At 34.0% G+C, this 57,671-nt stretch carries 51 protein-coding genes, 1 pseudogene, 1 riboswitch and 2 other annotated features (1 of these 55 running past the window's edge); of the genes and pseudogenes, 11 read left to right on the top strand and 41 right to left on the bottom strand.

Annotated features, from left to right (window positions below; genetic code table 11):
• Positions 1–1,123: the 5' portion of a substrate-binding domain-containing protein gene (locus ACQKM9_RS12580; protein ID WP_427734685.1), read on the bottom strand. The gene continues 98 nt to the left of window position 1, outside the view; only the first 1,123 of its 1,221 coding nucleotides appear in the window; it begins with the start codon at positions 1,121–1,123; its stop codon lies off the left edge, out of view.
• Between the two features lie 325 nt (positions 1,124–1,448).
• Between ACQKM9_RS12580 and ACQKM9_RS12575 the strand changes: the two are divergent.
• Positions 1,449–1,824 (top strand): annotated as a pseudogene (locus tag ACQKM9_RS12575) (transposase); the annotation flags it as partial.
• A 123-nt stretch (positions 1,825–1,947) separates the two neighbouring features.
• Here the strand turns inward: ACQKM9_RS12575 and ACQKM9_RS12570 are convergent.
• The 3 genes from ACQKM9_RS12570 to ACQKM9_RS12560 form a co-directional block, all read right to left on the bottom strand.
• The gene (locus ACQKM9_RS12570) at positions 1,948–5,142 is read right to left on the bottom strand and encodes a BTAD domain-containing putative transcriptional regulator (protein ID WP_427734684.1); all 3,195 of its coding nucleotides are present in this window, start codon (positions 5,140–5,142) and stop codon (positions 1,948–1,950) included.
• Between the two features lie 36 nt (positions 5,143–5,178).
• Positions 5,179–6,045, bottom strand: coding sequence for a serine/threonine protein kinase (locus ACQKM9_RS12565; RefSeq protein ID WP_427734683.1), 867 nt, complete (start codon positions 6,043–6,045; stop codon positions 5,179–5,181).
• Positions 6,046–6,925: 880 nt separating this feature from the next.
• Entirely contained in the window at positions 6,926–8,155 is a 1,230-nt protein-coding gene (locus ACQKM9_RS12560; protein WP_427734682.1) for a right-handed parallel beta-helix repeat-containing protein, read from the bottom strand.
• 539 nt (positions 8,156–8,694) lie between these two features.
• Between ACQKM9_RS12560 and ACQKM9_RS12555 the strand changes: the two genes are divergently transcribed.
• Positions 8,695–11,478 carry a GTP-binding protein gene (locus ACQKM9_RS12555; protein ID WP_427734681.1) on the top strand — a complete coding sequence of 928 codons (2,784 nt, stop codon included), beginning with the start codon at positions 8,695–8,697 and terminating at the stop codon, positions 11,476–11,478.
• A 128-nt stretch (positions 11,479–11,606) separates the two neighbouring features.
• Here ACQKM9_RS12555 and ACQKM9_RS12550 read toward each other — a convergent pair whose 3' ends face one another.
• The 4 genes from ACQKM9_RS12550 to ACQKM9_RS12535 form a co-directional block, all read right to left on the bottom strand.
• Positions 11,607–12,068 (bottom strand): NUDIX hydrolase, encoded by a 462-nt coding sequence (locus ACQKM9_RS12550; protein WP_427734680.1) that lies wholly within the window; start codon positions 12,066–12,068, stop codon positions 11,607–11,609.
• 33 nt (positions 12,069–12,101) lie between these two features.
• Positions 12,102–12,722: a DUF2812 domain-containing protein gene (locus tag ACQKM9_RS12545; protein ID WP_427734679.1), complete on the bottom strand. Its 621-nt coding sequence runs from the start codon at positions 12,720–12,722 to the stop codon at positions 12,102–12,104.
• A 127-nt stretch (positions 12,723–12,849) separates the two neighbouring features.
• Positions 12,850–13,224, bottom strand: a complete 375-nt coding sequence (locus tag ACQKM9_RS12540) for a hypothetical protein (protein WP_427734678.1) — start codon at positions 13,222–13,224, stop codon at positions 12,850–12,852.
• A gap of 27 nt (positions 13,225–13,251) precedes the next feature.
• Positions 13,252–13,446, bottom strand: coding sequence for a hypothetical protein (locus tag ACQKM9_RS12535; RefSeq protein WP_427734676.1), 195 nt, complete (start codon positions 13,444–13,446; stop codon positions 13,252–13,254).
• A gap of 448 nt (positions 13,447–13,894) precedes the next feature.
• Between ACQKM9_RS12535 and ACQKM9_RS12530 the strand changes: the two genes are divergently transcribed.
• A complete protein-coding gene (locus ACQKM9_RS12530) occupies positions 13,895–14,152 on the top strand; it encodes a hypothetical protein (protein WP_427734675.1) in 258 nt (85 codons plus the stop codon).
• Positions 14,153–14,278: 126 nt separating this feature from the next.
• On the opposite strand, the gene ACQKM9_RS12525 is transcribed toward ACQKM9_RS12530, so the two are convergent.
• From ACQKM9_RS12525 to ACQKM9_RS12505, 5 genes are all read right to left on the bottom strand, one after another.
• Entirely contained in the window at positions 14,279–15,031 is a 753-nt protein-coding gene (locus tag ACQKM9_RS12525; protein ID WP_427734674.1) for an amidohydrolase family protein, read from the bottom strand.
• A 111-nt stretch (positions 15,032–15,142) separates the two neighbouring features.
• Entirely contained in the window at positions 15,143–17,083 is a 1,941-nt protein-coding gene (thrS, locus tag ACQKM9_RS12520) for a threonine--tRNA ligase (RefSeq protein ID WP_427734673.1), read from the bottom strand.
• A 52-nt stretch (positions 17,084–17,135) separates the two neighbouring features.
• Positions 17,136–17,378 (bottom strand) — a binding site (T-box leader).
• A 38-nt stretch (positions 17,379–17,416) separates the two neighbouring features.
• Positions 17,417–17,657 (bottom strand) — a binding site (T-box leader).
• 89 nt (positions 17,658–17,746) lie between these two features.
• A complete protein-coding gene (locus tag ACQKM9_RS12515; RefSeq protein ID WP_427734672.1) occupies positions 17,747–18,286 on the bottom strand; it encodes a phosphoribosyltransferase family protein in 540 nt (179 codons plus the stop codon).
• A gap of 17 nt (positions 18,287–18,303) precedes the next feature.
• Entirely contained in the window at positions 18,304–19,359 is a 1,056-nt protein-coding gene (locus ACQKM9_RS12510) for an NCS2 family permease (protein ID WP_427734671.1), read from the bottom strand.
• 65 nt (positions 19,360–19,424) lie between these two features.
• Positions 19,425–19,502, bottom strand: a riboswitch (ZMP/ZTP riboswitch).
• A gap of 178 nt (positions 19,503–19,680) precedes the next feature.
• The gene (locus tag ACQKM9_RS12505; RefSeq protein ID WP_038191115.1) at positions 19,681–20,046 is read right to left on the bottom strand and encodes a winged helix-turn-helix transcriptional regulator; all 366 of its coding nucleotides are present in this window, start codon (positions 20,044–20,046) and stop codon (positions 19,681–19,683) included.
• A gap of 167 nt (positions 20,047–20,213) precedes the next feature.
• Between ACQKM9_RS12505 and ACQKM9_RS12500 the strand changes: the two genes are divergently transcribed.
• Positions 20,214–21,431: an MFS transporter gene (locus tag ACQKM9_RS12500; protein WP_427734670.1), complete on the top strand. Its 1,218-nt coding sequence runs from the start codon at positions 20,214–20,216 to the stop codon at positions 21,429–21,431.
• Positions 21,403–22,245, top strand: coding sequence for an aldo/keto reductase (locus tag ACQKM9_RS12495; RefSeq protein ID WP_427734668.1), 843 nt, complete (start codon positions 21,403–21,405; stop codon positions 22,243–22,245). The genes ACQKM9_RS12500 and ACQKM9_RS12495 overlap by 29 nt, the downstream gene beginning before the upstream one ends.
• Before the next feature lie 154 nt (positions 22,246–22,399).
• Here ACQKM9_RS12495 and ACQKM9_RS12490 read toward each other — a convergent pair whose 3' ends face one another.
• Together ACQKM9_RS12490 and ACQKM9_RS12485 are read right to left on the bottom strand one after the other, a co-directional pair.
• The gene (locus ACQKM9_RS12490; RefSeq protein WP_427734667.1) at positions 22,400–23,050 is read right to left on the bottom strand and encodes an SIMPL domain-containing protein; all 651 of its coding nucleotides are present in this window, start codon (positions 23,048–23,050) and stop codon (positions 22,400–22,402) included.
• A 257-nt stretch (positions 23,051–23,307) separates the two neighbouring features.
• Positions 23,308–23,916, bottom strand: coding sequence for a histidine phosphatase family protein (locus ACQKM9_RS12485; RefSeq protein ID WP_427734666.1), 609 nt, complete (start codon positions 23,914–23,916; stop codon positions 23,308–23,310).
• Between the two features lie 330 nt (positions 23,917–24,246).
• On the opposite strand from ACQKM9_RS12485, the gene ACQKM9_RS12480 reads away from it, so the two are divergent.
• The gene (locus ACQKM9_RS12480) at positions 24,247–25,506 is read left to right on the top strand and encodes an MFS transporter (protein WP_427734665.1); all 1,260 of its coding nucleotides are present in this window, start codon (positions 24,247–24,249) and stop codon (positions 25,504–25,506) included.
• A 377-nt stretch (positions 25,507–25,883) separates the two neighbouring features.
• Here the strand turns inward: ACQKM9_RS12480 and ACQKM9_RS12475 are convergent, their stop codons facing one another.
• From ACQKM9_RS12475 to ACQKM9_RS12465, 3 genes are all read right to left on the bottom strand, one after another.
• The gene (locus ACQKM9_RS12475) at positions 25,884–28,175 is read right to left on the bottom strand and encodes a bifunctional metallophosphatase/5'-nucleotidase (RefSeq protein ID WP_427734664.1); all 2,292 of its coding nucleotides are present in this window, start codon (positions 28,173–28,175) and stop codon (positions 25,884–25,886) included.
• Positions 28,176–28,974: 799 nt separating this feature from the next.
• The gene (locus ACQKM9_RS12470) at positions 28,975–29,784 is read right to left on the bottom strand and encodes a YitT family protein (protein ID WP_427734801.1); all 810 of its coding nucleotides are present in this window, start codon (positions 29,782–29,784) and stop codon (positions 28,975–28,977) included.
• Between the two features lie 260 nt (positions 29,785–30,044).
• Positions 30,045–31,310 carry a M48 family metallopeptidase gene (locus ACQKM9_RS12465; protein WP_427734800.1) on the bottom strand — a complete coding sequence of 422 codons (1,266 nt, stop codon included), beginning with the start codon at positions 31,308–31,310 and terminating at the stop codon, positions 30,045–30,047.
• A 449-nt stretch (positions 31,311–31,759) separates the two neighbouring features.
• Between ACQKM9_RS12465 and ACQKM9_RS12460 the strand changes: the two genes are divergently transcribed.
• On the top strand, positions 31,760–32,584 hold the full coding sequence (locus ACQKM9_RS12460) for an EcsC family protein (protein ID WP_427734663.1): 825 nt from the start codon (positions 31,760–31,762) through the stop codon (positions 32,582–32,584).
• A gap of 89 nt (positions 32,585–32,673) precedes the next feature.
• On the opposite strand, the gene ACQKM9_RS12455 is transcribed toward ACQKM9_RS12460, so the two are convergent.
• The 11 genes from ACQKM9_RS12455 to ACQKM9_RS12405 form a co-directional block, all read right to left on the bottom strand.
• The gene (locus ACQKM9_RS12455; RefSeq protein WP_427734799.1) at positions 32,674–32,805 is read right to left on the bottom strand and encodes a hypothetical protein; all 132 of its coding nucleotides are present in this window, start codon (positions 32,803–32,805) and stop codon (positions 32,674–32,676) included.
• A gap of 18 nt (positions 32,806–32,823) precedes the next feature.
• Entirely contained in the window at positions 32,824–34,128 is a 1,305-nt protein-coding gene (locus ACQKM9_RS12450) for an amidohydrolase (RefSeq protein WP_427734662.1), read from the bottom strand.
• A 112-nt stretch (positions 34,129–34,240) separates the two neighbouring features.
• The gene (locus tag ACQKM9_RS12445; RefSeq protein ID WP_427734661.1) at positions 34,241–36,058 is read right to left on the bottom strand and encodes a S9 family peptidase; all 1,818 of its coding nucleotides are present in this window, start codon (positions 36,056–36,058) and stop codon (positions 34,241–34,243) included.
• 49 nt (positions 36,059–36,107) lie between these two features.
• Positions 36,108–36,431, bottom strand: a complete 324-nt coding sequence (locus tag ACQKM9_RS12440; RefSeq protein ID WP_427734660.1) for a DUF3899 domain-containing protein — start codon at positions 36,429–36,431, stop codon at positions 36,108–36,110.
• Positions 36,432–36,644: 213 nt separating this feature from the next.
• A complete protein-coding gene (locus tag ACQKM9_RS12435) occupies positions 36,645–38,273 on the bottom strand; it encodes a peptide ABC transporter substrate-binding protein (protein ID WP_427734659.1) in 1,629 nt (542 codons plus the stop codon).
• A 26-nt stretch (positions 38,274–38,299) separates the two neighbouring features.
• Positions 38,300–39,250 carry an ABC transporter ATP-binding protein gene (locus tag ACQKM9_RS12430; protein ID WP_427734658.1) on the bottom strand — a complete coding sequence of 317 codons (951 nt, stop codon included), beginning with the start codon at positions 39,248–39,250 and terminating at the stop codon, positions 38,300–38,302.
• A complete protein-coding gene (locus tag ACQKM9_RS12425; protein WP_427734657.1) occupies positions 39,243–40,289 on the bottom strand; it encodes an ABC transporter ATP-binding protein in 1,047 nt (348 codons plus the stop codon). Before ACQKM9_RS12425 ends, ACQKM9_RS12430 begins: the two co-directional genes overlap by 8 nt.
• A gap of 13 nt (positions 40,290–40,302) precedes the next feature.
• Positions 40,303–41,244: an ABC transporter permease gene (locus ACQKM9_RS12420; protein WP_427734656.1), complete on the bottom strand. Its 942-nt coding sequence runs from the start codon at positions 41,242–41,244 to the stop codon at positions 40,303–40,305.
• A gap of 3 nt (positions 41,245–41,247) precedes the next feature.
• Entirely contained in the window at positions 41,248–42,174 is a 927-nt protein-coding gene (locus ACQKM9_RS12415; RefSeq protein ID WP_427734655.1) for an ABC transporter permease, read from the bottom strand.
• A 36-nt stretch (positions 42,175–42,210) separates the two neighbouring features.
• Positions 42,211–43,059 (bottom strand): M55 family metallopeptidase, encoded by an 849-nt coding sequence (locus tag ACQKM9_RS12410; RefSeq protein ID WP_427734654.1) that lies wholly within the window; start codon positions 43,057–43,059, stop codon positions 42,211–42,213.
• A gap of 97 nt (positions 43,060–43,156) precedes the next feature.
• Entirely contained in the window at positions 43,157–43,606 is a 450-nt protein-coding gene (locus ACQKM9_RS12405) for an Lrp/AsnC family transcriptional regulator (protein WP_427734653.1), read from the bottom strand.
• Positions 43,607–43,787: 181 nt separating this feature from the next.
• On the opposite strand from ACQKM9_RS12405, the gene ACQKM9_RS12400 reads away from it, so the two are divergent.
• Positions 43,788–44,912, top strand: a complete 1,125-nt coding sequence (locus ACQKM9_RS12400) for an amidohydrolase (RefSeq protein ID WP_427734652.1) — start codon at positions 43,788–43,790, stop codon at positions 44,910–44,912.
• A gap of 319 nt (positions 44,913–45,231) precedes the next feature.
• On the opposite strand, the gene ACQKM9_RS12395 is transcribed toward ACQKM9_RS12400, so the two are convergent.
• Together ACQKM9_RS12395 and ACQKM9_RS12390 are read right to left on the bottom strand one after the other, a co-directional pair.
• Positions 45,232–46,002: a sporulation protein gene (locus ACQKM9_RS12395; protein ID WP_427734651.1), complete on the bottom strand. Its 771-nt coding sequence runs from the start codon at positions 46,000–46,002 to the stop codon at positions 45,232–45,234.
• A gap of 369 nt (positions 46,003–46,371) precedes the next feature.
• Positions 46,372–46,677: an NIPSNAP family protein gene (locus ACQKM9_RS12390; RefSeq protein WP_038184571.1), complete on the bottom strand. Its 306-nt coding sequence runs from the start codon at positions 46,675–46,677 to the stop codon at positions 46,372–46,374.
• Positions 46,678–47,064: 387 nt separating this feature from the next.
• Between ACQKM9_RS12390 and ACQKM9_RS12385 the strand changes: the two genes are divergently transcribed.
• A complete protein-coding gene (locus ACQKM9_RS12385; RefSeq protein ID WP_427734650.1) occupies positions 47,065–47,493 on the top strand; it encodes a hypothetical protein in 429 nt (142 codons plus the stop codon).
• Positions 47,494–47,617: 124 nt separating this feature from the next.
• Here ACQKM9_RS12385 and ACQKM9_RS12380 read toward each other — a convergent pair whose 3' ends face one another.
• Together ACQKM9_RS12380 and merR are read right to left on the bottom strand one after the other, a co-directional pair.
• A complete protein-coding gene (locus tag ACQKM9_RS12380) occupies positions 47,618–48,076 on the bottom strand; it encodes a putative iron-sulfur cluster-binding metallochaperone (RefSeq protein WP_427734649.1) in 459 nt (152 codons plus the stop codon).
• Positions 48,077–48,089: 13 nt separating this feature from the next.
• On the bottom strand, positions 48,090–48,491 hold the full coding sequence (merR, locus tag ACQKM9_RS12375; protein WP_427734648.1) for an Hg(II)-responsive transcriptional regulator: 402 nt from the start codon (positions 48,489–48,491) through the stop codon (positions 48,090–48,092).
• 621 nt (positions 48,492–49,112) lie between these two features.
• Here merR and ACQKM9_RS12370 point away from each other — a divergent pair.
• Positions 49,113–49,292: a small acid-soluble spore protein H gene (locus ACQKM9_RS12370; protein ID WP_427734647.1), complete on the top strand. Its 180-nt coding sequence runs from the start codon at positions 49,113–49,115 to the stop codon at positions 49,290–49,292.
• Between the two features lie 198 nt (positions 49,293–49,490).
• Here ACQKM9_RS12370 and ACQKM9_RS12365 read toward each other — a convergent pair whose 3' ends face one another.
• The 5 genes from ACQKM9_RS12365 to ACQKM9_RS12345 all read right to left on the bottom strand — a co-directional run bounded on the left by ACQKM9_RS12365 (position 49,491) and on the right by ACQKM9_RS12345 (position 55,064).
• Positions 49,491–50,918 carry a WD40/YVTN/BNR-like repeat-containing protein gene (locus ACQKM9_RS12365; protein ID WP_427734646.1) on the bottom strand — a complete coding sequence of 476 codons (1,428 nt, stop codon included), beginning with the start codon at positions 50,916–50,918 and terminating at the stop codon, positions 49,491–49,493.
• A gap of 856 nt (positions 50,919–51,774) precedes the next feature.
• Positions 51,775–52,794 (bottom strand): hypothetical protein, encoded by a 1,020-nt coding sequence (locus ACQKM9_RS12360; RefSeq protein WP_427734645.1) that lies wholly within the window; start codon positions 52,792–52,794, stop codon positions 51,775–51,777.
• A complete protein-coding gene (locus tag ACQKM9_RS12355; RefSeq protein WP_427734644.1) occupies positions 52,781–53,128 on the bottom strand; it encodes a PadR family transcriptional regulator in 348 nt (115 codons plus the stop codon). The genes ACQKM9_RS12360 and ACQKM9_RS12355 overlap by 14 nt, the downstream gene beginning before the upstream one ends.
• A gap of 422 nt (positions 53,129–53,550) precedes the next feature.
• Positions 53,551–53,928 (bottom strand): hypothetical protein, encoded by a 378-nt coding sequence (locus ACQKM9_RS12350; RefSeq protein WP_427734643.1) that lies wholly within the window; start codon positions 53,926–53,928, stop codon positions 53,551–53,553.
• A gap of 254 nt (positions 53,929–54,182) precedes the next feature.
• The gene (locus tag ACQKM9_RS12345; RefSeq protein WP_427734642.1) at positions 54,183–55,064 is read right to left on the bottom strand and encodes a LysR family transcriptional regulator; all 882 of its coding nucleotides are present in this window, start codon (positions 55,062–55,064) and stop codon (positions 54,183–54,185) included.
• 112 nt (positions 55,065–55,176) lie between these two features.
• Between ACQKM9_RS12345 and ACQKM9_RS12340 the strand changes: the two genes are divergently transcribed.
• Positions 55,177–56,193, top strand: a complete 1,017-nt coding sequence (locus tag ACQKM9_RS12340; protein WP_427734641.1) for a DUF2332 domain-containing protein — start codon at positions 55,177–55,179, stop codon at positions 56,191–56,193.
• 354 nt (positions 56,194–56,547) lie between these two features.
• Here ACQKM9_RS12340 and ACQKM9_RS12335 read toward each other — a convergent pair whose 3' ends face one another.
• From ACQKM9_RS12335 to ACQKM9_RS12325, 3 genes are all read right to left on the bottom strand, one after another.
• Positions 56,548–56,778, bottom strand: a complete 231-nt coding sequence (locus ACQKM9_RS12335) for a hypothetical protein (RefSeq protein WP_038191278.1) — start codon at positions 56,776–56,778, stop codon at positions 56,548–56,550.
• Positions 56,779–56,927: 149 nt separating this feature from the next.
• On the bottom strand, positions 56,928–57,386 hold the full coding sequence (locus ACQKM9_RS12330) for a hypothetical protein (RefSeq protein WP_427734640.1): 459 nt from the start codon (positions 57,384–57,386) through the stop codon (positions 56,928–56,930).
• A gap of 143 nt (positions 57,387–57,529) precedes the next feature.
• Positions 57,530–57,671 (bottom strand): integrase core domain-containing protein (locus tag ACQKM9_RS12325; protein WP_427734798.1); only part of this gene is annotated, 142 nt, incomplete at its 5' end.

The raw sequence follows: 57,671 nt of genomic DNA, 5'->3' as shown, positions 1-57,671 counted from the left end.
TAATAGAATACATAGGTTGTAATGCTTGGTGATCCTCTTTACGGAACGTCATTTTCCCTTTCGGTGTCTCAAAAGACATACTTTCCATTAATGGAATAAGCGTATTACCATCTGCATTACCATCTGATTTTTTTAACGCCTCAACAATAGCAACAGCAGATGAAAATCCACCTGGTGTAAATAAGTCTGGCACTTCATTGTTAAAACGTTTTTTATGCTCTTCTACTAACCAATCATTCACTTTGTTTTTTGGTAATGTATGATAATATACTGAGAATCCTTCCATGCCTACAAGGGGCTTCATCAATTGAAGAGCGGCAATATCAGGTGCACCTGTCGAAATTTTTATACCTTTTTCTGTTAACTTAAGATCTGCAATTTGATTCCAAGGTGAATTCGTACCAGCCCATACAACAAATAGATATTCAGGTTTTGCCTTCACAACTTTCTGTAAGTTAGATGTGAAATCTGTTGCAGCTGGATCAGCATATTCTTCTAAAACAACTTCTGCTCCTAACTTTTCTGCAGCTGCTTTAAAAGCCTTAACTCCATCCCAACCGAAAGAATAATCCGGTGCAAATGTTGCAATTTTTGTTCCTTTTTTAGCAATCGCCGCTGCTGCTGCATAAGCGTCTTGAGAAGAATTTCTTGCTGTACGGAAGATAAATGGGTTGAACTCAGCGCCAGTAATACTATCTGCAACAGCTGGTTCTACAATCATAATTTTCTCGTATTCTTCAGCTAGTGGTAAGACAGCTAATGTATCTCCAGAACTAGATGAACCTACTAAGAAATCTACCCCATCATCTTCTAATAACTTTGTTGCTTTTTGCACTGCTACTTCTGGTTTAGTTTCAGTATCCTCCCAAACAACTTCAATTTTCTTACCTGCAACCTCCATCTTGCCATTTGTTGCATAATCTAACCCTAGTTCAAAGCCTTGTTTTGTTTGTTTTCCATAAGACTCTAATGCTCCAGATAAAGAGGCCAATACACCAACCTTAATTGTCCCTCCTTCTTTTTCATCCTGTTCCGAAGAGGATCCACTTGTTTTCTTGTCACTTCCACATGCAGCGAGTAAAAGCGTTACTGCTACTAATAGCATCGCCAACCATTTTTTCATTTAAATACCTCCCTCTTATTTTTAAAGCGCTTTCATCTTGCTGTAGAAGTATCATATCTAATCCTAGTTACAAATTAGTTACAAAGAAAAAGGACCCTACGTGTTCACAGAGGGCACTGAAAAGTCCCAAAATGAATTTAAGCCATGGCGGAATCGATTAATCGTTTCTCCCATGGCTTTTTCTTGGATGCCGTTAATTTCCGTTCGGGCGGACGCTTTCCTCGGGACGAACCTTGAGCCCCTTCGTCACTAACGCTCCTGTGGGGTCTCAAGATGTTCGCTAGTTCCCCAAGGAATTGCCGCCTGCACTCCAATCAACTAGCTTATGGCGCTTCGAAAAGCGAGAACGAATAAAAAAGACGTAGGTAAAAATCAAACACAAACGTATTACTTTGACATAGAAAAATGTTAGGTTTGTCCATTACAAGATGGCTGTTATAAAGACGGTGCCAAAAGCAATCGTATTCAGTTTCCATAAAATCAACCGAACATGAAGAACAAGCAGCTTTTCAAGAAATGGAAAGATTCAAAGACTTAGCGAAAAAGCGCTATAAAATTGAAGCGAAGAATAAAGAGTTAAAAAATCCGCATGTCTACAATACGGAAAATCGGCAGGTTTATTTGGCCTGGAAGTCCAAGGAGCTACAACAATATTTGCGGTGAATCTGAAACGTATCTGGAAGCTATTAAATGAAGAATAAGGAAATACCAAAAAAACACCGGCTTTCTGTTCAAAATCGAACAAAAAGTACCGGTGTTTACTATTGAAGAACATTACATTTTAAAAACGCAAGTTTTTCAGTGCCCTCCATTTTCACATAAGGTTATTTTAAAATCATCTCATACATTTGTATGGTTGTTTCCATTGGTTCAATATTCAATTCGTCTTTTAATACTTGTTCACATTTTTCAAACCATCTGACAGCCTGAGTACGATTTTGAAGTTGGAAGTATCCATACATGATTAGGCGATATCCTTCTTCCCATGTATTATCTTGCTTCAACAAGTGGTCTGCCCAATACACGGTTTTGCTAAATTCTTTTAATCGGACATAATTCTGTGCTAAACGTTCAATTCCTTCCATATAAATATATTTCAATTCTTCTCGTGTATCTTGAAGCCATTCTGAATGTTTCTTATCCGCGATAAAATCACCTGTGTATATTCGGATTCCTCTTAAAAGCCATTCATTCGAAAGATTAGGATTTTTCTGTTGCATGCCTAGAGACATAAATTGTCTAAAAAAATCTAAATCACTTTTCATACAATGCTGTGTAATGAGCTTGTACATTGATTGCTTTCGAACAACGTATGCACTTTCTATTCTAGGAAGACGGTTTGGTTCTAGCACTTTTAATAAAGCATTATAAGCAACTTTGAAATCTCTTGCCATCGTTTCCTCAGTAGCTTTTGGCCATAATACATTAATTATTTCTTCTTTGGAAACAAATCTCGTACGATTGAGATATAGGTAAATGAATAATTCCTTTGCCTTTTCTCGTTGCCACTCTTTTTCAACTATTACTTCACCATCGCGATAAAGAGTAATAGTTCCAAATAGCTGAATAGTATACATATGCGCTGGCACAGGTATATCAGCATCTATTTCTATCAATTTATAAAAGTGTTTGGTTTTAACAGCTGATTTTTTTAATGTATTCCAATGATCCAACAGTTGCCACCATACTAAATTGTACTGAGGACCAAAGATATGTTGGTCTTTTACAAAGAAATCATATTTTTTCTCTACAATAGTTGCCATACATAATTCAAAATTTGAAGCAAATTCAACTTCATCATTTTGCATATAAGCGATATAAGCACGCCAAAAGCTAACAATTGTCAGTCCAAAATAATCTTTTGAGTTTTTAAACTTACTTTCTGCGCTCTTAATAGCTTCTTTTGCCTCTAAGTAATGAGCATGTTCCACATAAACTATTGATAAGGCTACATAAAGTAAAGCCGAAACCCAATGATCATGCACTTTCTCCGTTTCTTTTAACCCTAATTTTATATTGAAAAGTGCTTGCTCAAGTTGTTGCTGTCTACTTTTTACAATTGCTAGTCCCATATAAGACTCGGCTTTTGCACGTTTCACATCCATACTATCCATTATTTCGATGGTCTTTTCATAATATTGTTCCGCTTCAGCAATATCTGCTGGATTCAAAACCAATAATGTATGTCCTTTACGAAGATAGGCTACTGCTAGAATGTACTGTGCATGTTCATTTTCCTTTTTCAAGATGCTTTTATTTGCTGATTCTAGTGCTGTTACATAATCACCTAATAAGATTAAAATAAATGAATATAAAACATCGGTCTCACGATAAGTATCTGAAATAAGGCTATATGAATCTAAACGATTTTCTAATAAGCTTCTTGCTTCCTGAAGTTTGCCTTGTCTTAATAATATTCTTGCATCCAAATTTCCTTGCCTAACTACACGAGAAGAAAGACCCACATCTGAAACCCACTTTTCTGCTTCATACGGTTTGCCTAAGTTCACTAGATTTTCTGCATATTGTTTTTGTATAAATTGCAGATAATCTTCTTCTAACTTCGCTTGTTCCACCAATTCAAGTGCTTCTTGTAAATAATTTCCAGCAAGTGACGGTTGAATAGTATCCAAATAGATATGTGCAATCCCAGCCTTGGCTCTTAATAAATAATCATAAGACAAGCACTCTTTTGCGCATATAATACATTTTTCATACGCTTTTTTTGCTTTTTCATACTGTGCACGATATCTCTGACTTTCACCTTCATAATAGTAAAGTTGAAAATGCTTTGCCATTGTACTAGCTGATAGTTCACGAATACGTTCGATAAACCAATCGAATTTTCCTTCTTCTATAAACTGATTTGCAAAATAGGCTAAAGTAGATGCAATCAAATCTTCATTTTTTGTTTTCATCGCATGATGAACGGCTTTTACAGGGTTTCTTTGCTGAGTAAAATATTTTGTAGCCTTTAAATGCAACGAGTGATAAGTATCTAAATCCTGTTCCATTAGTTTCAATTCTAAAAATTGCTGAAATAACACATGATATCGAAACTCTGTGTATCCACTTAATGGCTGGATAAAAACATGTTTATTGACTAGAATTTTAAGCTGCTCTTCAAAAACCTCCCCGTAGAATACTTCTATTAATTCATACGAAAATGTTTCAAAAATGCTGAATTTCATAATTGCATCCTGTTCGAAATCATTCAGTCCCTCAAATACTTCATACGATAAATAAGTAAAAAAGTCATTTGACGAAAGATTCTGTAATTTATCTATGGATTTCTCTAAATCAATAGATTGAGTGGCGAGAAATAAAATAGCAATAGCCCAACCTTCTGTTGTCCGGAGGATTTTGACCACTTGTTCCTTTGTTATATAATGTTGAAAGTAATCTTCAAAGAACACCTGGATTTCTTCTGCAGAAAAGACAAAATCTTCTTCTATACATTCAACTAATTGATGATTTAACCTTAAATTCCGTATACACCCCCAAGAAGGATATGTTCTTGATGAAATAATTAGATGAACATTTGGTGGTAAATGTAATATCAGTTTCTCCATGATGTAATGAATATGAAAAATATGATCCACTAAATTGTAATCATCTAGTATTACAAAAAATGGTTCTCTCATCTTGCAAAACTCATTTACAAACATAGTAAAAAGCTTATTTAACTCTTCAACTTTAGGAAACATTGAAAGCTGATCCCAACCAATCATTGTTTCTCCAAAAGAAGGATATACATTCCGCACACTATAAAACAAGTGACGTAAAAATGGCAAAACATCGTCATCATCTTCTGTCACTTGATACCAAGAGAAAGCATTGGATTGATCTGCTAAAAATTGTGCCAATGCGGAACTTTTACCAAAACCCGCTCCACCATGTAAAATAGTAAGCTTTGTATGATGACTTCGTGCTAACTTTTTCATGACCTTTGCTCGTCTCATATAATGTATAGCAGGTTCTGGTGGAATAAGCTTAGATATCAATATGTTGTCTTCCATATTGTACCCCTTTCTCATTCTCATTGATTTACATTTCTATATTAAAAGTGCTTTACTCCATTGATGATAAAACATACTAATCGTTTCAAAACGATCTGAGGGATTATTTTTCAATGCTTTTGAGCAAATATTATATAAATCTATTGAAGCCTCCCACATTTCGAAACTTTTATCACTTCGTCCTCCAATAAACGCATATGCTAAACCTGCTAATGTATATACATTTGTAGCACTTGTAATTTCAGCATTTAATCGATACTCTTCAGGTGCTTTATACCGACTAGAACCCCAGTAATCCTCACCCATATCATTAAAGACAGGTGCTTTTTTAAAAAAATCAATGTCGCAAATATGCAATTTATTATTTTTGAAATTATATAGTATGCTACCATCATAGAAATCAACCATCACATATCCTTTATCTTCTACAAAAACCGCAAATTCATATATTTGGTTCAATATCGAAATACGTTCTTTTAAAGATAAACTTCTTAATTTCACAAAAGGAGAATCAAGAGAATTGTACTTTTCAAAAGGCGTAAAACCCCAATGATTATGCATACATTCTCCTTCTACCCATTTAAATTTTAACCCGTAACCTTGTTCTGTCTGAAATGTCCCTATGCATTGAATTAATAAGGGGTGATCAATATGTTGATAAACTTTCTTTGCTTCTTTTAGGCGTTTAATCGCTGATGTTATATCTCCAGTATATTCTAAATTTCTTGCACCAGCATATTTAATGAAATAACGTTCGTCATTTTCTATAATTCCAAAACTAATGTTTCCTGAATCCTGATGATCAAAAATAGTAAATACTTCTACTGCTTTAAGCCAATTAAAATCATGATATTCTCTTAACTCTAATAATAATTTATTGCTTCCAATGAATACTTTAACCAAATTATGCTCCTTCATTGAGCTTACGTGGTTTATAGAGGGGTGATACGTTTACTCAAAATTGATAAACCTCTAAAATGTTTGGCGAATTTTTCATATAACATCACACCTTTCAATATACTTCCATTTAGTAAAGTATTCGAAATCCGAATATTCTTATATTAATTGTACAGTAATTACTAAAAGCCTACACTAATAAATTCTTTGCAAGAGTACGTAGTATTTATGTTTAGTTTTTTTGGGCATACTTACGGAGACGTGAGTATGATTGGTTATATGTTATTCAATAAACGGACAGTGAGATTTAAAGGGAGGGTTTAGGAATTTGCGAGAATACATAAAACAATAAATGAAAATGCTTTACTTGTTCCCGTAGATTCGTATGAGGTAAATGAGAAGAAGGCATAAGAACACTACTATGTTATTAATTAAGCTTTTTCTTAAATAGACATCCACCACCAACAGAGATTATATTTCCACAAATAAAAGCAGAGCAATCGAACATATCAATCTTCCCAATCGCAAACAACAGAATTGGACAAATCAACAAGAAAATCCTCCAACTAATAACAAGCTTTTTTTAATAATTTCCCCCTCACAATCTTAAATATATACGCTAGTAGTTTGTTAAATATCACTATAATAATAAATTATTTTCTTTTTATTGCCAATTAATAGAAGGTGGTAATTTTCGAATACGCCCATTTTATTAAGTTATAGAAAATCAACAGTAAAATAGCCAAAAATAAAAAAATGTATGCACCTGAAATTACTTAGTAATGTAATTCATTCATAATATGTGTAACATATTATGAATGAATTATCATGTACAATTACTTGTCTTTAGTGTTACAGAGTAGAAGGTCTCTTTTCCCCATGTAAATCACTTTGACGCAAGTTGAATTTTTTCAGTATTTTGTATGAACTCATTGTAGGTATTATTAATTCGAATAATCGTTTCAGAAGTATTAACTGCTTTGTTTGTTAGCAGTGCTTTTTTGTTAGCTTCACTTAGCTTATTGTACGTAATATCGTATTGTGAGCCTGGACCACTGTTCTTCCAAGCCATAAACTGAATCGTTCTTCCTACTGACTCAAAAGTATTGTTTTTAAATGTTGGGTTGATTGCGCCACTTGCTAAAATCCCACGGGTACTAGCATTTCCATTTGCTACATTCCGGATTAGGTTTTTTTCAATAACAGCATTCGTCCAATTCATGACACGAATAGCATCCATGCGTGTTTTATCAATTTGATTATTACGAATGATTACTTTATCATGATACATTTTACCTGAATATTTATGGGTACCAATAGCTCGATCAAGATTCTTAAATTGATTGTTTTCAATTGTTATATTTTGATTTGGTGTCTTATCATACTTGCTCCATTTTTGACTCCAACCTGCTGTCGTTTTATCCGGTGTATCAATATTAATGGCTTCTTTGTTCTTATTAGCTGATGCTTTGGAATTTGTAAACGTATTTTTTCGTATCAAAACATTCTTAGAAGCATCTAGTTCGATAAAATGTCCAGAATACATATTCTTAAATTGAATATTTTCCACTTTTACATTTTGGTTATGCCCCATTATCAAGGCAATGCTATCTTTCTCGTAATTCATATCAATTGTTACTTTACCTTCACCTATAAAGGAAATATTCTTTTCACCATTATATTTGCCATATACACCCGATTTATTGGCTTTTGATGGTTTGATTAATTGAAAAATTGATTTTGAAGCTTTAAATTTACTTGTACCGGTTTTCTGACCTTTGACAATATTTACACCATCATTCATTTTTATTGTTACATTCGATGGAACATATAGTGTATTACTAATTTTGTAAGTTCCTTTTTTTAATACGAGCGTTCCTCCACCTTTTTTCTCCAGTTTCTCTAAATAGGAACGTAGTACATAATAATGCTTAGTATTACTGTTATATGTAGTGTATTTCAACATCGTTTTATCCACCGGTACTGTATTTGGTGAAATTGTATAAACACTTTTTGCGGCAGCTTCTACAGAATTAGGTATACCCCCTACCCATACACTTAATATCAAAACAGTAGCAGCCAATAATGCGCCCATTCTCTTGAATTTCATAATCATGTTGTAAAATTCTCCTTCTCAAAAAACGATAATAATATTTTAGGATATGAATAATAGGATTTCAAATACTTATTAACGAAACCTTTTATCACAATACCCAATACGTAATTGCAAAAAGTACAAATATTATGATGGTCCATTTGTAGTTTTTTGTGTAACAATGTTGTATTTGGTTTATTCATGCAAAAATAGTAATTATCGTTATTCCATATTATTCCTTCTCTATCAATGAAGCAAACATCGAATACATGTTTACTATACATTGTTTTTTATATCGAACTCTACATGGAATGTTACAACTTAATGTAGAATATTATATTCGCATTAAGTTATTAGGAACATCTACTGTTTTTTCACCACTACAAAGAGAAAATGATAAAAAAATGAAACTTTTCTCATTAAATTTCAATCTTACTTGAAAAATGAAAGAAAAATGAAATTTTCCAAAAGAAATTCTTTGTTAAAATTAAAAGCATCAATACTAAAAAGTGTTGTCACATGGAGAAAAATGTATTCTTCAAGATATAGTGGAGGAAAAAATGAGATTAGAAAAACAATTAATCAAAAAGATATATTATGAAACATTCCTAATAGAGAATGAAACACATCCAGCTCTTCAAGTACTAGGAGAAACTTATTTAAACGAACAAAAAAATGAGATTTCCGATGGATCTTACATTCGTTTTGCACAAGGTGAATTTTATTATCACCACCAAGATTTTGAATCAGCTATTTTTAAATGGGAGAAAGTTAGTAATGAATTAGCACCATGGGCACAAAAAAATATTGCGGATGCTTACTTCGAACTTAACCAATTATCAGTTGCTGAAAATGTCTATACCTCCATTACTACTGATAACAAAATACTCATGACCGAAATTGTACTGCAATTATTGTCTCTTTACATCGAGCAAAATAATCTTGTTTCAGCTTTCGCTGCTATTAAAGAAGCGGTTTCTTTAAATCCCGATTATCCAAACGTTACAACCATTGCACGTTCCTTTTATGAAGAACAGCACGATTTTGACAGTGCAGTAGAGCTTGCTGTGAATGAGTTAATTCGAACAGAATCTTCTCCATGGTTTGAGGTTCTAAAGGAATATATCAATAAAGGATTTACTAAAAATATTTCACCAGACTATTTTTATAAAGTATTAGTTACATTAAATAATGTAGATCAAGTACAATTTACGCAAATTGTTTCATCACTTTGGCACAGCTATAAAAATGAACAAAATTACTTATTATGGCTTAAAACAATAAATGAATTTTTCTTACTAATAGAAATCCATTCTTCCGATATATGGGACAACATTTCTTCTCTTTACGAAGAAACATACTTTGAATTAATCCAAGGTCAATATATGCTAAGAGAATTACACGATATCATTCCTAATCTTTTAACAAATTGGTTAAAGGTAGCCAATCCGTCTCATTCTGTATTTCCTTCTGCTGCAGTATTGGCATGGGATGAGATTTTCCCTTCCGAAATAGATTCAGCAAATATAAAACATGCAGAAAACTTACTGTCATATTCTATTAATCACGTGAATGGCTTAGAGTATAGTTTACGTCTTTTTGAATCTATTACACAGTGGGCACAAAAGCATGATTTAGAAATAGGTCATCGATTTAGATGGTTAGTTAGCGAGCTTGCAGATTTAAGAACAAATCGCCTTTTAGTAACTGGAACTTCAGGAAACGGAAAAGCTTCATTTATTAACTCTATCCTAAATGAAAATATATTAGAAAACGCAATCTCTAATGTAGTTGTTTTTAATAATGAAGCTTATACAGAAATTAACGCAATAACAGATTCAGCAATTACAACAACTGAGAATTTCTCAGATTACCATAACATGATGTCTCTACACCCCCAATCAGATAGAGATAAAGCATATGTTGAATTTAAATTACCATGCAGATTTTTAAGTAAAAATAAACTTACTTTGGTTGTTACACCAAGCTTTAATAGGAACAACGACACTAGAGATGAGACATTTGAATATTTAAATTCTGTAGACGAATTATTGTTCGTATTGAATGCGGATTCACCTTTTACTGACAAAGAACGTGATATTCTATTAAGTATTCAAGAACATACACCAAATCTACAAATTCATTTCTTATTAAATAAAATCGATAATATATACAGTGAAGCAGAAGCAAAAAGAGTTATAGATGATACGCAAGTGAGAATAAACGCATATTTCCCGCATGCGAGAATTTTTCCTTACTCTTCGTTATATACAAATAGTCAACAACTAAACAGATTATCTGAGTTTATTCATTCTAACTTTAACCATAAAAATATCGATGTAGAACGTACTGAAAAGCTATTGTTTTTCATTCGAAAAACAATTTCATATCTTTTGGATAAGCGCATCGAGAAGGAAAATAACCTAGTGGATTCTATTAATTGGAATGAAGATATGTTAGTTAAACTAAATGGATTTATTAATAACCTTACTGCTTTTGAGAAGGAAAAAATTCATTTAATTACAGAATCCTATCGTACAATGAAATACGAAATTGCTAATGATCTTACAGAACATATTCCGAAACTATTACAGAGTTGTTCTGACTTAATTAGTGAAGAAAGCGATTTTGGGCACATTGATATTGAACTAAATACAGAGATGAACAAAAGAGTTCAAAAATATCTAGAACAAACTGTGTTACCTAATCTTGCTCGCTCAATGCAAAATTGGATTGCAACTTCTAATAATGAGTTCCTTCAAAGTCAATCGTACTTAGAAGAAATCAATGAAAAACTTAATTCTTTATATGGAGAAAATCGAATACAGCTTGAATGTGACTTTAAAGTGCTTGATGACTGGCGGAGAGATACCGATAGAATGACAACTAGAATACAAATGGAAGAAGTAAATATCTTGCGCAGATTTACACCAGCACAATTTTTACTGAAAAGTGCCGGTAAATTATTTGGAGTTCTTCCTAAAAATAAAGCTATGCTATATAACAAATACAAACAGTATTTAGAAAATGAAGATTATACTGATGTAACGGCTTCTATTATGAACAAATTTTTCTTGCAATTTGAGCTATTTGAAAACGCACAAGCGAGGGATATTAATATCTTCTTTAGAAGTCCATTTGGCGAATTGGAACAAGCTGTAGAAAACACTCATATAGAAATACAAGAAAAACAAGATACACTGCATAAAATGAAATCAAATCCTGAAGTTTATCATGATCCAATAACACTCTTTGAATTAAGATTACGTCAATGTGAAGTAATCTTAAATAAAGGTGAGGATTATTCCTATAGAGATTTAACTTTAGAAACAAACATAGAGTAAAAATAGTATAACTCCAAAATCAACAATAAAAGTTGATTTTGGAGTTATTATTTGTTATCTTCACTTTTTTTCGGTACTCTGCAACTAGATGGTAAATTCGTTGAATACGGTAAGCTTTTATCAATTCCCTATTTATTTATTGAAGTGCAAAGTTTAAAATCTGCAATAACTTGTTTATCTGGAGGACTAATCCTTGAAGGTAATGAATCCATTTTAAAGAATTTCAATTCCTGAACTTCCGATAGATCTGCTTTTAATTCACCACTATATTCATCACAAATATATGTACTAGTAACATTATAAACCTCGTCACCATGGGGATATTTATAGTAAAGATCTTCGCCAGAATAAACATTAAATAATTGCAGTTTTTTTGTAATTAGTCCCGTTTCTTCTGCTAATTCCCGTCTTGCTGCATCTTCTAATTTTTCTCCTAATTCTAATGACCCTCCAGGTAATCCCCAACAATGGTTATCTGTTCTTAGTTGAAGTAATAGTTGTTTATCTTTATTTACGACCAGTACACTGGCGCCTACCATTAATAGTGGCCTAGTGCCTACTATCTTTCTCAAATCCATAATATATCCCAAGTCTATCACTCCTATATTTCCATTGCCTTATCATTATTCTTTATCAAGAATCAATGCTTTATCGACTTTCTTATACTTCAAATATTGTTTTAACCACATAAAAGTTATGTATACGAGCAACCATAATGGTACGACGCGAAAAATCATTACACCTATCGACCAGGTTGAGAAAAATACAAGTTCAAATCCATTCATACTTAGCAAATTAGTAAAATTAATTGCTTTTAAAGGATTCAATATAAACGGAACAGGGTCAATTGTTTGGTTTGCAAACATAATAGGGATTAACAGCATTAACATTAAAGTAGCGTAGTAGCTTGATAACTTTGCATATACATTATTGAACGATTGCTTGTCTGATAGGATTTTATCATTCCCGTCTTTTTCCTTGATCCAATAATGAAACGAATTCCCTTTCTTACCATCAATATGCTTCCATCCAACCTCTTCAAAATGACTTTTATAGTTTTCAAGGTCATGCGTGGATTTTATTCTTTGGAAATCTAATCGAATGATTTTCATACTATTTTGCATCTCTACAAAATGGTAAATACCAAACATATTCTTTGCTATTAGTGTATATCCCTTTTGTAAATTGTCATTCAACCATTTTTCCTCTCTTTCAAAATCTATAAACCATCGATATTTTCTCACCATTTCACCTTTTCTGCTAAAATTAAGCTTATAACTGTTATTAATATTCTGATATTTAATCAAAAATCAAGATCACTAATAACAAGATCTCACAGTTGTCTTACTTTTTTCGTAATATCATCTAGCATTAATATTTCTTCGCATAATAAACCATTGTTAAAAATACCGATGATATATATACCGTCATCATGATGGAGAGTAGATTGTATGCTTCTATTTGTAAGTTACTAACTGGGTTAAAGACTATCATTAATATTACAACTACTGCTATAAGGATAAAATAATTCACATAGATAGATCGCTCTCTTATTTTTTGTGCTCGTTCATCTTTTGGTGTAAGGTGAGGCACTAAGAAGGATAAGCAGAAACACATAATACAAATAGCAATTAGTATTAACGAAGATGGAAATTTATTTACACTTATTGAAACCCCATTTATAAATATAGCTAGAATACCAAATATACAGCCCATAATGATATAGCCCATCTGTGTTTGTTTCATTCGTCTTCACTCCTTTCCAATTTGAGATCAAAGTCTATCAGGGTTCTCAATAGTCATTGAATATACATCGCCACATTTTGCACAACATGAGATGAACATCCCAGTACCTAAAGACATTAATTTACCTACTTTTTTCACTTTATCGTAACTACTATTTCCGATTTTCCCTGTCTTCGTTTCTGTATGACCACATTTCATACAAATAAAATTCTCATTCGACATAACAAATTCTCCTCTACATATATTAATCTTCTAGTTGCTTAGTTAGTAAATGTTCATCGGTATACTAGTTATTACTCAAACATTCTATATAACCAATTGAACATATTTTCCATAATATCCACAACCATCTTGTAAAGTAAGCTTTACATATAGTATATTTTACAATTTTTAGTTAGTCAAATACACTTCTATTGTGGAAATAATAAAGCTTTTATAATTAAAATTCATCTTATGAGAGCATGAGTATTAAGCCTACCTACACACTCTGTAACATTTATCGAAGATATTAAGTTGAACTCTCCCAACTGACTAAAGAGGATATTTATTATTTATATGGCGTATTTTATAAACATCACAGTCTGACACAGTAAAAACAGAACAAACTGCAACACATTAAAATATAGAAAAAAACCAGAGAAACAATTTCAAAAATAAGGGGGTATTTATATTGGTACCGATTATTTTAACCATCGTTCTGCTGATCACTCTTATCTTTTCAGTTTCTATTTTGATTCAAAAAAGAAAAAATGCAGGTATAACTGGGATCAAAAGTGCACTAACTCCAATTTTTCTTTATCTTATAGCGATTACTCACCTTTTGGCTTACTGGTTTGATATTATGGGGTTATTCAATTGGTCTATAACAATTGTTCTGTTGATTTTTGGTGCTTATTTCACAAAATTCGTGCCAATTTCTAAAATGTGAGTAGTAGAAAACAGAGAGTTAGTCGAAGAAGAAATGTAAAATAAACTTATTATGAACTACACTCCAACTGTTAGGTACTTCTTAACAATTGGGGTGTATTATTTTTATTATAAAATATCACCTTATTTAATCTTTTCTACGTGAATACCATTTAACCGCATTTTCATAAAGAATTCGATTAGCATTTTTTGTATCAAATTGATCAAGTATTACATGAATATCTTTTATATCAAATGGACGATTTGCACGTGTTGAAGGCAAATCAGTTCCAAACATTAACGCTTCATGATTTACTTCATGAATAGCTTTCATCGCTTTAACCACATCCAACTCAACTCTACCAAAACCAGTCGCCTTTACATGTACACCACTTTCTACAAGGTCTAGTAGATTCGGTAACCCTACCTCTGATAAGCCTAAATGATCTATTGAAATCGCCGGTAATTTACGAATAACTTCTTTAACCTCTATCAAATCTTTAGCATCAATATATATTTCACTATGCCAGCCAACTAAGTCATATACGCGTCTTGCAAAATAATCTAGCTGTGATAAGTCCTCAGAACCACCACGTTTGACATTGAATCGTAGAGCTCTAACACCAAGGTCATTTAATTGAAGAATATTTTGATCCGTTGTATTAAATGGCAACTGTGTTACGCCATAAAAAGAAGGGCCCATCTCCTTAAGAGCTTTGATTAAATAACCTTGATCATATCCTTGAAATGAACCTGAAACAATAGTGCCACCAATAATTTCGAATTCCTTTGTCGCATGTTGATAGTCCTCCACTAAGAATGATGGTGGTATATATCCTTGATTTTCTTGAATTGGAAAATCAAAATCAATAATGTGCAAATGTGCATCAAATATTTTCATTTCATCTCCTCCTTTAATCTAATTGTAAAGAAGAAGCAGTATAAATAAAATTATAAAAAACTAATGATACTCATCGATTTTTCTTATGACATTTGAATAAATTGTAATTAGTTACCCAAGGTCATTAACACTATTATTCAAAGATTTATTTTCAATGATATTCTTTATTTTACTAATAAAATCATCAAGCTGAATTTCCATTGAATTCTCCTGACCATATTGTCTTAAGTTAACAGATTGATTTTCCACCTCATTATCCCCGACAATAAGTATAAATGGAGTTTTCTTCATTTGAGCTTCACGTATTTTATACCCTAATTTCTCTTCACGTAAATCAAGTTCGACTCTGATTTCCTCTTGTTTTAAGCGCCTAGTAACTTCTTCAACATACTCTTTATGAATTGAGTTTGAAACAGGAATCACTTGAACTTGAATAGGTGATAGCCAAATAGGGAATGCACCACCAAAGTGTTCAATCAATATTCCAAGGAAACGATCAATTGATCCAAATACCGCACGGTGAATCACGACTGGCCTTACCTTCTGATTCTGTTCATTTATATACGCTAAGTCAAACTTCTCTGGTAGTTGAAAATCAAGTTGAACTGTTGCACATTGATGGCTACGTTTAATCGCATCTTTTATATGGATATCAATTTTTGGCCCATAAAATGCGCCATCTCCCTCATTTATTTTGTATGGATAACCCAGGTTTTTTAATACTCTTCCAAGAGATGCTTCTGCCTGATCCCATAATTGCACACTTCCCATAAAATCCTCTGGACGTGTTGATAATTCAATGTCATATTCAAAACCAAATGTTTTGTATACATGGTCAATTAATCGTAAGGCTAGTAAAATTTCATTTTCAATTTGATCCGGTCTGACAAAAATATGTGCATCATCTTGGCAGAATGTGCGAACACGTAATAAACCATTTAATGCTCCACTAAATTCATGTCGATGCACTTGACCAAATTCAGCCATGCGAATCGGAAGTTCACGATAAGACCGACGTTTATCTTTGAAAATCAGCATATGACCTGGACAATTCATTGGTTTCAATGCAAATTCTTGATCATCTACTTCTGTGAAATACATATTTTCTTTGTAATGATCCCAGTGTCCGGATTGCTCCCATAATCTTTTATTCATCATAAATGGCGTGCGTACTTCTTGATAATCATATTGATGCTGAAGCTTACGTAAAAACACTTCTAATTCATTTCGAATAATTTGCCCATTAGCAAGATAAAATGGCATACCTGGTGCTTCTTCTGAGAACATAAATAACTCTAATTCATTCCCTAGCTTACGATGATTTCGTTTCTGCGCTTCCTCTACAAAATGAAAATATTCTTCCATCTCTTCTTTTGTTGCAAAAGCGACACCATATATACGTTGTAGTACTTTATTGTTACTATCCCCTCGCCAATATGCCCCTGAAATATGTGTTAATTTAAATGCTTTTATAAATCGAGTTGCTGGTAAATGCGGACCTCGACACAAATCTACAAAATCTCCTTGGCGATATACTGTTACTATTTCATCTTGAGGAATGTCTTTTAGTAGCTCTAGCTTTAAAGGATCTTTTTGAAAAAGCTTTTTCGCTTCTTCACGTGACAATTCAACACGTGCAATCTCTATGTTTTCAGCGATTATTTTAGACATTTCTTTCTCTATTTTAGCTAAATCCTGGACAGTAATTGTACTTTCCATGTCAACATCATAATAAAAGCCATTATCTATCACCGGTCCTACTCCTAAGTTCACATCACCATATAATCGTCTAATTGCTTGAGCTAATACATGCGCTGAAGTATGCCTCATAATCTCTATACCAGCTGATGACGCTAAATCATATAACTCCACTTCTGCATCATGTGTAATATTACGATTCAAATCATATCGTATGCCATTGACTTCTCCCGCCACCGATTTCTTTTTTAGACTAGAACTAATAGAACTAGCAATTTCACCTAACGATACTCCCTGCATATACTGCTTTTGATGTCCATCTGGAAACTTAATCAAAACTTCCTTTTGACTCATAACACTTCACTCCTATTTTTTTATAAAATAAAAACACACACTCATCCCTGTATAAAGGGACGAGTGCGTGTCATATACCCGTGGTTCCACCCAAATTTCCATCTCATAACTCAATGAGTTACTTATTGATGGCTTTTTGTAAGCTTTATCGTTGCTTCTACGGTACTGATTACTCATATTTCACCAATACTGCTCCAAGGTGGTAAATAATTCAACCTCATTAGGAAGTTTTCAGCCTCGCCTTCCCTCTCTGTAAAGCGGTTAGAATTACTCATGTCCTTATCATTGCATTCTATATTTAATTTTAAAAACAAAAAACACACTCATCCCTCATGAAGGGACGAGTGTGTATAATACCCGTGGTTCCACCCAAATTTCCATCTCATAACTCAATAAGTTACCTTTTGATGGCTTTGTGTAAGCTTTATCGTTGCTTCTACGGTACTGATTACTCGTATTTCACCAATACTGCTCCAAGGTGGTAAATAATTCAGCCGTATTAGGAAGTTTCCAGCCTTGCCTTCCCTCTCTGTAAACCGTTATGAACTACTCTTATCCTTGTCATCGCATTCATTATTATGATTTTTACCACTATATAGGATTATTTTCCATTAGTCAATGAAAAGTTTTTTCACGACTTTAGCATAAAAATCAATTGGATACTCAATCAAATAGTGGTAGTTCTTCTAAGAAAATAATATCCTTGCGTTTAGCCGCATCGCCTTCAGCTAAGATGGCTGCTTTTGCTACCACATAACCTCCAGCTAATTCAACAAGTTCTTCTAATGCTCTTAAAGACTCCCCCGTACTAATAACATCATCAATAATCGCAACACGTTTTCCTTTAATAGCTTGAGCGTCTTTTTGATCAAAGCACAATGTTTGTTTTGCTTGTGTCGTAATCGAATGTACTTCATTTATCAATGGATTTTGCATATATGGTTTAACAGTTTTTCTTGCAACATAATATGCAGTTAACCCTAATTGGTTAGTAACTTCATAAGCTAGTGGAATACCTTTTGCTTCAGCTGTTACAATTACATCCACTTCAGGAAGCTTGTCCACTAATAATGGTGTAGCTTCTCTTAAAAGTTCTGCATCACCTAAAATAACAAAGCTAGCAATACTTAAATTTTCTGTTAATCGAATGATTGGTAAATCTCTTTCTAGACCTGCCACTTGTAGAGTGTATGTGTTCGTCATTTTAATAGCTCCTTATATTAAAAAATAGATAATAAAAATTCAATAATCAATCCTGAAAGCATACCTAAAAACGGATCAGAAATGGCTGTTACAACCATCGTCATACCACCTACAATAGCAGAATCACCACCACCAGCAAATGCAGCTGTCGCATTACCTGGTAATGTAACAATTGCACCGAGTACGAATAAAAAGCCAGCAATTGTTGAGCTCGGAATAAAGCGACCAATTTTCGGTAGTAGACCACTTAATAAAATGACACCCATCATAACCATCATCAATACACCTGCAAAAACTGCATGTGGCGCACTTGCTGTAGCAGAAATAACCACTTCAACCGGTGCCCCACCGAATAAGGAAGACACCATATCAGCAACACTACTAATAACCGTTAAATGATCGACATTAACCTCTTGATTTGCTAATGATCCGTTAATTTTACCAAAAGCTATATTGGCGCCAATATTTAACGTAACCATCGCAAGCGCCCCGCGAATGACTGACCCATTAAGCGTTAGCTTTTGTAGTACAAATTTTTCTTTCACTGGTTGTTTTGCTGTCTGCTCCTGTTGTGTGAAATGACCAACAACACTTGAAATAATAACGGAGAAAAGAATTGTATAAACTAGATCTTTTGTAACCATATATGTAATAATTGCAACGATAAATGAAGAGACCCCCACTGCTTTATGATTTTTTGTCATATCAAGGGATACTTTTACGAGCATGATGCCAACACCAGCCATCATACCATTTGTTATAACTGGTCCGATAAAATCAACAATCTTTTCTAGAAAACCAAATAATCCTATAAGAGTCATTAATGCTGCCCCGAAGAAAATCATCGATAAACGCTCGCGCATATTTTTCCCCATAGTCCCAGCGACAGTAATCGTTTCTGCCTGATAAGATATTACTGGAATCGAGCCTGTAGCTGAGTTACCAATTGCTCCAATAAAGAATGCCAAGGCAGTTGGTACAGATGCAAAACCAAATGATAATGCTAGTAATCCTTGCGGTAAGCCGTTTAGCAGCACACCTAATGCTGCTAGAATGTCTTTCAAAAAATCCACTTTTTTCACCTTTTCCGATAAAAATTTCCAACAAAAAAGGTATTCAGTAAGCATTCCGCTTACTAAATACCTGCCCAGACGTACGACGAATTTCTATATGCTCCCTCATGGTTATCCATGCTACGCCAGTTACATATAGTTTGGAATATACATTATCTTATCGCTAATACCCGAATAATACAACATGTTTTATTATGAAATAAATGTAATTAACATTAAATAACGAACTTTAATTGTGAAGAAACAAATTCATTTTATCAAAATACGAACATCACTTTCATTCATCCGTATTATGGATATTCGCCATATTTTTCATTATACCTAATCATTCAATCCATTATCCTCTAAGTAACCCTCTTTACTACCATACACTTTGACAATATGTTCCTCGCCCCAATTACAAAGTGAAGTCAGTATAGGTTCTAAACTCTTACCGTAATCGCTTAGCTCATATTCTACTTTTGGTGGTAGTTCATGATATAGAATACGGTTAATAACACCATCATTTTCTAATTCACGTAATTGTTGAGTTAACATTTTTTGCGAAATATTTGGCATCAGTCTTTTCAATTCACTTGTACGTTTTTTTCCATGAGTGAGGTGACATAAAATCACACATTTCCATTTTCCTCCGATAACTTCAAGTGTTGCTTCAACTGATATATTGTATTTTTTCTTCGTTTCCATCATTAATAACCTCTTTTCATTTAAGAGAACATTAGTTTGCAGGTACTAAAAGGTTCCTATATAACAAAAAAGTACGTACTTCCCTTTCTGTTTTACATGCTCCATAATAACATTTGTTCCGGAACATTTGGCAAGTAATTGCACACTGATAAAAAGAAGGAGATTCTATGAAACAACAGCAACAAAATAATACAAAGGCTCTGCTTGCACTGGCAGTGACTGCTTTTGCCATTGGGACAACTGAATTTATAAGCGTTGGTTTACTACCAATGATTGCGGCCGATTTACAAACTTCACTTCAAGTAACGGGTTTGACTGTGTCTATTTATGCGATTGGTGTAATGATCGGGGCGCCTGTACTGACATCTCTACTAGCCCATATTCCTCGAAAGAAACTATTACTGGGAATCATGCTGATTTTCATCATTGGCAATAGTATAGCCATGTTCTCTACAACTATCGGCATATTACTTGTAGCGAGACTAGTTTCTGCTTTAGCTCATGGTGTATTTATGTCAATTGGCTCTACAATTGCTGCTAGTCTTGTACCAGCAAATCGTCGAGCAAGTGCGATAGCGATTATGTTCACTGGATTAACTGTAGCTACAATAACAGGTGTTCCTTTCGGTACATTAATTGGGCAACAATTCGGATGGCGCATGGCATTTGCATTTATAGTCGTGATTGGCATTCTAGCTTTAATTGCCAATATGATTTTAGTACCTTCGTCTATCCAAAAAGGGACCAAAATCGGTTTTGGTGAACAACTTAAGCTAGTAAAAAACGGCCGATTATTGCTTGTGTTCATCATTACTACACTAGGTTATGGTGGTACATTTGTCGTCTTTACGTATCTATCACCTTTATTGCAAGAAGTGAGTGGTTTTTCGGCAAAAACCGTGACTCTAATTATATTATTCTATGGCGTTACAGTTGCCATTGGTAATACTATTGGTGGTAAACTAGCTAATAACAACCCAATTCGTGCATTATTTTATATGTTCGTGATTCAAGCGATTGTATTATTTGTTCTTTACTTCACCGTACCATATAAAGTAGCTGGTCTAATTACGATTTTATTTATGGGGCTCTTTGCATTTATGAATGTCCCAGGACTTCAAACTTATGTCGTGATATTGGCTGAGCGTTTTGTCCCTAGCGCTGTAGATGTCGCTTCTGCTATTAACATTGCTGCTTTCAATGCTGGAATTGCTATTGGGTCATATGTAGGAGGCGTTATCGCCAAGTCAATGGGATTAATCCATACAACGTGGATTGCAGGAATTATGGTTACAGGGGCTATCTTTTTAGCAGCAATCTGTGTCAAACTAGAAAAAACTGAGGAGAGTGTTCAAAATGAACTTACAAACAACAACATTAAATAATGGAATCAAAATGCCAGTATTAGGCTACGGTGTTTTTCGTGTAGAAAATGGTGCAGAACTTGCAAAAGCTGTTAAAACAGCAATAAAAAAAGGCTACCGTAGTATTGATACTGCACAAATTTATGGCAATGAAGAAATGGTAGGACAAGGTATTAAAGAAGCAATTGCTGAGGGTTTAGTTACTCGTGAGGAATTATTTATCACATCAAAAGTTTGGAATGCAGGCTTAAATTATGAAGCTGCACTTGCTGCATACGATGACAGTTTATCAAAAATGGGATTAGATTATTTAGACTTATACTTAATCCACTGGCCTGGTCACGATCAATATTTGGATGCATATAAAGCACTTGAAACGATCTATAAAGAGGGTCTAGTTCGTTCAATCGGCGTAAGTAACTTCCAAGTTCACCATTTAGAAAATTTACTTAAAGAAACAGAAATCAAACCAGTTATCAATCAAATTGAATTCCACCCACGCCTTACACAACAAGAGGTGCGAAATTATTGTGCGGAGCACGACATCCAAGTTGAAGCATGGTCTCCACTAATGAACGGAGAACTGTTAAAAGATGAAACTTTACAAAGTATTGCTGCTAAACATAGCAAAACTGCTGCTCAAATCGTCTTAAAATGGGATTTACAACATCAAGTTGTTACAATTCCAAAAACAATGACTGAGTTACGCATGGAAGAAAATATTAATGTCTTTGACTTTGAACTAACTACTGAAGAAATGACTCAAATTGATGCATTAAATGACAATTTCCGCTGTGGTCCAAACCCAGACGAGTTTAATTTTAATATAGGTTAATAAAACAACCCCAGAAGAGTATTTATACTCATCTGGGGTTGTTTTTTTATTAAGGCTGTTAGTTATCTACTTTTTTATTACCAATCAATTTATATTAAAAGATTATATTTTTGCATTATTCCCTATTCAATTTGCTAGATAATACACCTAAAAACTAATACTGAAATTTGACTCTTAATGACGCACTTATTGTAATTTGCCCTTGTTCGATTGGGGTGGAGATATTCTGCTCAGCCATGGCAACAGTTTTATATAATACAGGGCCCGCATTACTCTCTTCTACAATCTCTATCGGTTGTGGAAGCATTGGTAATCGCATGGTCTCGGCTATTGTTTTTGCTTTCATTTGGGCATCATGGAGAGCTATACTTAGCGCTTGTTGATAATAAAATTCTCCATTTTCAATTTTAAACTGAATTCCTGAAACGCGATTTGCACCATTTTTTACAGCTGTATCAATGACAGTGCCCACTTGACTTATATCTTTTACTTTAACATTAAGAGCATTAGTCACTTCATATCCTCTAAAAACCTGTTTTCCTTCGATGTAATCATAGTTTGGCACAATATTATAGGCAGCAGTTTGAATATTCTCCCTTGGAATGTTAAGTGACAAAATAGATTGTATTACGCGATTCATGATATTTGCATTTTCCTGTTGCGCTTTACTTACATCTTTTCCTTCTGTGATCACTTCTATTTGAAGTTCCACATAACTTGGTTGAACGGCAACTTTCCCGTTACCAGTGACTGTTATAACACGAAATGAGTTACATGATAGTTGATGAGCATTTGGATTAAACACTGAATTCCACCTTCCGTTTTGTTCATATTATTAATCCTATGCATTGTACATTGAAAACTTGTTAATCGATTTCAAATAGATAACTAGAATAAGTTCTATGATGATTTTTATTATGACAGTAAAAGGAAGACATAAATAACAGTTTCACTACACTCAAGAAATCTTATAATCTAAAAGATAATACTATTCACTTAAGAAGTAGAAAAAAGTCCCTTTGAATAGTCTCTATCAAATGGTCAATTAGAATCGATATACAGTTAAAATTCATCATATTCTATACTAAATCTCTCAACATTATGATTTACTAATTTAAAAAATGTATCTTGAGATACTTCTAATTTTAAAGCTTGATTTTTCTCTAAATTGTTGTATACTCCTCTTAATATTCTACCTGTTAACCCATGTGAGACAGCGATAATTTTCTCATGACCTTCTATGCTCTTTAGCCAATCTGTTACTCGTTCCTCAACACAAGCATAACTTTCTCCATTAGGTGAATTAAAATACCAATTGTAGTGATCCGTTTGCTTTAGAAGCTCTGGCCATTTTTCTTCAATTTCTTTTATTGTTAAACCAGCCCAAGAACCGACAGATACTTCACTTAAGCGATTATCCGTCTGTACTTTTGATACATCTAATCCTAATGTATTACAGATAATCTCAGTACTTTGCATAGCTCTTCCTAATGGGCTTGAAATAATTCCCCACTCTTTTGGGTCTTGAATATACATCTTTAACACTCTAGCAATACTTTTTACTTGTGCAATCCCATCATCTGTTAATGGTGAATCCAGTTCTCCTTGATACCTACCTTGCGAATTAAAAACAGTTTCTCCATGTCGAAGTAAATAAATAGTCTGATTCAATGTATAACCACCCCTTAGCTATAATAAATATCATTGTTAATTAATATACTACTAGATAGTTCTATTATTTGGAAAAACTCTTCTCTTTTCAGTATTCCAAAAACATAATTCTTAATAATTTTTGACTATTTTTAAATCAGTTTGCTAATGAATTTAACATCTTAAATTGCTATTAACTAAACAAATTGAGTCCAACCTATTGACATTATATCAGACAATTCTTATTATTTAGCATACTAATCTCATCACTGTTTTTACCTAGCATTTCATATTTTTTATATGAAACTGGTAATAGCATGGTTAATAACTAGAAACGAGTTGAAATGCTTAATGAAAAAGGTTCACTATAGCTGGATTATTCTAGCAGTCACATTCTTCTCTATTATTGTTGCAGGCATCATTAGGTCCTCATCAGGTGTTTTTATAGATCCTTTTGAGCTTGAGTTTGGCTGGAGTCGCCCTGCCATTTCCTTTGCCTTCGCAGTGAGCTTATTTTTATATGGCTTCTCGGGACCTTTTATGGCAGCGTTTGTAGAGGTTTTTGGTTTAAAACGAATGATGCTCTATTCAATGTTAACATTATCTACTGGTCTTGCATTGACTTTCGTTATGCAAACACAATGGCAATTAATACTGATTTGGGGTGTCATGATCGGTGTAGGTTCTGGATTGTTCTTAACCGTACTCAGTACACAAATTGCAAATCGCTGGTTTGTGAAACAACGTGGTCTCGCAGTTGGCATTTTAACGGCAAGTACAGCAACTGGACAATTAATATTGTTACCGGTATTAGCTACAATCATTGACCAATACTCTTGGCGTTACGCCACAGGACTTATCTTTATTCTTAGTCTATTAATCTTATTATTAATCCTTCTGTTTATGAAGGACTTCCCCCAAGACAAGGGACTTCTACCTTATGGGCAGGAGATTAATGTTCAATCTGCTGAACAACCAATTCTTCGGCAAAATCCATTTAAATTAGCACTAGGTACACTTTTGGAAGGCTTGAGACTAAAAGAATTTTGGCTACTTGCAGGAAGTTTCTTCATATGTGGTTTATCTACTAGCGGTTTAATTGGAACTCATTTCATCTCCTATTGCATAGGGTTTGGGATCCCTGTTGTAACAGCAGCGGCAATGCTCTCATTTATGGGGGTATTCGACTTAGTGGGAACAACATTATCTGGCTGGTTATCTGATCGAGTTGATAATCGTTGGCTGCTATTTTGGTATTACGCGCTTCGTGGAATATCCCTACTGTTTTTACCGTTTGCTTTAGCTCAAGGTTCTTACTTATGGCTAGTTATTTTTTCTATTTTCTATGGTTTAGATTGGATTGCCACTGTCCCACCTACTATTGGATTGGCAAGACGGGAATTTGGTCTTAAGAAAAGCACCTTAATGTATGGCTGGATCATGGCTGCTCATCAAGTTGGCGCAGGGGTTGCAGCATTTGGTGGTGGAGTTATCTTCAAAGTATTTGGTTCCTATCAATGGGCTTTTATTTTAGCCGGTAGTATGTGTGTGATAGCTAGTTTATTCGTCATCATGTTGAAAAAACATCAACCTAAATTAGAAGAGATATAACCCGTTATACAGCATATTTTTTCAAATTTCAATTAAAGTTCAATGCCACAAGAGTGTCTTAGACGGATAGAGACTGTCCCTAAGATATAGACAAATAAAAAAAGCATCTTCGATTGAATTCGGGTATAGATACCAAAATTCATTTCGGAGGTGCTTTTTCTATGATCATAAAAGTGAGTTATTCATACAAAGTGAAAATGTAAGCTATTGAGATTGTGCGCTAATAGGTATGATTTCTAAGCTAACTATATTGATTGTAATTTAATAAGATAGTTATAGCTTAAAAGTCCCCCCAATTTAAAGCTATCATGAGGATACATTATATTAATTGGTTAACCTAACATGAAATTCATATTTTTTTGCCGATTGGTATTAAATTACTTTGCAATATCTACAATTCGACCTTCTGTAGTTGGGTTAATTTCTTTTAGTGATGTTAACTGCTCTGCTAAGTTTTCCCAATCTGAAAGTCCTAGATCTGTTACTCGACCTTCTGCATATGCTTTGGCGAAAACGTCGTAGCCGTCTCCACCTTTGGCAGTAAAGGCATTAGTTGCTACAGTGTAGTTTTCACCGTCTTGAATTGCAATGTAATTGCCGCTTGCATCTTTGTATTTAATGGAAACTACACGTTGACCAACTGGCTTGCTTGAGTCAAATTCAACTTTAGCACCAGAAACATGAAGGAAGCCGCCGCTTTCTGCTGGATATTCTTTAAAACTCGTTTCGAATCCTAATTTTAAATCAGCACCTGTTAAAGTCATTGTTGCTAATGTATTACCAAATGGTAGTACTGTAATCACTTCACCGACAGTAATTTCACCTGCATTAATACCAGCTCGAATACCACCACCGTTTTGAAGCGCCATAATAACATCTTTGTTTTTAGTCTTAGCTTTACTTAGCATACCGTCAGTAATGATGTTACCAAGTGCAGTTTCATTGCTACGTACACTAATCTTGTCAGTTGCTGAATTATCTTTTCTTGGGTTTTCTAGTTCACTTTTTGCTACTGCTCCGATAACTTTACTGTTTACTTCTGCAATTTTATCAGAATATGGTTTTAATATGGCAACCGCTTCTGGATCATCTGTTAAAGTTTTTAATGCAATAAGCTCGCCATCAGATTTCACTACTGTACCTTTAGTATCAAACTCTACATCCAACGTACCTAAAAAGTCGCTAAATTGGTATGCTTGGACGATAACAGTTGGGTCTTTTTTCTGCTTGTTAATATCTTGGTCTACAATAACTGGTTTCTTTAATTCTGTATGGCTATGTCCGCCAACGATGACGTCAATGCCTTTTACAGTTGCAGCTAATGTTAAATCATTGTCTACCGCTGCATTATCATCATATCCAATATGTGAAAGCGCAATAATTTTATCCACGCCTTGACCTTCAAATGCTTTTACTGCTTTTTCAGCCTCTGTAATATAATTTTCAAACGCTATACTTCCTGGACTCGCAATATCTACTGTTTCTTCAGTTGTTAATCCGAAAATCCCAACTTTTTCACCATTTATTTCTTTAACAATTCCATTGTAAATCTTTCCTTTTTCAGGCTCACTTGAAATTAAATCTGTAAAGAGACCTGTAAAACGTGCATCTGCGGAGAAATTTACGTTAGCACTAATGAATGGGAAGTTTGCTCCTTTAATGAAGTCTGCTAATGCTTGATGCCCTTCTGGACTTGACCCTAAATCGAACTCGTGATTTCCAAAAGTCATAGCATCATAGCCCATTAAATTCATCAGTTTTAAGTCTGCTTGTCCTCTGAATTCATTGAAATATAGTGTTCCACTAAATACATCACCTGCGTCTAGTAATAATGCATCTGGATTTTTAGCTCTAATATTTTTGATGGCAGTTGTTCTTTTTGCTGCATTGTCTAAATGAGCATGCGTATCATTCGTGTGCATGATTGATAATGCAAAGTTCTTCTCTATGCCATCAACTACATTAATTTCTTTGCCATCCGGAGTTGTGATTTTACCGTTCGCAATTGTAGAATCTTTGTACCAAACGTTCTTATATTGAATGACTCCTGTATTTAACTTTTCACCATTAAATAATTTTCCGTTATAAATTGCTAAACCTACATTTAACTTACCTTTTACAAAGTAACGACCTGTTTTTTCTGCAATACCTGTAAATGGTTTTCCTTGGACATAATAAGTACGTTTTGCTCCATCGCCATACCATCCTGTGCTGAGTTTACCTTTTTTAAAGTATCGACCTGAATTAGCACCGATTCCTGTTAATGGTTTTCCCTTCACATAATAGATTTGAGCACTATCTTTTCCATACCATCCTGTTGCTACCTTACCATTTTTATAATAGGTATTGCTTTTTACCCCTGTAAAAGCCTTGCCCTTTGAATAATAGACACCTTTGTATTTAGCAGTGCCCTTCTTACCGTTTTTATAATAAATACCGCCTTTTAATCCTGTATAAAGTTTGCCATCTTTATAAAGTTTACTATTAAATTGCTTATATCCTTTTACAGTTTTACCTGTTTCTTTAACTACTAATTTACTATTAAAAACTTGATATTTTGAAGACGCAGCATCTACTGATTCCGACGTAGCAAGAGATCCTATTAAAACTGTTGCTCCTAATATTAATGATGCAGCTGGTTTTACAAATTTATAATTATGTTTCGCCATTTAAACATCTCCTTAAATTATCCTTATATTGGTTTTGTACAATCCAAAATAGATGACTCTACCTTCTATCATTATATATAAATTCATATAATTCTGTTACCTAAAATACATAATATTCTTAAATTATTATCAAATTTACATTTTTCTATAAAATATGACTTTTAATATGACAGCTTTGTTCATATAAGCTCAAACATAAGATACCAAATTGCAGCTCTTTTTTTAAATTAGTAGTTTATTATTTTAGTAATTCGCTAGGCAGTATTTTTTCTTAATAGATTGCTTAACTGTAGATATAGCTACTACAAATGTCTTATCACCATCATATGCTAAATGAAAAATTGTCCTATCTCCCCAATTATTACTACTGCTTGATTTTGGAATGAGCCCATTAAAAACTTTATCATTTCATTTCGACCTTCTTGATTCCCAAGAGCTTAGACATACTGGCGTTTTTCGACCATTTAGGGCGAAATAGAGAGTTTAGATTTATTCGAAGATTCACCTGAAATAGAGATTTATATCAAAATAAAGTAAACAGACCTGTTAACTAGAAAAACTATTGAACGTCTACAAAAAAAAGTGTCTATTGAAGGAATGACATTCCTTCTATAGACACTTTAATTTATCATGTTCAGTAACATATCGAGGTTGCCTAAAAAATACAGCTGTCTAATAATATAGCTGGTATTAAAATCTAACACGTCTGTATTTTTTCCTCTATCCAAAAATTAAAAGCAATTACCTCATATCATATTAAATGATTTACTGAGATAACTGCTTCTATATTTACTAACTCTTATCCACGATGGAACATCCCTATAACTTCTTTTGTCTCTGTAATGTTCACAAACGCATTTGGATCAACTTCAGTAATCATTTCTTTAACTTCTGATAATTGATAACGAGTGATAACAGTAATAAGGACTTTTCTACCCTCACCAGTATAAGCTCCCTCACCATCCATAATTGTAACTCCGCGATATAGATCCGCAAGTAATTTCTCTTTCACTTCGTCACCTTTACCCGTAATAATCATCAGAGTTAGTTTAATGTGATTTGTATGAATCGTATCAATTACTTTACCCGTCGCATAAATCGCTACAAGTGTATATAAAGCTGCATCCCAGCTAAATACAAAGCCAGAAATAATTACTACGATCGCGTTCATCGCAGAAATCATCGCTCCAAGAGGAAAATCTCTTTTCTTATTTAGAAGCATTGCAATAATATCGAAGCCACCTGATGATCCTGAAGCTTTAAAAATTACCCCAATACCAATTCCTGTAATAACCCCACCAAAAAGTGCGGCAAGAAGTGGCTCATGTGTTACTTGATAAACAGGAATTACGTATAAACTAACTGAAAGTACTAGTACTGAAAGAATCGTATATCCAATAAACCGTTTACCTAATTTCATTACACCTATAATAAGTAAAGGAAGATTTAATAAAAAGTTTAAAATACCTGTATTGAAAGGCGTTATCAGACCAAGCATGATAGCAATTCCACTTAATCCACTGCTAAGAATTTCATGAGGAATCAACAAAAAGTTATAAGCAAATCCCACTAAAATAGAACCCATTGTAATTATAAAAATATTGCGCATAGTTACTCTCCCTACCAAATAATCCTGTGCTACCATTTCTTTATTCATTTTAAAAAATTCACACAACATTTCATATTAACGCTTCCGAATCTAAACTCGGTGACCATGTCAAAAGCGCAATAGAATTATATTATAGTTGAGTTTTAACGAATAAAAAATTAAATAGTTTTTTCTGAAAAATAGGAATAACTACAACCCAGCAGTAACAACATGAATTGTTCACAAGTATAGATATATGAACAATTCATAAACAGCCTTCATTACTCTTCAACATTAGTTTGAGCGGCAACTTTATAAATTCTTTCTAACATTGGAGGATGTGTATATCTGAACCATTTCACAAGCAAAGGCGGATTTACTTCACTTAATCCAGATTTCGTGAGTTCTTGAAACGCCGTCACCGCTGCTTCTTTATCCCCCGTTAACTCTATTGCATACTGGTCAGCTCTTGATTCCTGATATCTAGAAAAATAATTCGAGAGCGGACTTGATGCGAATAATAAAACCGATGTAATCAGTAAAAACAATGGAAGCGAACTAATGTCACTAATCTTCTTTATTTTTAATACCCTTCCATGTCTTGCAATAATCCAAGTCATAATCCTCGATGTTAACCAAAGTCCAATAAGCGTCATGAAGATATAACCAACCATACCAAAATAAATGTGTTTCTCTACATAATGTCCCATTTCATGTGCCATTATAAATAGAATTTCTTTATCTGATAAACGATTTAATGTAGTATCCCACAGCACAATCCTCGAATTACTACCAACACCAGTAACATACGCATTCAGAGCATTCGTCTTTTCCGCCATGTTCACTTCAAACACATGCTCAGTTGGAATATTTGCCTGTTCAGCTAACGCCAAAATCTTTGTCTCTAATTCTTTATTTTTCAGCGGGTAAAAATCATTATATAACGGTGCAATTACGACCGGTTGGATAAACATAATAAAAATAGAGAAAGGGATTGTTAACAGCCAGGCATATAGCCACCATCTCTTGGTACTTTTCTTTATGAGCCAATAAAGAACCAACACAATTATTGCAGTCATGCCGAAGTTAACCCAAAAGTCTATCACTCCATCCCTCATCCAAGAAGAAAAGCTTTGGTTACTAATTCCATACTTTTTACTTAAGGAAAAGCTATAATAGTCCATTGGAAATAATACAATATACGTAAGCAGTGATAACAAAAATAGATAAATTACATTTTTTACGATTGTCCATTTGGAAAGTGCTGCTGACCATTTTTCTAACATAAAAGATAGCCCTACAAGCAATATTAAGAAGTAGACGAGCCATTCAAACGGCGTCGCTACAAAAAAGAGGAAATTCCTAATTTTCGAGTACTCTCCACTTAAAAGCAATTCGTGCTCGGTCATAAATACCGCTGGATCAGCGACTGTTCCCTTTAAAGCGGCTGGTATAGTGCCACCACCACTATGAAAAATATAAAAATACATTGCTAAAGCATACACACCAAATAACAATAGAGCTGATATTCCCCACTTTTTTGCTATGTCGTTCACTCCCTTGTTCAGTTCGCCCTACAATAAGTGTAATCTAAAACGACAAAGATAGAACAGATTTCTATGTTAAAGCTTTATTAAGATTAGCTAAGCACAGAAACAAATAAAATTCTGCAACAAACATTATTCTTTTTTGAAAGAATTTATAAGAATATTCTTCCCCAATACGGGCAAAATCATGTTTTTATTTGTTGATATTAGAAATGAGAAAGTAATTATATTCATTTTTCAAAAGTTTAACAATTTTATATATCTACTTTTATTTAGGCTCTGTTATAACAAATTAATAAAAACGCAAAATCTATTAATGAAAAATAATAGGTATCGAGCTATGAAGAAATTCATAGACTGATACCTTTTTTGTTCCTCTCATTAGAAGTGAAACTTTGCTTTAACATATACGTATTACTAGTATTCAAAAGAAAGAGGCGATTCTACGAGTGGATGATTCAAGGGAATGGTTAATAGAAGAATTGAAAAAGGTAGAAGCTTGGGAAAAAGATCAAAATGATTTATGGTTTTTCGAGAAAATTGGGCGGTTGCCATTTAAGCTTATTGATAAATGGACACCTAAGTTCATTCAAGATAGAATTGGAATTCTACTGGACGAGCTTGGACAATATGTTCAAACAGGCGGAAACTACCTTAGTTCTGTCTCTAAAATCCCTTCGTATTATCCAGAATTAGAGGTACAAACGATTGAGGATGTGAAAACCCTTCCTACCTCTAAGATGGATCATGCAGTAGATGGGCTGACTAAAAACAGAAAAAAATTAGCCACACTGCAAGGAGCTGGAACCGGCATTGGAGGTATTTTCACATTATCAATTGATATCCCTCTCCTATTAGGTTTACAGTTAAAAACTATACAAGACATCGCAATCTGCTATGGCTATGATCCAAATGATAAAAAAGAACGTTTATTTATTGTAAAATGTCTTCAATTTATCTCCTCTGACATTGTTGGTAAGGAAGCAATCCTTTCCCAATTATCCATGTTTGATGACGAAGATGAATCAGCAAAACGAGAGGTTCTATCAGAAATGCAAGGTTGGCGTGAAGTCGTGTATTCTTACCGAGATCAATTTGGTTGGAAGAAGCTGTTTCAAATGATTCCGATTGCCGGTCTACTATTCGGTGCATTCATAAATCGATCAGCAGTGCATGATATAGCGGAAGCAAGCAAAATGCTATACAGAAAGAGAAGGATAATTGAAAAGTTGGGGTATGATGAAATTGACTTAATCATCATTGAAAAAACATAAGACCTTACCCATCAATGGGCAAGGTCTAGCATACAATTATTTACACTCTATTTAAAATCCTTGGTTTCTTTTTAAATCAGTACTATTAATTATAAGAACATGCCTGCTACGGCAGCGCTTAATAATAAAGCCAACATTCCTGCGGCGACAGCTCTAAATCCTAGGCGTGCATCCTCTTCGCTACGATTCGGTGCCATCGAACCAAAACCTCTTAACATCATCGCCATCGAGCTTCAAAATTAATTACATTGAGATTGATAAATTCGTTCAATTGTTTCTAACCACGTGTTTAGAATGATTGGAAATACAGCTTCATCAATATCAAATTTTTCATGATGATGACCAGCCGCTAATGTTGTACCAAAAATTGCATATGTTGCAAGTCCACCTTGTCGCTGAACTTGATCCATCATATAAGTTGCATCCTCTGAACCACCTGCAAACTTACTTCGCAACAGAACTTCCTCTACACCATCAATACCTTTAGCTGCAAGGCTAACTAAATCAACTAATTCTTCGGAAGAAGAACACGTTTTAGCTTCGCCAACTATTTCGTAAGAAAGCTCAATTCCATACATTTTAGAGGCACCTTCTAAAACTGATAGTGCTTGCTCATGTACATAAGTATGAACCGAGTTATTTTCACCACGTGTTTCTAATTTTAGTGAGGCATGAGCTGGTACAATATTACGTCCATCTCCTGATATACAAGTTCCAACATTGATACGTGATGCACCATCACTATGCTGTGTAATTGTATGAAGACCCAATATTGCAGAAGCTGCAGCAAGTAAAGCATTTTTCCCCTTTTCAGGTTCAGCCCCCGCATGTGCAGCTTTCCCAGTAAATTTTGCATCTATTTTAGTTGTAGCTAAAAAACCATCTGCACCAGCTATCACTGTACCCAATGGCACATTTATTCCTACATGCATACTTAAAAAATAATCCACTTCATCTACAACTCCAGCAGCGACCATCGACTTTGCTCCGCGTACACCTTCTTCAGCTGGTTGAAAAATGATTTTTATAGTACCTTCAATTTGATCCACATTATTTGCAAGAGCTTTTGCTAAGCCTAAACCAATTGCGCTATGGGCATCATGTCCACAAGCATGCATTTTCCCTGCATATTTTGAGCGAAAATCAAATTGTTTAGGAAGATGTGTAAATTCATCATTTTCTAGTATATCTAGCGCATCCATATCAAATCGGAAAGCAATCGTTGGACCTGCTTTCTTTCCTTTAAGTGTACCAACAACGCCTGTATATCCCCCAACCATCTTTTCCATATATTCTAAGTAGCCACCGTTACTTTTGGCAGTTTCATAGTAACCTGCTAATTCACCATCAGAAGGTACACCCATTCTTTCTTCTGACACAACCTCTTTTCCTACCTGTACTTGAAATCCTAATATGCTCAATTCATGTGCGATTATTGAAGCTGTTCGAAATTCAGTCCAGCCTGTCTCAGGGTACTGATGGAAATCCCTTCTCCACCCAACCATTTGCTCAATTAAATTAGAAGTAGTTGTAAATAGTTTCATCATCCAAACTCCTTAGACTAATAATTAGATATATGTCCTACTCAAACAAAAATAGTTAACTTAGGAAAAGAACAAAAAAGCTTACCTGCAACACAACTTCCTCATATTTGTGCTACAAAGAATTAATATTGACTTCTTGCACCTTTAGAAACTTTTGCATAAATCGGACAATTTCAGTATTCATTTTTATATGATTTTCGATTTTTTCCGTTTGGTGACCTTCATCCTCAAAAATAATAAGTTCTACTTGCTTACCTTGCTCTATTAAATCTGCCGTAAGCTGTTCGGCTTCACTAACAGGAACTCGAGTATCATTTCTGCCGTGGAAAATAAGTAAGGGTACTTTTATTTTATCGGAATGATTTAATGGTGCGATTTCTTCAAAGAAATCAACATCATCTTTTAATGAACCATATTCATATTCACGTAATTTTCTGCGCCAATCCCCTGTATTTTCTAAGAATGATTTGAAATGGGATATTCCTACAATATCCACTCCTGCCGCCCAAATATCAGCATAATGTGTAAGGGCAGCTAAAACCATAAATCCACCATAGCTACGTCCCATAATTCCGATTCGTTCGGGGTCGACACCATGCGTATTTACTAAATCATTTGCTAGCCATTTTAAATCCGCTACAGAATCCATACGCTTTCGTACATCATCCAATTTCACATATTTTCGTCCATACCCCATACTTCCTCGTACATTCGGCGCTGCTACTGCAAAGCCATTAGCTGCTAGGTACTGAATCACAGGGTTATACTCAGCACGTATTTGATACTCAGGTCCACCGTGAACATACACTACTACCGGCTGAGATTCTTCTTTCTTACCATATAAAAAGTAAGGTACTTCCAAACCATCAAAAGAAGAGAATGTACAAAGCTCTGGTTGCTGCCACAAGTGTTGTACTTCCTTAGCCTCGCCAATGAATGTGACACGTTCTACTTGGTTGTCATCCAAAGATACTCTCCAAATATCACCAGGGAGTATTGGGCTTTTTAGTCCAAAGTAAAGTTCTTTATCATTTAGCCAAGTTAGAGATTCCACTACTCCGCTTGGAACGCCTTCTATATAATAATGCTTTTGATTAGTTAAATCATAAATTCCAAGAAGTGAGACTCCTCCCTCGTTTGTAGTAAACGCTAGGATAGAATTATTTGGGGATAATTTAATTTCTTCAATATCCCATTTTTCGAATGTCAGAAGTTCCTGTAGATGAGAAGATTCTTTAAAATTAAATTGGTGAATGCCTAAAGTATCTTGACCTACATCAGTTAGGATGAATCCAATCTCCCCATTATTACTCTGCTGAAGCGATTGATATCTAGCTAAAGGATTCCCTTCAAAGAGTTTACAAAGCTCTTTCTTTTTTAAATCTAATATGTAATAAGATTGATCAATATTTGTTTCAGGCATGCTAATGATTAAATGCTCCCCATCCTTTGTCCAAGCTATAGGAGTACAATTGCCATCTACCTGATAAACGACTTCCTCTGTTTTAGTCTCCACATCCAGGATAAATACATCAAAGTAACCAGGATGACGTCGGTTACTTGTGAAAGCAATTTTACTTTCGTCAGGAGACCAGCCACCAAATAGGTGAAAATGTTCTTTTGATACTACAAGTTCCTCTGCGTACAAGTCTTTTTCTCTCAATAAGTGAAATTGCTGTTTTTCATTTCCTTTTTCGTCTATACCAACGATCATTTGCTTTCCTGATGGAGAATGGTATGCCGCTAAAACTCTGTCTGGTAGTTCTGAATATTGTTGAATTTCTGCTGTTGTCACATCCCACTTCCAAACTTGTGGAATACCAGTTTCTTTAGAAATAAAGGTAATAGCTTGTTGATTTGTGAGGACTTGAGGGTGGAATCCTCCACGGACATTTAAGTACTCAGATAAAATTCGATCTGAACTTATCATTATTTTCAGTCTCCTTTTTATAGATAGAATCTATATTTATGTATTTCAGCTAATAGTAAATAATTAATCCAATAATGCTAACAAAAATTGAAGACGCAGCTAAACTAGCAACCGAGAAAAACAATACTTGGGCTATTTTTTGTTTAAATTGATTTAAATTTGCATCATTAGCAAGCTGCTGATTTGCACGTTCTAGTGATCTAGACTTGTTCATAGGAATTATAAAATGCCCTAGTGATCGAAACCCCCTAGTAAACATATTGAAGAATCTAGTTTGCCAGATATTAATACAAGCTGATATTATTGCAGCGGCTAAACCGAAAAGAAATGTGTAGTTAATCCATTCAGTTAGTGTCCAATTTAAGAGCAGCATGATTCCTCCCCAAAGCATGGACAGAACACTTGTAAGTATAAAAAATCTTTTCATCCTATCACCTCGTATTTATTTGAATCTCTTTTAGCTATAAGAAAAAAAGAGAAAGTCCCTTACAATTCCATGTCTGCTTAGAAAAGCTTACGCTCTCTTCTGTAAACTGCTGGCGAAGGGACTTAATCAATTAAACTCTTATTTTATGAATAATCCGTGTTATTTCGTTTTTTCTGCCCATTTAAACTGAGGAAATCTATTCACATAATAGGCGATATTTTCAAAGTCAGGATTTGTTAAGTAATTATATTTATAGAAATTCACCGGCATAAACGGCATATCCGTCATCAAAATTTTCTCCGCTTGATGCAAAAGTTCATAGCGTTTGTTTACATCTTGTTCCACTTTGGATTTAGCAATAATAGAATCATATTCTTTATTTACCCATCCTGTACGGTTGTTAGGGCTGTCACCTAGATAATAATCAAGATTTACAACTGGATCAACGAAAATTCCAATCCATCCCATTCGAGCCATTTGGAAATTCCCTTGTTTTGTTGTTTCTAAATAAGTACCCCACTCTTGGTTACTTAGTTTAAGTTTTACACCTAAGTTTTGATCAATCATTTCTTGTACTGCTTCTGCAATTTTTTTATGATTTTCAGCTGTGTTATAAAGTAAAGTAACTTCTGGAAGCTTACTCCAGCCTTCTTCAGCCATACCTTCTGCTAACAGCTTTTTAGCTTCCTTAGCATTTTCTTCAAAGTAATCTCCGCCAACTTTACGGAAATCTCCTTCTGGAGTTTCTGCACCTTCAGGAACCATTGCAAATGCTGGTGTTTCTCCACCTAATGTTACATTTTCAGTCAAAGCTTTACGGTCGATTGACATTGCGAAAGCTTTACGAACTTTTTCATTTGTAAACGGTTCTTTTTTGACATTAAACATATACATATACGTTCCGTAGTAAGGTACTTCACGATAATCTTCATTATCTTTTTCAGTTGCAAGTACATCACTTGGTAATGTACTGATTAAATCCAATTCACCTGTTTTGAACATTTGATAATAAGTTGTAGCTTCATTTACTATTTTGAAAGTAACTTTGTCTAATTTCACTACGTCTTTATCGTAGTATTCATTGTTCTTTTCAATCACTACATTACTTTCGTGCTTCCATTCAGTCATCTTAAATGGACCATTACTAATGTATGTGTTTGCATCTGCAGCCCAATTATCATTACTTTCAACCAGTTTTTGTTGAACTGGATAGAATGTCCATAATGTAAGTAAGCTATCAAAGTAACCTAATGGAGCATTCAATTGAACTTCAAGAGTTTTGTCATCAACAGCAGTTACCCCAACATTCTCCACTTTACCTTTACCTTTGTTGTATTCTTCTGCACCTTTAATATAGTAAAGGTAAAATGAAAACGCACTGCCAGTTTCGGGATTTAAAACCCTTTTCCAAGCATATTCAAAGTCACCTGCAGTAACTTGGGAACCATCTGACCATTTTGCGTCATCACGGAGAGTAAACGTATAAGTCTTTCCATCATCAGATGTCTTCACATCTTTAGCTGCTCCTAATACCGGCTTTCCATCTTTATCACGAGTATAAAGACCTTCAAAAATATGATCTAATACCCAACCAGAAGTCGTATCTGTTGCCTTAGCAGGGTCAATTGCTGGAGGTTCACTACTCGCATTTACGACAATCTCTTGTTTCACGCTACCTTTGTCTGTTTTATCTCCTTTGGATGAATCATCTGTTCCTCCACCATAACACCCTGCCAGAGCAGAGCTTGTTACTAACACTAAAAGTAATGACAACAACCATTTTTTCATTTTATTTCCCCCTTCTTTCTTTTTAATTAATATAAATGACAAGCCGTCCAATGTTCTTTCTCTACTTCTTTCCACTGCGGCTCTTGCAATGCGCATACCTCCATCGCATGTGGGCATCTTGTTCGGAATCGACAACCACTAGGTGGATTAGTCGGGCTTGGTGGATCACCAGCAAGGACAATTCGCTCTCTTTTCGCATCTCGTGGATTTGTTTTCGGTATAGCTGATAATAATGCCTGTGTATATGGGTGTAATGGATTTGTGAACATATCGTCACTATTACTTAATTCCATCATCTTACCTAAGTACATAACACCGATTCGATCACTAATATGTTTTACCATGCCTAGGTCATGCGCAATAAATAGATATGTCAAATCTTCAGATACCTTTAAATCTTCCAATAGATTAATAACTTGTGCCTGAATAGAAACATCGAGTGCTGAAATAGGCTCATCTGCAACGATAAATTTTGGTTCTACAGCTAATGCGCGAGCTATGCCAATTCGTTGTCTTTGCCCCCCACTAAATTCATGTGGATAGCGTTTAGCATGTTGGGGACTCAAACCAACACGCTCTAATAATTCATAAATTCGGTTTGTACGCTCTTTGCCACTAAAAAGCTTATAGGCATCGATTCCTTCAGCAATAATGTCGCCCACTCGCATTCTAGGGTTTAGGGATGCATGTGGATCTTGGAAAATAATCTGCATTTCTTTATTCACATTTCTTTTCATTTCTTTATTTAATTGTTTAATATTTTGACCGTTGTAAATTATATCTCCATCTGATGCTGCCTGGAGTCCTACTAGTGTTTTCCCTAAAGTAGACTTACCACTTCCACTCTCTCCAACAAGACCAAACGTTTCACCTTTTCGGATGTAGAATGAGATATCATCAACTGATTTAACAGTAACATCTGATTTAATTTTAAAATATTTTTTCAAAGACTGGATTTCTACTAAATTCTTAGTCAATACTCTCACCCCCAACTGTAACTGTTTTATCCTTTTCTAGAGCAAAAGGTATTTCCACTTTGGGTGCTCGAGAATCATTTAGCCAGCATCGTGCAGAATGCGATTCATCAATTTGGTAGTCTCCTGGCATTTCTTCTAAACAGATATCCATTGCATACTTGCATCGTGGTGCAAATGGACATCCCTTTGGAGGAGAAAAAAGATCTGGTGGTGAGCCTTCTATAGGTATTAATTGTTTTTTCTCATTTCCTTCTAAGTTTGGAATCGAGTTTAACAACCCCCAAGTATACGGGTGTTTCGGGTTTTCAAATAAATCGAAAACGGTTGCACTCTCAACCATGATCCCTCCATACATTACCATTACTCGTTGAGCAGTTTCTGCCACAACACCTAAATCATGAGTAATGAGAATAATCGATGTTTGAGTGTCCTTTTGCAATTTCTTCATTAACTCTAAAACTTGTGCTTGAATAGTTACATCGAGGGCTGTTGTTGGCTCATCTGCAATAAGTAATTCCGGATTACAAGCAAGTGCAATTGCAATCATTACGCGTTGTCTCATACCTCCACTAAACTCATGTGGGAATTGGTTGTAACGCTCCTCTGGATTTGGAATCCCTACCTGCTTAATCATTTCTATCGCTTTCTTTTTGGCTTCTTGTTTAGATAATTTTTGATGAGTAATGAGTCCTTCAGCTATTTGCTTACCAACAATCATTGTTGGATTTAATGAAGTCATTGGATCTTGAAATATCATGCCGATTTTGGACCCTTTTACTTTTCTCATTTCTCTTTTTGATGCTCTTAGTAGTTCTTTTCCTTGGAATTTAATACTGCCGCCTTTAATAATGCCTGGAGGTGTTGGAATTAGTCCCATGATAGATTGGACAGTGACACTTTTTCCACTGCCACTTTCACCAACAATGGCCACTACTTCCCCTTTATCAACATGGAAGGAGACGTCTCTTACTGCCTTTACTTCCCCACCGTATGTTTTGAAATTTATTTCTAAATTATTAACTTCTAGTAAATGATTCATTATTTTGTACCTCCTACTTACGAGCTCTTGGATCGAGTGCATCTTGTATTCCATCACCAAAGGCGTTAAATGCAAACATCGTCAGTGCAATCATGAATCCAGGGAAAAACAATCTCCACCAATGGCCACTTAATATAACCCCAAGCGAATCATTAGCCATCGTTCCCCAGCTAGCAAAAGGAGCTTGTACACCAAGTCCTAAGAAGCTTAAGAAGGCTTCTGCGAAAATAGCTGTAGGTATCGTAAATGTTAAATTAATGATGATAATTCCCATAGTATTTGGTAGTAAGTGACGCGTAATAATTTTGACATGAGAAGTACCTAGTTTTTCAGCAGCTAAAACATACTCCTGGGATTTTAGCAGTAAAATTTGTCCTCTAATAATTCTCGCCATTCCAACCCAACCAGTAATAGATAAAGCTATTATTATAGTGGTTATACCTGGTTCCATAATAACCATTAAAAGGATTACTACGAGTAAATAAGGAATTCCGTATAAGATTTCTACAATTCTCATTAGCAAACTATCAACGCGGTCTCCAAATTTTCCCCTTCCTGCCATATAACCAGAAATCCCACCAACTACTACGCCTACAACTAAATCTACAATCGCTGCAATAAAGCCAATAGTTAAAGATACACGTGCACCTTGCCACGTCCTACTCCACATATCACGACCTAAGTTATCTGTTCCGAACCAATGCTCTCCTGATGGCGCTTTATTGACATTCGTTAGATTTTGTTGGGAGCCACTATATGGAACCATTGATGGTCCAAAAAGTGCTAAAAAGATAATTACGACTAAAAGAAAAAGTCCTATTATAGCTAATTTATTTTTAAGGATACTAAGGAGAGTTTCCTTAAAAACGCCTAAACTAGGACGTTGAATTTCATCTGTCTGCAGCTTACTTGGATCTACTGGACGAAACATAGAATCGTTCAATACTTTTACCATCTGCTAATCCCCCTTGCTAGTCAGCTTAATTCTTGGATCAATAAAACGGTAAGAAATATCGATTAAAAATAAAGTGACAACTAAGATTGTACTGAAGAACACGGTTGTCCCCATGATGACGGGATAATCACGATTAAATATACTATCCACGAAGTATTTACCTATACCTGGTACTGCGAATATTTTTTCGATAACAAATGTACCTGTGATTAATGAGACAAATAATGGACCAATGAAGGTTACAACCGGTAAAATTGCATTTCGAACTCCGTGACTAAGCACAATTTTAAAAGTAGATAATCCTTTTGCATCCGCCGTTTTAATATAGTTTTGGTTCATTACCTCCAGCATGCTAGAACGCATATATCTAGCAACAACCGCTATCGGTGTAGTTGCAAGTGCTAAAGTAGGGAGAACAGAATGTTGCCAAGTGCCCCATGAAGCTACAGGAAGAATTCCCAATTTCACTGAAAAAATATTGATAAGCAATGGCGATAATATAAAACTAGGTACCGATATACCGATGATAGCAAAGATCATGGCTGCATTATCGAGTAATCTATTATGATTTAATGCTGCGACAATCCCTAGTAAGAGTCCAAAGACGAGCGCAACAATTATCGCTTGAATTCCGAGCGTAGCAGAGGCTGGGAATCCGGATGCTATAATGTCATTTACGGTACGTGATTCAGATTTAATGGATGGTCCTAAATCCAACATAACTAAATTTTTTAAGTACAGGACATATTGCACTGGTACCGGTTCGTCTAAGTTATATTTAGCTCTCATATTTTCTACTACCTCTTTAGGTAGTACATCTGCATCTGATGCAAATGGATCTCCAGGAATCATATTCATGATAAAAAATGTTAATGAAGCTATGACCCAAATGGTAAGAATCATTGTCATAAATCTTTTTACAATATACATACCTATCTACACCCCCGTTCTAATTACGTCAACTCATTATGTATTGACACTTCCTAAAACTCCGTTTGTTGCTGCCATGGCAATAATTACACAGCCCCACATATGTTTATAAGCTGTAATCATATCAGCACAAGTAAAGCGTATTTTCTTTGGCCCAATTAATTCCACACTAGGAATAGTTGTTGTCATTTTTGCTTGTTGTGATCCTTTAAATTCGATTTCAAATGTAATAGGACCCGATAATACAACTGGTATTTGGTGAGTAGAATTTTTTACTGCCACTTCCACTTTTTGTCGAATATGCTCACGCGCTATCTCAGGATGAATTAGCTCCGCTGCAAACCGATCTACTGCACGTTTAGTAATAGCTGCTTCGACATTAGGTAATGTTTCTAGCACTTCGTTCACATATGCATCATCTCCACTAATGAACAAAGGTGGAACACCAAATGCACCTGCTACATAAGTATTCATCTCTGTTTCACCGACTATCTTTCCATTTATTGTCATTTCATTCACACAAATCCCTGCTAGCGTATGGCTAATAACTGCTAAATCAGAGCCCCCTTCACGTCCATGATGACCGACAAACAAAATACCATCAAAAGAATCATCCAAGCCTTCAAGCTGGCACATCACTCTGTTGTTCCCAGAGACTAGTCTAGCCCGTATGTCTAAATCTTCAATTAGGATATTGGACATATTACCGTGGCCATCTGCTACCACCACTTCTGTAGCACCTCCATTAATGGCTCCTTCAATCGCTGCATTTACATCTGCTGTCATAAGCTTACGAAAACGTTGATATTCAGAAGGAGTTTTCAATTGTTGGTTAGTCGCTACACCTGAAATCCCTTCCATATCAGCCGAAATAAAAATTTTCATTGTTGCCTACCTCCTTGCATTGTTCTATAAAAAAGCCGAAGCTTTATTATTCTCCTAACGTAAAATACAGATTATTCTGAAAAATATATTCAGATTTTTAGAAAATATATTCAAATGTATTTTTGTGTACTTCAAGCTGAATGATCGTATTGACTTCAGTAATACATTCGATTTTATTGACTTCACGTAGAATTTCCGTGATTCTAATTTGATCTTTCACTGTTATTTGAAAAAGAATAGGATATTCCCCTGACGTCAGCGTGATAAAACGAATCTCTCTAATCTCCTTTAAATCTTCAATTACCTTTGAGATTGAATTTGCTTTCACCTTGACTTGAATAATCGCTCCAGCTTTAAGTCCTACTGCCAAAGGATTTACTACTCCCACTACTTCAAGGAACCCTTTGTCTAATAAATTCTTATAGCGTAGACGAATAGTTTTTTCTGTCACTTGCAGACGTAACGATAATTCAGTAAAGGATAATCGACCGTCTTTAGATAGATGCTTAATAATGCCGTGATCTAACTCATCGACTTCATATTTCAAGTGATCCCTTCTCTCTTTCTTTTTTCTCTTCACTACTGGAATCGGGAATATTTTAGTTTTTTGTACCGCTTTACAATATTCAGAAAAAATTATATTATCTGAAAAAGGAATATTAGAAATTAGTTTATATTAACTATATTTATATTGCAATCCTTTTTTTATAAAAATTGGAGGTTCTGGAATGATAGCTATAAAAAATGCAAAAATTTGGAATGGTACTGGCGAGTCTCTAGAAAATCACGTTATTTTCATAAAAAACGGGGTTTTTGAAAGAATAGAATCGGAGGCGATAATAGCTGAAGGTTATACAGTAATTGATGCAAACGGAAAAACAATTACACCTGGTTTAATAGATGTACATACTCATCTTGGAGTCTCTGAAGAAGGTGTTGGTAATGAAGGCGCTGATTTCAATGAAACTAGTCATCCAGTAATGCCGCAAATACGTGCTATAGATGGTATTAATCCTATGGAAATTGGATTTGCTGATGCTCGTAAAGCTGGGGTAACAACAGTTCAAGTAATGCCTGGAAGTGCTAATGTAATAGGCGGAGAGATGGTCGTATTAAAAACAGCTGGTACAATCGTCGATGAGATGGTTATTAAATCACCTTCTGGTATGAAAGCAGCAACTGGGGAAAATCCTAAAAGATTTCATGGAGCTAAGGGAAAAATGCCTGTTACTAGAATGGGTGTTGCTGCCTTAATACGCGAGAAATTAATTGAGGCACAAAATTATATCAACTCTGAGAAAAAGGATAGAAAGCTAGATTTAGAAAATATGGCTAAAGTTTTAAATAAAGAGATTCCTATGCGTGTTCATGCACATAGAGCAGATGATATATTAACAGTACTTCGCATTCAACGTGAATTCGAAATTAATGTGACGATTGAGCACTGTACTGAAGGACATCATATCGCTGATTATATTGCAAAACACGATGTGCGAGTTTCTGTTGGACCAACTATGTCCACACGTTCAAAAGTGGAATTAATAGATAAAAAATGGTCTACAATCAAAACACTTTTAGATGCAGGAGTTCCGTGTTCTATTACTACAGATCATCCAGTGGTTGGTATTGAATATCTAGTAACAAGTGCGATACACGCAATTAAAAATGGTATAACTGAACAACAAGCCTTAAAAGCTATTACATTAGACGCTGCTAAGCATCTTGGAGTTGACGACCGAGTAGGGTCGATATTGCCGAATAAAGATGCTGACTTTGTTATCTGGAGTGGTAATCCATTCGATCTAAACAGTAAGGTTGAAAAAGTATTTATTAATGGTGAAATTGTGAATTGATTATTTAATTCGATGTTAAGGAGAATTTTCACATTTAGTCTCTCAAGTTTATATTCATCATCTTATTTGAAAGTCTAAAGTTAACTGCACAATAAAAATTGAGATATTACTTTAGAACTTTAGAACCTTAGTGTAAGACAAAATCAAGATACTGCTTTATAAAACTAACTGAGCCTTACCTCGATAATAATTGAGGTAAGGCTCATAATTTTATTTATAGTATTAACCTTTAATCTAAAAGACTTTCCAATAATGGTGCCATTCAGAATACAAATTGTAATTATCAATCTATTTCTCTATCATTAGCTTTAATAATTTATCAAACATGATTAGAAATAATTTGTTTTAACTTCTCTTGTAAATTAGGTAAATCTTGTGCCGTGATGGATAGTCTAATATGACTTTCATCCATTTCCAGTGCTTCTGCTAAAAAGCCTCCGAAACCTCTTGCTTTTCGATCCACTTGCATAAGAATTTCTGCAGATTGGTCAGTTTGTGCAAGGAACAAAATTTCTAGTTCATCTAGCTTCCCTCTAAAAACCCCATTTGTTGGAATAAACTCGAATTCTTGCACAAACGGATAACTACTACGAATTTTAGAAGAAGCTTGCTCACATTCCACTTTCCGTATTTTGAAGCCTAGTTGATTTATGGCCTCTAAAATTTGCGCCACAAGTCTAGTTGGACGAATAGCTATAAAATCTTTATCTGTAGGATCTACACTATTTTTTATATCTAATCCTGTACTAACCCATACTTTTGTATTTCCATATGTAATTGGCGTATCAGCTGGGAGATTGATTTCAAATGGAATCACTTTTGTTTCATTAACTCCAATAGTAAACGGAGCAGTGATTTTATACTGTTTCACTGCAGCATTATCTGTATACTTTTTATCATCTGACTCTCTGATATAAGTAGTATTCACAGTCAAATAAATGGAATCAATTTGTTGTTCAATATTCCCTCCATACACTTCAACCTCTCCTCGCATTGTTTCACCAGCGACATACTCCACTTTTTCCAGCTTCGTATCCACCTTTGCTCCGCCTACTCCAAAACTCGCTAGTATTTTATTAAAGAATGTCATCAATAAATCCCCCTACATCAAATTAATTACAATTACTATACGAATACTACAAATAATAAGTTTCAAATTTTTATTTCATTCCGCAAACACCTTCATGAGTAATTTGCTTAAAAGAACTGAAACTGGTGATTAACATTAAATTTTCAACCTTATAAAAAACTGCTTGCTTTAAGCTTTCTAATAATTTATCTGTTATAGATTCTATTATTGCTATATGTGAATCTTGTAACTTCGTATTGGTAACATGAATTCTTCATTATATTTTTGTTTCAACACGGACACCCTTTTATTTCTTGTTCAACTAACCTGCCTCGTTAGTTGAAGAAGAAAAAGAGCTGCCTAAGCAACTCCATCAGCTTTAACGTATAATCACTTAAATACAGGGCGCATAAAACTTCTCTCATAACTTAAAATACATTTAGTATCTTCTGCAAATTTAAATGCTACTTGACATTCTTCATCCAATGCCATTTTCACCCGGTACTCTTCGTATGCTGTTAAACTTGGGAAAGTGAAGAAGGCATAAGCAATATTATTAGCACCCTCATGCGGAAGAAAATAGCCATGATGTGTACCACCTAATTTATTTACAAGTGGAATCCACATCTTACCGTATTCTTCAAATTCATTTACTTTATAAGGGTCAATAACATACTTCAAATAACATGTAACCATTTTTTCCCTCCTTAAATCTTTTTTTCATCATAACATATACTTCAACTAACCTGCCCCGTTAGTTCAATAAGAAAAAGGCTCTACTCTCCTTATTGAAGTAAAGCACCCGTTAGTTGAAGAAGAAAAGAAAATCTTAGTAAAGAATCGTATTTACTTATGATATAATTCTCCATCCATGTTTTAAGTACATTTTTTTATAATTTGATCATAAGAATTATCTATATAGGGGTCCCGTCAAAACGCCAAAATATTGACCATCTCATTATGGTATAATTGTTAGAAGTTTACATTTTATTATCTATGTTCTACGTTAACGGGTTGGGTATGACAATTCATTCCCTTACTTATGACTGACGAAAACTAATTTTTTGGGGGGAGGATGTTCTTATGAAAAAGATAGTTGGATTAAGTTTTATTCTATTTGCTGGAATCATATTATCCGGATGTTCAGATATAATAGAAGATTCTTTAGATTCAAGTGATAAAGCCGCTATTGAAATTGCTACTAAACAAGAAACTGGAAACGGAAGTATTGCATTATTAACACCAACGATTACAACAGAAGATAATCAATTAGAATTTATGACTGAAGGAATTGATGAAAATAAAGTGACCTTTATTTTTGTTGCCAATAAAAAAGTATTTGAACAAAAAATAAAAAATCATGAATCCTACAAACTTGACATTAATGGTATCAAGGATGCTCATAGGACTGACTACAAGCCAAAAGTTCAACTTTTGCAAACTATAGATGATAGTGAAGATGGAGACATAGTAACCTTTAAACAAGTTAGATATACAGTTAAAAAAGATTAGTTTTATAGTTATTTAATTCCCATCCTAATGAAAAATTATTGAAACATATTTCTCCATTAGGATGGGATCACATTAATGGTCCTCTCCTTATTGTAGGAAAGCACCCGTTAGTTGAAGATTCAAATTAACTTTTAATGCTATTTATATACTTTGTAACATTACCCATACAGCAACTTCCCTGTGGATTATTTACCTCACAACCACATCGATTTTCCTTTATGTTTACTCGAATATGTTCAATTGGATTAGGGGAAAGTTCTTGTTTTACATATTTATCAATTTTTTCTTTTGTCCAGTCAAAGCAGTAGCAAATAGGAGTTGTTATATAGTCATCTTTTTGATGTACTATTACCTTTATGTCAGATGCAAGATACTTCTTATTATTGGCATCAAAATAAACTACATCACACTCTTTACTTGAACAGAAATAGTGATTTACATTCGTATTTAAAGTTTCTAATACAGTTGGTTTAAGTAATGACTTTAGGGTAATCAACTTTACGTTTTTTGCTATATTATTACAAGTTGGACAAACACCATCATTTTCTGTTTTTACTTCATTAACCTTACTACAACAATCCATTGTTCTCCCACCTTTACTTACCATTCATTAAGGTTTCAATAATAGGACATTCATGTAGAGATTTTTCATCGGGACAACATTTTTTTAATTTCATTAGCATGTGTTCAATTCGTTTTAAATCTCTAATTTTGTCTTGTACTTCATCAATTTTCCGACTTACAAAGTCATACATATCACTACATCTTTCCCTATCTTTATCAACAACTCCAAGCAATTTATTAATTTCTGCTAAAGAAAATCCTAAGTCTCGCATTCGTTTGATAAAATTTATGCGATTAACAGTATCATCTGAATAAACCCTATAGCCTGAATCTGTTCTTGATGGGTCAGAAAGTAACTCTATCTTTTCGTAGTATCTAATTGTTTCTTTATTTACACTACACTTTTTAGCAAGTTCACTAATTCTATATCTCAAATGAATCCCCCCATATAAATTATAAACCCTGTACCAAAGTACAGGGTAAAGGCTATTTTAAAATTATTTTTATTGAACTAAACTGCCTCTTTAGTTGAATAAGAAAAAGAGCTGTCTGAACAGCTCAAAGTTCTTTTACTAAACCACCCGTTAGCTTAATTTGATTAGTTTGTAATATCATTCGAATTACGATTAAAAATCTGAAAGTAAGATATTGCGGCAGTTGTTATACACAGTACACCACTCACTAAAAAAATAAAGAAAAGTATTCCCCCGCCTAAAGTAGGGGAATTAATAATAAAACTAAGGTATGATAACCCTCCACCCAAAATGAACAAATAACGTTGCTCTTAATAAGGAATGATAACTCCTACGCTCACATAATTTACCAAATCTTATTCAATTAGTAATTTTATGTAATTATATCAAACCACCAAACTAACTTGCCCCGATAGTGGAAATAATTAAAAGCTGCCTAAAAAAACTGCTCGATCTTCAAACGCACCTGTAAGTTCAGTAAGAGTGTTCGTGATTCTAGGAAGTATTTTATTTACAACAAGTATATTTAAGTAATTTGGAACAAATATTATACCTGTTGCAAACCCAAAGGAGGTGGATAAAATGAATGCACAACGAGCAGAAGAGATTGCTTCTTCACCAATTATGGCTAATGTAACCTATAATGAGGAAAGTATCTACATTGAGCACGTGGATAAACAAAATGGAACAGCTACAATTCATCCCCTTGATGAACCAAATAAAAAACAAAGTGTTTCTGTAACCAGCTTAAGAGAACAGTAATTCCCTCGATTCAACAATAAACCTCCACTTTCGGGTGGTGGTTTATTGTTTGTCTAAGTTCAAGTCCCATCTTATTAATCAATCTATCCCATAAAAAAGAGCTGTCTGAACAGCTCCAAGATCTTCTACTAAAGCACCCCGTTAGTTTAAGTAAAATGTTTCACAATATTTTTTTTTATGAATATACACTTGAAATTTTTATCGTCTCTGCTGAATCGCCATTTCTTCCCACGAATAATCGGGTATAGTTGCAATCCATAACGTATCTCCCATGATATCCACATCCAAAACGACTAAATCAACCCCATCAAACACTTTTTCAGGTTTTCTTTCGTCTTTCGTGTTGATGGAATAAATAGCTTCACCTCTATGTGTGTATCCGAATAATTTCTCTCCTTTTTTAATGAATTTAACTACCTCTTCATCAACTTTAATTTTTCTCCAATTTCCCTCTTGAAGATCTCGGGTCCAAATTCCACTTTGTGTTGTAATAAAAAGCCTATTATTAATCACTATCATATCATTAGGTTCATCATCACGATTCGGCATAGTTATCTCTTTCCAACCATCATTTGTCTTTAGCAAAACCTTCCTTTCTTCTGTTAATCCTACCAAATCACCATTATTCGAGATTTGAATTACAAAAAATGGTTGAGGTACAATGGCTTGTTTCCAACTCTCCCCTTGATTGTTCGTGTAGTAAATCTTTCCATTTGATATCACGGCTATATGGTTGTTGATCGAATAATCAATGCGCTCAATCTTGTGGTCTAATGAAAGGATTTTTGTTCCTTTACTTTTTGATGTAATGCCTGCCCATAATTCTTTTTCGGTTGCTGCGTATAATTGATTATTCTTATTAAACCACGCATGTGTTACATAATTATTAATTTGGAGTTCTGTCCATGATTCTCCATTGTTATGACTCAATTCAATAAAAGGTTGCTTGGTTGTACTAAATTGTGTTGGCTTGTTGTCTCCCCATACCACTAAATTGTTATTTCTAGCGACAACCCCCATAATCGCCATTCCCTTTTTTGTTACAGTATCGGTACCAATACGTTTGGATATTAATCCTCCGCCGTATGGCAATTTATGAACGGCACTGACTATATCTCCGTTTTTGGCATTGAATGAAATTCGAGTAAAACGGTTATCTCGATCATTTCCAACCACTGTTAGAATGGGTTTACCTTCGATACTATCAAGTGTAAAATGAAATCCTGTTGCCCAATCTTTTCCTTGCTTTAGTCCGTATTTATCCTTCGCTAGTTGAAGAACATCAGAGCTATCAAACTTAATCTCATCGTAGGGTATTGTTGGATCCTGAGATTGTTTACCCGGTCTAAACAAGGTGATTTTCTTTTCTGAGATACCAATTAGTACAAAATCATCTGTACCTGGAACCACAAAGGTCATAAACCAATTAAGGCGTTTTCCTGTTTCTCCTCTCGAGCCTCCCATCGTTTCATCCACACTGTTTACACTTGTAAGTGTTGCGTTTACATTCCATTCTTTTGCTCTCTGGAATCCAATGTTAATCGCTTCTTTTAGCGTAATTTCACCATCTGAAGCGATTGTTTCACGACCAATCAAATTTACAAAAACTAAAAAAATAACTAACAAACAAGAGATTTTTTTTAAGAAACTCAAAATTACCACCATCCCATAACTAAATAAGCACATTAATCACAGGATTTATGTGCTTATTTAGGATGGAGTAAATACTTCGTTATATTCCCTCTTAGATCCAATATAACAAACAAAATACTCCTTTTATCAGAGAATCCTTATTCAACTAAACTGCCCCGTTAGTTCAAATAAAGAAAAAAAGAGCTGCATATGCAACTCACTGATTTTCAAGTAAAGCCCCGTTAGTTGAATAATAAAATCTTTACCCCTTTATATAATAACTACGTTATTTATCACATTATTACAATAAAAAAACAGCAATTATTGAAAGAATCGTTGCAATGATTGTTAACACAATCATTATATTTGTGCTTTTTTTTACTTTACTTCTTATAATTTCTTTATCTGTTTCTGTCTTAACTATTTTAAGTAGTCTATTATTTTTTACTAAAACTATGGAATATAGCAGCAATGCTACAATACATAACGACATTTTTATCCAGTTCAATATTTATCTCCTTTTTCACTGAACTATCCTGCAAATTTAATTAAATACCAATATAGGCTGTCTACTGACAGCCCTGTTCTGCTAAAGCCCCCGTTAGTTCTATAAGAAAATCTAAACTTCTTCAAGAGTCGCGCCCGTTAATGGAATAACTGTGAGCTTCTATAAGCTGGGTTAGTTAAGAACAACTCAAATTTTTTAACATTATTACTATATCCCTTTTATATTAAGGATTTAAGCCTTAACGTACAACTCCCCCATTTTGCTACCTGTACCCTTAGTAAAAACGATTCATAAATGTATAAAAGTAATATCCTGATAATGGGCTTAACGTTTTAAATCCGCTTATTTATCCTTTTTTATGTCTGTTTTAATATTTGCCCTCTTATACACATCAAAAACTCCCCATCCTACAAACATGACAAAGATCGTTATGCCCCCCCATATGATAAAGTTTTCAATATGTGCTGGAGTTGTTGTAAAAATTCCACCCATTTGATTCAGGAACTCTCGAGTAAAAAGATTGGCTTGCGTAAAAATGATGACTAAAATGACAAGCGACGCAATTTGATGGATCGTAAAAAATGTCGCTAGTTTATGTGTCCATTGTTTTTTAATTAGTTTATAAATAGCCAAGGCAATTTCTGCTCCAATCAACAAAACGATCAATGGCCAAAAGGATAGAAGCACTTCTTGATTAAATGCGGGAGTGACAAGGCGCAAACCATATTCACCATTTTCATAAATCCCTAGTAAATGATTGGCATAAAAATAAGTTGTTCCCCAAATTGCTGTCCATACCAAACTACAGGACAATTCAAATGTATGGATCTCTTTATACTTAGGAACATAGATAACAGACTTTAGATTATTTGGTGACCATGATTTCCAACGCGTAGATAATGGAGAACTGTCCTTTATCCCATCCACACGTTCAAATATAGCAAACGGGATAGTAAGCCAAAAAAGTGTTTGAAACAACACGCCAATGACTTGCCAAACTCCTCCCAACATTATATCCAACACGGTCGCTAATACGGCACCATCTTCTATAGGACTAAACAGCTTTACTGCTACATTTGCTATGAATGAAACAATAGCCGCAATTGGCATAATCAACTTCAGTAATGTGACATACCCATCATAATACTTAGGACCAATCAAATGCATCGGTTTTTCAGTATATTTCCTAGCTAGAATAGCAGGATTGCCCAATATTTCAAGCACCCTGTAAACGTCCTCTTCCGAATAATCCTCAGGCAACATATCATAAATCGTTGACTCTAACTCCAACGCAATATCATTTCGGGTTTTGTCTGGCAACATCCGAGTAACCTCTTGAATGTAGAGCTTAATCAAATTCATCTTCCTCATCCCCTTTTAATAAACCATAGAGTTCTTTCGAATTTTTAATCCATTCCTTTTTTAAATTCAAAAAGATTTTTAGACCGTATTCACTTAAAACATAATACTTACGGGGCCTACTCTCAGATGTATCCCAACTGCTCGTTACTAACTCTTGCTTTTCTAAACGGCGAAGCAATGGATATAAGGTACTTTGATCAATGTTAATTCCTGATTCTTCCAATAACTGAACAAGTGAATATCCATACTGGGGTATTCGCAATTGACTTAAAACGGCTAATGTCAACGTTCCTCTCCTTAGCTCTATCGATAATGAATTCAGTAAAGTACTCATTCACCCACCTCAACTTTATATACTATATGACATACACTATATGGTTTATACTATGTATAATACACTATTATTGTATTATTGATACACTAAAAATCGAAATTAAATGCCCTTTTTAAGAAAAGCCCAATAAAAAAAGCCCAATTTCTCGGTGTTGTAAGAAGAAATTGGGCTTTGATCACCAAATAAAATGCCTAATTGTTGAATAAAGATCAAACAGCACTATTCAACTATCCTGCCCCGTTAGTTTAAGTACATTTTTCCACAATCTTTTTCGTAATTTAGCTGTTTGGTTCGGTTGAGATAATTTTAATAATAAAAAAATCAGTCGAATATATAAATTTACTGCAAATAAAAAAGCAATTGTTTTGAAGTGAAAATAATCAAAGCGATTGCTTTTATATTTCTTTAGTTATCTAAAGTTATTATTTTTTCGAAAAAGTAGAAGGAACTCTAATAAGCACATATTTTTTAGTCCACATTTCCGTATTTACAATTAAACACTGCCTATTTTTGTCAAAAAACAGACTATTACCATCTTTTTCTTTAAATTCCCAACCATTAGTGCCGATGAATTGTTTAATTTTTTTATCAACATCCGCTGAATTCTTCATAATGTACCAATTTATATTATTATCCTTTGAAAGCTCTACTATTTCTTGATCTGACTCGTTCAGTTTTTGTATGGCTTCTTTTGAGCTTATAGAATCAATTGGCAGAGGTGGATAATTCCATTTAGTAATGAAAATAAAGATTGTAACAGCAATAATAGCAGCTATAAATAGTATCCATTTTTTTTGCACCAAATCTCTCCATTCATATAAAAAAAAGTTTATTGTGTATATTTTAAATTTTGAAAAATAAAGGCGCGAACTTAAGTGAATGTGTACCAGAAACATCATCATTCTTGTCTACTTAATAAGCTTACTTAGCGTTTATAAAGTACACTAGTTGATTAGTCCATTAGTGAAAAAGCAACTGTACCTATTCTGCAATCGCCCTATTAGTACAAGAACCTTAAAAACTTTCTACTTTGTTTCTCTAAATTTGGAGTAAATCAGATGTTAATGAAATTATTTCTTATTAGCTGTAACAATGGATGAATTTTCTCATTTTCTTTGTCATATCGCATATATAAATCAACAGTTGGTAATAAAAATAAATCAAAATGTAAACTCTTAAATTCTTTCTCTTTTAGACCATTGTAAATGATGAATTTTGGTAAAAACGCCATTCCAAGCCCATCTTTTACAAATCGTTTAATAATATGACTTTGTGTAATTTTCATTTTACGTAAGGTTGGAAACTGTGAATCTAACAATGTTCCGATTTGAATTGCTTCTTCCAGATGGCCAGTGAATAAGGGATATTTTTTAGTCAACTCTTGAAATTGATTATATGTAACTGTTTCATCATCTGAGTGGTTAAGTGGATAGATGAGTTGCAGTGTACTTGAACCGATTTTTTCTGAATGAATGGTAGCGTGATTACTTTTGTCAATGCAAATAGCTAGATGGGATTTATCTGATAATAAAACATCGTCTATATATTTGGAGTCTTCTACAATAATTTCAATTTCATACTGTGGAAAATCCGTTGAAAATTGATAAATAAGATTTGGTAAATTCGTTTCTACAAGTAAAGGAGATAGTGCGACTGTTAATAGTATTTTACTTTGAGTTGCAAATAACCTAATCTCTCTTTTACTTTCGTCAACCATATTTATAATAGTAGTCGCTGACTTATAAAACTGTTTCCCTTCTTTTGTTAATTGAATTTGAGTATGATTCCTTTTAAATAATTGAACACCCAAGAAATCTTCCAGTTGTTGGATATGAACAGTGATACTCGGTTGTGAAATGAAGAGTTGTTCAGCAGCTATTCTAAAATTTTCAGTTTCAGCTGCAGTAATAAATGTTTTTACCCACTTTAATTCCATTTCTCCCGCCCCAATTTAATTAGTATTTTTAATCAATAAGATTAAATTTAATTAATTTATCAAATTATTATACCAATGTATAGTTAAATTACAAAAAAAAGGAGGAATTAATTTGAAACGTTTAGCAAAAATCTTTCAAAACTTTTTAGTCAACGAAGCAAAAGGAAGTAGTACTTTATATAGTTTTTGGAGTGAAAAAATTGCTGATGATCAAGAGTTATTAAAACTTATCTCGGCTATTCCTTCTTCACAACCAAAACCTAATTTATTTTTTGCCTCTGTTCAATATTTAGCATTATCGAAAAATCATGATTTACAGCATTATCTTCTGAATCCAAATAAAAATGCATATTTCCTAGAAAATAGTTATAAGGCTTTAAAAGATTTTAGTGAAAAATATGAATCTGAATTATTATTATGTTTCCAAACAAAGTTAGTGCAAACAAATGTAATAAATCGTGCAACTTACCTCTATCCAATTTTTAGTGAAATAGCGCAAGAAAGACAACTACCACTTTCTCTTATTGAAATTGGAACGAGTGCTGGGCTACTTTTAAACTTAGATTGTTATCATTATAAACTAACAGAACAAGGTATTTTTAAATCATTTGGCAATAGTACAAGCGAAGTGACATTATTCGCGGAGAATTTTGGTAAGCAAATGGATTTACCAAAGCCCTTTTCTATAGATAATAGAATCGGGATTGATTTAAATATAATAGATTTAAAAAACGATGAAGATTATCGATGGATGCAAGCATTAATTTGGCCAGAGCATTTTAAAAGAAAAGAATTATTAGATCAAGCAAGAACTATTAACAACGATACACCCAAGGAGTTATTAGAAGGAGACTTCCTTGAACATATACCGAAAGTTATAAAAAATATTTCCAGTTCATCTCAAGTTGTTATTTTCCATACACATGTAGCAAATCAATTTTCTGATCAACTCAAATTAGATATATTAAAAATGCTAGATGCATTAAGTAACAAGAAGCCTATTTATCACATTTACAACAACATGGCAGATCGAAATTTACATGTGGATTTCATTAATAATAAACAAACTATAAAAATGAAGGAATTAAAAGATGTTCATGGACATGGGAAACATTATAGTTGGATCTAAATATACAAATAAGGAAGGGTTCTATATATTCAACTAAAAATCATACGTTCAAACTTTTTTACAAAGCCACAGTAGTAATAACCTTAGACCACTATCCCACTGGCCTAATTAAAATAAAGAAAGTAAATTTAGAAATGTTAGGAAATTATAATTATACGAGGTGAATTAAAAGAGACCAGTATAATCGACAAGCGGTTACCTGGTCTTTATTATTTTTTCGATTTATTGAACTTTAGTTGAACAAGAAAAAAGAGCTGTATGGACAGCTCAATGATCTTCTACTAAAGCACCCTTTATTTTAAGTACATTTCTTCACATTGTCTATAAAGTAAAATACACCTTTTGATTTTGTTACTATTTTTTCTTATTTGATAGTATATAAACACATACAAGTAGAACTGCAATGATTGAAGTGATTATAGAATATCTAAAAATATTAAAGAAAAACTCTGGATAAGGTGTTACAACAAATGAAGTCATCCCCTCTACATCAGTTGTGCTTTCTTCTATTTTCATAAAAACTACTAATAAGAAAAAAGAAACAACAAATGAATATATCCCTGTTTTCACTAAGATTTTCTCCATTTAAAAACCCCCTAAATAACGCACTTGGTTCAATAGAGGAAGTTGAACAAACTACGTTTAAATTATTGTTTCTTTCAATTTTACTATACCTTACCATATTTATACTAATATAACTTATTAAACTAAAATGCCCCGTTAGTTGAAAAGAATTATTTTACTTCTAGAGCAAATGCGTAAAAAGCATCTCCATGAGATAAGTTCTCTTCCTTATCATCCATCCACCATACGCTATAAGAATAATAATAAATTCCTTTTCCAGTAGGTGCTGTAAAGCTATTTTCTTCAATCAATACTTCATCTTCATTTTCATCACTTTCTCTAACTTTCATAAGATGGAATTCAGTTGGCTTTGGTTCATATTCCATTAAAAAAGATACTTTCTCTCCTGGATTTACTTTAATAGGCACTTTTCCCTTCAAGAGTTCAACAGGTCCAACAGTATCAACACATCCATCTTTCCAACAATAAGTACCTAGCTTTGTTTCATAATTTTCATTTCCAATATTTATATTGACTTCAGGTGGTTTTCCACCTGATAATCCCTCTCTTGAACACCCCGTTATAGTAAAACTTATAAGAATTAATAATATAAACAAACATTTTTTCATAAACCTTCCCCCTTTAAAGGTATCGACGTGTAGATTTACCCTACTGTTACACATACCTATTATTTTTATAGGCTTCTTAAACTAAACTGCCCCGTTAGTCCAATAAGAAAAAGGTGGTGTGTCAACACAAAACTGGACAACTTTTATAAGGACTGTTGCTTGAATTCCACCGGTGTTAAATAGCCCAGTATTCCATGAATTCGAATATTGTTAAACCAATGAACGTAATCATCTAGTTCAAGAGCGAGCTGTTCAAGTGAGGAGAAGTGTGCCCCATTAGCGAAT

It is taken from the genome of Viridibacillus sp. NPDC093762 (assembly GCF_050279675.1).
Classification (GTDB): domain Bacteria; phylum Bacillota; class Bacilli; order Bacillales_A; family Planococcaceae; genus Viridibacillus.
Note: the sequence above shows the minus strand (reverse complement) of the source record. Positions and strands in the feature narration are given on the sequence as shown.

Coding starts and splice junctions, on each gene's coding strand:
- ACQKM9_RS12555 (WP_427734681.1), top strand. CDS start 8,695: ATGAGATTAGAAAAACAATTAATCAAAAAGATATATTATGAAACATTC.
- ACQKM9_RS12415 (WP_427734655.1), bottom strand. CDS start 42,174: ATGTATATTGTAAAAAGATTTATGACAATGATTCTTACCATTTGGGTC.
- ACQKM9_RS12380 (WP_427734649.1), bottom strand. CDS start 48,076: ATGGATTGTTGTAGTAAGGTTAATGAAGTAAAAACAGAAAATGATGGT.
- ACQKM9_RS12385 (WP_427734650.1), top strand. CDS start 47,065: ATGAAAAAGATAGTTGGATTAAGTTTTATTCTATTTGCTGGAATCATA.
- ACQKM9_RS12410 (WP_427734654.1), bottom strand. CDS start 43,059: ATGAAAATTTTTATTTCGGCTGATATGGAAGGGATTTCAGGTGTAGCG.
- ACQKM9_RS12440 (WP_427734660.1), bottom strand. CDS start 36,431: ATGCTGCTCTTAAATTGGACACTAACTGAATGGATTAACTACACATTT.
- ACQKM9_RS12435 (WP_427734659.1), bottom strand. CDS start 38,273: ATGAAAAAATGGTTGTTGTCATTACTTTTAGTGTTAGTAACAAGCTCT.
- ACQKM9_RS12535 (WP_427734676.1), bottom strand. CDS start 13,446: ATGTCGAATGAGAATTTTATTTGTATGAAATGTGGTCATACAGAAACG.
- ACQKM9_RS12525 (WP_427734674.1), bottom strand. CDS start 15,031: ATGAAAATATTTGATGCACATTTGCACATTATTGATTTTGATTTTCCA.
- ACQKM9_RS12540 (WP_427734678.1), bottom strand. CDS start 13,224: ATGAAACAAACACAGATGGGCTATATCATTATGGGCTGTATATTTGGT.
- ACQKM9_RS12330 (WP_427734640.1), bottom strand. CDS start 57,386: ATGAAAAAATGTTTGTTTATATTATTAATTCTTATAAGTTTTACTATA.
- ACQKM9_RS12455 (WP_427734799.1), bottom strand. CDS start 32,805: ATGATGTTAAGAGGTTTTGGTTCGATGGCACCGAATCGTAGCGAAGAG.
- thrS (WP_427734673.1), bottom strand. CDS start 17,083: ATGAGTCAAAAGGAAGTTTTGATTAAGTTTCCAGATGGACATCAAAAG.
- ACQKM9_RS12560 (WP_427734682.1), bottom strand. CDS start 8,155: ATGATTATGAAATTCAAGAGAATGGGCGCATTATTGGCTGCTACTGTT.
- ACQKM9_RS12500 (WP_427734670.1), top strand. CDS start 20,214: ATGAAACAACAGCAACAAAATAATACAAAGGCTCTGCTTGCACTGGCA.
- ACQKM9_RS12470 (WP_427734801.1), bottom strand. CDS start 29,784: ATGCGCAATATTTTTATAATTACAATGGGTTCTATTTTAGTGGGATTT.
- ACQKM9_RS12425 (WP_427734657.1), bottom strand. CDS start 40,289: ATGAATCATTTACTAGAAGTTAATAATTTAGAAATAAATTTCAAAACA.
- ACQKM9_RS12345 (WP_427734642.1), bottom strand. CDS start 55,064: ATGGAATTAAAGTGGGTAAAAACATTTATTACTGCAGCTGAAACTGAA.
- ACQKM9_RS12570 (WP_427734684.1), bottom strand. CDS start 5,142: ATGGAAGACAACATATTGATATCTAAGCTTATTCCACCAGAACCTGCT.
- ACQKM9_RS12480 (WP_427734665.1), top strand. CDS start 24,247: ATGAAAAAGGTTCACTATAGCTGGATTATTCTAGCAGTCACATTCTTC.
- ACQKM9_RS12400 (WP_427734652.1), top strand. CDS start 43,788: ATGATAGCTATAAAAAATGCAAAAATTTGGAATGGTACTGGCGAGTCT.
- ACQKM9_RS12395 (WP_427734651.1), bottom strand. CDS start 46,002: ATGACATTCTTTAATAAAATACTAGCGAGTTTTGGAGTAGGCGGAGCA.
- ACQKM9_RS12420 (WP_427734656.1), bottom strand. CDS start 41,244: ATGGTAAAAGTATTGAACGATTCTATGTTTCGTCCAGTAGATCCAAGT.
- ACQKM9_RS12505 (WP_038191115.1), bottom strand. CDS start 20,046: ATGGAAACGAAGAAAAAATACAATATATCAGTTGAAGCAACACTTGAA.
- ACQKM9_RS12370 (WP_427734647.1), top strand. CDS start 49,113: ATGAATGCACAACGAGCAGAAGAGATTGCTTCTTCACCAATTATGGCT.
- ACQKM9_RS12450 (WP_427734662.1), bottom strand. CDS start 34,128: ATGAAACTATTTACAACTACTTCTAATTTAATTGAGCAAATGGTTGGG.
- ACQKM9_RS12355 (WP_427734644.1), bottom strand. CDS start 53,128: ATGAGTACTTTACTGAATTCATTATCGATAGAGCTAAGGAGAGGAACG.
- ACQKM9_RS12360 (WP_427734645.1), bottom strand. CDS start 52,794: ATGAATTTGATTAAGCTCTACATTCAAGAGGTTACTCGGATGTTGCCA.
- ACQKM9_RS12390 (WP_038184571.1), bottom strand. CDS start 46,677: ATGGTTACATGTTATTTGAAGTATGTTATTGACCCTTATAAAGTAAAT.
- ACQKM9_RS12475 (WP_427734664.1), bottom strand. CDS start 28,175: ATGGCGAAACATAATTATAAATTTGTAAAACCAGCTGCATCATTAATA.
- ACQKM9_RS12515 (WP_427734672.1), bottom strand. CDS start 18,286: ATGACGAACACATACACTCTACAAGTGGCAGGTCTAGAAAGAGATTTA.
- ACQKM9_RS12495 (WP_427734668.1), top strand. CDS start 21,403: ATGAACTTACAAACAACAACATTAAATAATGGAATCAAAATGCCAGTA.
- ACQKM9_RS12445 (WP_427734661.1), bottom strand. CDS start 36,058: ATGATAAGTTCAGATCGAATTTTATCTGAGTACTTAAATGTCCGTGGA.
- ACQKM9_RS12335 (WP_038191278.1), bottom strand. CDS start 56,778: ATGGAGAAAATCTTAGTGAAAACAGGGATATATTCATTTGTTGTTTCT.